Raw genomic sequence first — 57671 nt, 5'->3', positions numbered from 1 at the left:
GCGCTGTCCCGCCGGCGGGCGCGACGGTCGTGGCGGTCATCGGGTCGGCGCGAAGCGGGCGATGGGGTTGGCCAGGGTGCCGACCAGTTGCAGCGCAGCCGACGGGTCGGCGAGGTCGACCATCTGCCGGTTGTTGCGCAGCTGGAGCCGGTTGAGGCAGGACAGCGCGAACTCCGGGGCGAACAGGTCGTAGCGCCGCAGCCGCTCGGCCAGGTGGGGGACGCTGTCGGCGTAGTCGGCCGCGCACTGGGCGACGGTGCGCCAGAAGGCGTCCTCGTCCAGCACGCCCTCGGTGGCCAGGATCGCGTTGAGGTAGCGCAGGAAGCAGTCGAAGACGTCGGTGAAGATCGACAACAGCTTCATGTCCTCCGGCACCTCGGCCCGGACCCGCCCGACCTGCGGGGGCAGGTCGGCGTCCGGGTCCATCACCACGATCTCCTCGGCGATGTCCTTGAAGACGGCCCGCTCGACCGTCCCGCCGTCCAGGACGAGGATGACGTTCTCGCCGTGCGGCATGAAGGCCAGGTCGTGGGCGTAGAAGCTGTGCAGCAGCGGGGTGAGGTAGGCGTCGAGGTAGCGGCGCAGCCACACCTGCGGCGCCAGCCCGGACTGGGCGATCAGCGCGGCGGCGAACGACCGGCCGTCGCGGTCGGTGTGCAGCAGGGACGCCATGGTGGCCAGTCGCCGGCCCGGCTCCAGGCCGGGCACCGGGCTCTCCCGCCACAGCGCGGCCAGCATCTTCCGGTACGGGGAGTACGGGTCGGTCGCCGCCTCGTACTCCAGGTGCCGGTACCCGATGGCGGCCCGCTCCCGGATGATCGTCAACCCGGTGCGCTTGAGGACCTCGTCGCCGTCGATCAGGTCGGCGAGCCAGTCGTTGATGGCCGGGGTGGCCTCCATGTACGCGGCGGACAGCCCCCGCAGGAAGCCCATGTTCAGCACGGACAGCGCCGTCTTGACGTAGTGCCGGGTCGGGTCGGTGACGTTGAAGAAGGTGCGGATGGACTGCTGGGCGAGGTACTCGTCGGGGCCGGGGCCGAGGCACACCAGCCGGCGCTGTGCCACCTCGGCGGCGAACGTGACGGAGATCCGGTTCCACCACTGCCACGGGTGCACGGGGATGAACAGGTAGTCGGCCGGGTCGAGGCCGAGCCCGGTCAGGGTGCCCGCGAAGGCGGCGAGGGTGTCGTCGCCGAGTTCGGCGCGGAGCAGCGTGTCGTAGTCGAGGTCGGCGGCGCAGGTGAAGGTGGTCCGGTCCCGGTGCGCGGCCAGCCAGACCAGCCGGACCGGGCGGGCGGCCTCCGGCGCGTACGCGCGGTATTCGTCGATGCCGAAGCCGATGCGGCCGTTGTTCGCGACGAAGCCCGGGTGGCCCTCGGTCATCTCGGTCTCGATGGTCTGGAAGTCCGCGCGGGCGAGGTCGGCGGCGCTCACCGCCGGCTTGTCGAGCTTGTACGCGGTGCTGGCGAGAGTGGAGCTGATCTCCTCCAGGTAGACGGGGAGGATCTCGTCGCGCAGGCCCAGCGCGCCGCGCAGGTCGAGGCAGAACTCGAGGGCGTCCAGCGGCAGCTCCGTGTCGCCGCGGTGGCGGGTGACGCTGTCGGCGTCGATCCGCCAGTGGTCCAGGGCCAGCAGGCTCGCGGTGAACCGGTAGACCACGTCGCCGTCGTCGCCGCGCACCTCGTAGCGGCGCTCCTCCGCCGCCGGGCCGTCCGCGTCGGCGGGGACCGGCTCGGGTGCGAGCAGCCGTTCGTGGGCGAACTCGGCCAGGGCCTTGCGGACCAGCAGCCGGTTGGCGCGGGCCCAGCTCTCCGGCGTCAGGTGGGCCACGGATACGGAGGGGTTCACGCGGGCAGGTCTCCTCGGGTTGCGGCGGGGTGGGTGTCGGTCGCGCCGGCGCCGGTCGCGGCCTCGAACCGGGCGCGGGTGCAGACGCTGAGCAGCGCGTCCTTCTCCGGCTTGGCGATCTGGCCGACGACGGTGAAGCCGACGGCCGCGTTGAGGGCGTGCACCGCCGTGTTGCGCACGTCGGGCTCCACGACGACCCGCCGGGTGGCCGGGTCGGCGAACAGCCACGTCATCACGGTGGTGATCACCGCGCGGGTGAAGCCGTGCACGGGCGCGTCGGTGGGCGCGCAGAGGAAGTGCATGCCGACGTCGCCGTCGGCCGCGTCGTGCAGGCCGACGAGTTCGACGCGGGCGGGGTCGTACCGCTCGGCGAGGAAGGCGGGTCGCCCCTCGTGCAGGCCGAGGAACGCGTCGTGGTGCGGGTGCGCGGCGATCCGCCGGTACTCCTGCGCGACCCGGGCCACGTCGGCGTCCTGCATCAGCCAGAACGCCGCCTTCGGGTGGGTCACCCAGCGGTGCAGCAGCGCGGCGTCGGCGTCCGGGTCGAGGGTACGCAGCGCGAACTCGCCGAGCCGGTCGTCGACGCGGCGGTGGACGACCTCGGTCACGACGTGGCCCCGGCCGGCACGCCGAACTCCTGGAAGGCGATGCGCTTCTCGACCGGGTAGTGCTCGCGGCCGAGCAGCTCCCGGATGATCCACGAGTTGCGGTACGGGCCCATGCCCAGGTCGGGTGACGTGATGCTGTGCGTGTGGGTGCCGGCGTTCTGCAGGAAGATGCCCCGGCCGGTGTGGTCGATGCTGTAGTTGCGGGCCACGTCGAAGCGGCCGTGGTCGTCCCAGCGGATGCGGTCGCGCACCGGAGCGAGGAACTCCGGGACCCGGTATTGGTAGCCGGTGGCGAGGACCAGCCCCTCGGTGTCCAGGGTGAAGTCGCGGTCCTGCTCGACGTTGCGCAGCCCCAGCGCGTACGTTCCGCTCGGCTCGTCGTACGCGGCGGTGGTGAGCGCGGTGTTGGTCAACAGCCGGGTGCGCACCGGTCCGCCGATGCTCTTGGCGTAGAGCAGGTCGTAGATGTCGTTGATCAGGTCGGCGTTGATGCCCTTGAACAGCCCCTTCTGCGCGGACTCCAGCCGGTAGCGGGTCGCCTCGGGCAGGGCGTGGAAGTGGTCCACGTAGTCCGGTGAGGTCATCTCCAGGGTCAGCTTGGTGTATTCGAGCGGGAAGAACCGGGGCGACCGGGTGACCCAGTTCAGCTGGTAGTCGCAGGCGTCGATGTCGCCGAGCAGGTCGTGGTAGATCTCGGCCGCGCTCTGACCGCTGCCGACGACCGTGATGCTGCGCTTTGCGCGCAGCGCCGCCCGGTGCTCCAGGTACTGCGAGTTGTGGATCGCGTCGCCGCCGAGCCCCCGGCAGGCGTCGGGCACGTGCGGCGGGGTGCCGGTGCCGAGCACGAGGTGCCGGGCGCGGTACGTGACCTGTTCCCCCGTGGCGGTCACGGTGGCCCGCACGACGTAGTGCTCGTCGGCCGGGTCGAACTCGACGGACGTCACCCGCTGTCCGAACCGGATGCCGCGGAGCTTGCCGGCGGCCCAGCGGCAGTAGTCGTCGTACTCGCTGCGCAGCGGGAAGAAGCTTTCCCGGATGTAGAACGGGTAGAGCCGCCCCGACTCCTTCAGATAGGCCAGGAAGGAGTACGGGGAGGTCGGGTCGGCGAGGGTGACCAGGTCGGCGATGAACGGCGTCTGGAGGCGGGTCGACTCCAGCAGCATCCCGGGATGCCAGCTGAAGGTGTCCCGCGCCTCCAGGAAGAGACCGTCGAGCTCCTCGATCGGTTCGGTCAGGCAGGCCAGGCCCAGGTTGTACGGGCCCAGCCCGACGGCGATGAAGTCGTGCGTCGACATGGGTTCTCTCCAGCGGAAACGGGTCGTCAGCCGACGGGGCAGGTCAGCTCGGCGGTCGCCCTGGTGTGCGCGTACCAGCCGGCGTGGTCGGCGACGAGGTCGAGGACGTGGGCGATGTCGTCCAGCGTGGTCTCGGGGTTGAGCAGGGTGAACTTGAGGTGGTGCGCGCCGTCGACCCTGGTCCCGGCGACCAGGCCGGCGCCGGAGGCCGCCAGCGCCTCGCGGGCGTACAGGTTGGCGTCGTCGACGAGGTCGCGGCCGGGGCCGGTCGGCAGGTAGCGGAAGACCACGGTGCTGAGCTGCGACCGCGTGACCACCTCGAAGCGGGGGTCCTCGGTGAGCAGTTGCCAGGCGTCGGCGGCCCGGTCCACCACCTCGTCGAAGAGCGCGCCGATGGCGTCCGGTCCCATGATCCGCAGGGTCAGCCAGAGCTTCAGCGCGTCGAAGCGGCGGGTGGTCTGGATGCTCTTGTCGACCTGGTTGGGGATGCGCTGCTCGACCATCCGGGCGGGATTGAGGTAGTCGGCGTGCCAGGTGGCGTGCCGCAGCACCCGCCGGTCGCGCACCAGCAGGGCGCTGGAGCTGACCGGCTGGAAGAACGACTTGTGGTAGTCGACGGTGACCGAGTCGGCCCGTTCGATGCCGTCGAGCAGGTGCCGCCGGGTCGGCGACACCAGCAGCCCGCAGCCGTACGCGGCGTCGACGTGCAGCCACACGCCGGCCGCCGCGCAGACGTCGGCGATCTGCGGCAGCGGGTCGATGGTGCCGAAGTCGGTGGTGCCGGCGGTGGCCACCACCGCCATCACCACCAGCCCCTCGCCGCGGCACCGGTCGAGCTCGCGGGCCAGCTCGTCCGTGCGCATCCGCCGGTCGGCGTCGGTGGGCACGGTGACGACCGCGTCCGCGCCGAGGCCGAGCAGCTTGGCCGCCTTCTGCACGCTGAAGTGGCCGGCCGCCGAGGTGATGACGCGCAGTCGGGACAGCAGCTCCGGGCGGGACGGCTGCCCGATCGCCCGGCCGGTCGCCCGGGCGCAGGTCTCCTCGCGGGCAAGCAGCATCGCCTGGAGGTTGGACTGCGTGCCGCCGCTGGTGAAGACGCCGTCGGCGGCCGGCCCCAGGCCGATCCGCTCGGCCGTCCAGTCGACCAGCCGGCGCTCGATCAGGGTGCCCCCGGCGCTCTGGTCCCAGGTGTCCAGGGAGGAGTTGACGGCGCTGAGCACGGCCTCGGCGAGCAGCGCGGGGATCACCACCGGGCAGTTGAGGTGCGCCAGGTAGCGGGGGTGGTGGAAGAAGACGGCGTCGCGCAGGTACACGTCCTGGAGCTCGTCGAGCGCGGCGCCGGTGTCGCCCAGCGGCCGGTCCAGGTCGATGCCGGCGATCCGGGGCGCCAGCTCGTCCGGTGTCACGCCCGTGAACGGCCGGTCCGCGCCGGCCACCCGGGTCGCCACCCGGTCGATGCCGGCGGCCAGCACGCGCCGGTAGTCCTCGACCGAACCGGCGGTGAACAGGTGGGCGCGGGCGCCGTTCGTCCCGGGGGTCACCCCGGTCGACGGTGCCTGGACGGTGGATCCGGGCAGGCTCATGCGGGTCCTCAGCGGTCGGGAGTGGACACGGGCGGGGGACGTGGACGTCGCCTGTCGCCCGCGATCCGATGATCGAGCGAACTTAGGTTACCCTAACCTAAGTTCGTGTCAAAGATGTTGCCGCGTCGAATCGATTTCGCTCAGTTCGACGCTGTCGCCAACACCCGATCCCCGGGCGCCGCCGCGGCGGGACGCCGAAACCGCCGCTGGTGCGCCACGCCCACCGCGACGCCGAGTCCCACCAGGACGATGGCGGCCACCGCGACCGCCGGATAGCCAACCTGACCGGCCGCGGCCAACGCGACGGAGGCGGCCACGAACGAGCAGACCAGCCCGAACGACGACAGCACGGTGAAGTCCGTGCCGCCCGTGCCGGGGCGGGAGTAGTCCATGTTGACCGTGTAGAGCACGACGTTGGCGGCCGTGTACGCGGCCATGAAGCAGCCCAGCGCGGCGACCGTCCCGCCGAGCGGGGCGCGGCCGTTCATCAGCGGCAGCAGCATCGCGGTGGACGCCGCCAGCGCCACTCCCCCGGCGACGAGCACGCCGGCGCGCCCGAACCGGCCGATCCCGATCCCGGCGACCAGACCGGCCGCGACGGCCGGCACGCTGGTCACCACGCCGGTCACGACGCCGATGCGCTCCAACGACCAGTCCGCGTCGACCAGGGCCGGCGTGACGAGGGCGTACGCCGCGCCGGCTCCGGTGTAGACCAGGGGAACCACGCCGAAGGTCCACCACCGGCAGCCGGGCTGGCCGAACACGGACAGCAGCGCCCGGTACGCCTGGCCGGTCCGGACGCGGTCGGCGCGGGCGGGCTCCCGGAACCGCCACACCACCAGCAGGCCGACGGCGGTCAGCACGGCCAGCAGCAGGATCGCGGGCACCCAGCCGAACCGGTCGTAGACGATCACGCAGGCGCCACCGCCGAGCAGGTTGCCGACGTAGCTCGCGGCGACCTGGATCCCGCTGCCGGCGCCCCGCGCCCGCTCCGACAGCAGCCGGACGGCCACCGCGTCGACGGCGATGTCCTGCGTCGCGGAGAGGAACACGTACGCGACGCAGATCGCGACGACCGGGCCGAGCTGCTCGGCCGGCCGGCCGAACGGCAGCAGCGCCAGCAGGGCCAGCACCAGGCCGCCCTGGAGCACCAGCAGCCATGACCGGTAGTGGCCGCGGCGGCGGGAGCCGTACCGGTCGAGGATCGGCGCCCAGAGGAACTTGACCGGCCAGACCAGGCCGACGAACTGCAGCAGCGCCAGCGTGTCGAGGGAGGTGCCGCCGTCGCGCAGGATGGCGGTCAGCCCGACGGTGATGAAGCCGATGCCGAGGTACTGGGTGACGTAGAGCGCGGTGAGGGTGCCGAGCCGACCCTTCACCGGGCGCTCCAGTAGCCCAGCGAGGTGACCTGGTGCTTGCCGACGCCCAGCGTCCGCCGCACGTGTTTGGTGATGCCGCGCGTGCTGGCCGCCTCGCAGGCCACCCAGTAGTGCGCGTCGTCGGTGGCGGGCAGCGCGGCGCAGACGGTGTCGACCAGGTGCCGTCCGTCGTCGCGGCGCGGCACCCACGTGACCTCGTGCCCCGCCCGGGCGCGCGGCGTCAGGGCCTTCTCGCCGTCGTCGGCGTACTCCAGCCAGACCGTGGCCGGGACGTCGGGGGCCGCGTCGAGCAGGCTGTTCACCGCCGGGAGCGAGGCGGCGTCGCCGACCAGGTACAGGTGCCGCGGGGCGGGGTCCGGCAGGCTGAACGCACTGCCCTGCATGGTGGCGTCGATGGTGTCGCCGGGCTTGGCGTCCGCGGCCCAGCGGGCGGCACACCCGTCGTGGATGGCGAACTCCAGGTCGAACCGGCCCGTCGCCGGTTCCGGGTCGACGAGGGTGTACGCGCGCTGGTGCGGCTTGCCGTCGTTCTCGAACCACAGCCGGACCCACATGGTGGGGTGCACGCCGCACGCCTCCAGCAGCCCGCCGCCGTCCATGTGCAGGCGGCGGTAGTTCCTGCCCACCGACTCGGCGCCGAGCACGGTCAGCCGGAAGTCACGGCCGCCCATCGCCTTCAGCACCAGGGCTTCCCAGTTTCGCTTCACGCACCCCTCCAGGTAAGGTCTGCCTCAGTTAGGGGAGGGTAACCTAAGTTGACGTACTTGTGGCAGGCGGCACGGCCGCCCATCCGACCCGCGCCGCGATGACCGGCGTCTATCGCGACCGGTGGGGCGTCCCGCACCTGCGCGCCGACACCGTCGACGACCTCGCCCGGCTCCAGGGGCGGGTGGCCGCCGTCGACCGGGCCTGGCAGATCGAGGTCGAGCGGTGGCGCTCGGAGGGTCGCCTCGCCGAGCACGTCGGCCCCACGGAGCTGGGCTGGGACAGGTTCGCCCGCCGCGCCCGCCTCGACGACACCGCGCGGCGCTGCTTCGACCGGCTCGCCCCCGCCACCCGGCAGTGGGTCACCGCCTATGTGGACGGGGTCAACGAGGGACTCGCCGAGGGCGCCGGGGCGGCGCCCGAGTTCGCGGCGGTCGGCTGCGCCCCGGGCCCGTGGCGGCCGTGGTCGCCGCTCGGCGTCTTCCTCGTCCAGCACGTGCTCTTCTCCACCTTCCCCAACAAGCTGTGGCACGCCCACGTCGCCGGCGCGCTCGGCCCGGCGGCGACCGGCCTGTTCGCCGTCGAGGGCCCCGGCGGGTCGGGCAGCAACGCCTGGGCGGTGCCCGGCGACCCGGTCACCGGCCGGGCGCCGGTCGTCGCCGGCGATCCCCACCGCATCCTCGAACTGCCCGGCATCTACCAGCAGGTGCGCCTCGCCTGCCCCGAGTTCGACGTGCTCGGCTTCGCGTTCCCCGGCGTCCCGGGCCTGCCCCACTTCGGACACGCGGGCGAGGTGGCCTGGGCGGTCACCAACGCGATGGCCGACTACCAGGACCTCTACCGGGAACAGGTGCGCCGCGACGGCGACCGGGTGCTGGTCCGCGAGGCCGACGGCTGGGCGCCGGCGCACCGCCATGTCGAGCGGATCGAGGTACGCGGCGGCGAGCCGGAGTCCGTCGAGGTGATCGAGACGCCCCGCGGGCCGGTCGTCGACCACGACCGGGACACCGGCGAGGCGATCAGCCTGCGCGCCCCGAGCCGGGTCGAGGGGCGCCTCGGCTTCGACGCGCTGCTGCCGCTGCTGCGGGCGAGAAGCGCGGCCGACGTGGCCGACGCGCTGCGGGACTGGGTCGAGCCGGTCAACAGCGTCCTCGTCGCGGACCGGCACGGGGCCGTGGTCCACCTGGTCGCCGGGCTCGTCCCGATCCGCGACGACCGGTGCCGGCGGGAGCCGGTGCCCGGCTGGGATCCGCGGTACCGGTGGCACGGCGGCTACGCGCCACCGCGCCGCACCGCCGTCGACGGGGTGGCGGTCTGCGCCAACGACCGACGCCCCGACACCGCCGACCTCGGCGCCGACTTCGCCCCGCCGCACCGTGCCCGCCGCATCCGCGCCCTGCTGGCCGACGGCGCCGGCCCGACGGCCGTACACATGGACACCCGGCTGGAGGCCTCGGCCCTGCGCGGCTTGCTCGACCGGCTGGACCCCGACGGCCTCGGGGAGCCGGCGCGGCGCCTGCGGGACCGGCTGCTCGCCTGGGACGGGCGGATGGGGGCCGACAGCACGGACGCCGGCGCCTTCGCCGCCTGGCGCGCGGCCCTGGTCCGCCGGCTGCACGACCACCCGGCCCTGCGCCCGCTGCGCGCCCCGAGCGCGTTCGACCCGCTGTTCACGCCGTGGACCGACCCGCTGGCGCGCATCGGCCACGCCCTCGACGGGGTGGTCGCCGGGCTGCACCGCCTCGGCGGGGACGTCGGCCCGGTGGCGGCCGGGGCGCTGGCGGACGTCGCGGCGGGCGACCCGCCCGGGCCGTGGGGCCGGCGGCACGTGCTGCACCCGGTCCACCTCGGCGTAGAGCCGGCGGTCGACGCGGCCGTACGCGCGATGCGGGAAGGGGTCGCGCTGGCCGGCGACAGCGACTGCGTGCTGGCCACCTCCAGCGTCCCGGGCGTGTCCGACGCGTGCTGGCGCGGCCCGGTGGCCCGCTACGTGTGGGACCTGACCGACCGCGCGGAGAGCCGCTGGGTCGTACCGTTCGGCGCCTCCGGACGGCCCGGTGACCCGCACTTCGACGACCAACTCCCACTGTGGGCCGGCGGCGAGCTGGTCCCGGTGGTCACCGACTGGCGAGAACTCGCCCCGGAACCAGGAGCAGAGACACTGTGACCTATCAGGAGAAGATCCCCGGATTCGGCGAGCTGTCGCTCGTCGTGCTGGACCCGAAGCGCCACGCGGAACTGGTGCACGGCTGGGTGACCGAGCCGCGGGCGTCGTTCTGGGGCATGGCTTCGTACTCGGTGGACGACGTGCGGGAGATCTACGAGTTCGTCGACGGGCTCGCCACCCACCACGCGTACCTGATCATGCTCGACGACACGCCGATCGGCCTGTTCCAGACCTACCAGCCGGAGGCGGACCCGGTCGGCGAGCGCTACGCCGTCCGGCCCGGCGACGTCGGGATGCACCTGCTGCTAGCGCCCGGCAACCGGCCGCCGCGCGGCCTCACCACCGCCATCGGCCCCGCCCTCGCCCGCTACCTGTTCAGCGACCCCACCCGGCAGCGGATCGTTGTCGAACCCGACGTGCGCAACCAGCGTGCGCTGGACCGGCTGGAGCGGGAGGGCTTCACCTTCGGCGACGAGGTCGACATGCCCGACAAGCGGGCCCAGCTGGCGTTCCTGACCCGGGCCCGGTTCGAGTCGGATCACCCCGTACCGGTCTGACGGCCGGCGGGTCCGGACCGCCCTCGACGCCAGGTCCGGACCCGCCGGCTGCTCACGTCCGTCCGCAGGTCGAACGGGAGCAGCTCCGCCCGGGCCGGGCGCAACCGGCCGCGGGCAACGAGTTCGACGGTGATGACGACCGCGACCGCCTCCACCGCGAGGAGCCCGACCAGCACGACCAACTGCGTGATCCCGGCCGTGAGCGGACTGGCGCCGCCCAGCAGCACCCCGACGAACGCGCCCGGCAGCGTCACCAGGCCCACCGTGCGGGTCTGGTCCAGCGCCGGCACCAGCGCCTGCCCGGCCACCGGACGGCACACGAGCAGGACGGCGTCCCGCGCCGGCAGCCCCAAAGCCAGAGCGGCCTCCACCTCTCCCCCACGGCCGGTCAGTTCGTCCAGCACCCGCCGGCCCGCCAGCGACGTCGCGGTCATCGCCCCGCCGATGAGGATTCCGGCCACCGGGATGACGGCGATCCCCCGCATCGGCACGAGCCCCGCCGACAGCAGCCCCGCCACCACGGTCATGCTCCCCGCCGCGATCGGCACGCCCGCCCACCAGTTCCACCTGCCGGTGATCCGCCGGCCGGAGGTGGCCGCCGCCACCGCGCACATCAGGACGACGAAGGCCGCCGTCGCCCACAGCGACACCACGATCGCGGTGATCAGCAGCGACACGGCCGCCAACTGGAGCGCGGCGCGGGCCGCGGCGACCAGCACCTGCCGGCCGTGCCCGAGCCCACCGGCCCGGACCACGACGGCGGCCACCACGGCCAGGGCAACCAGGGCGGCGGCCAGCTCCGGGCCGACCACCAGCATCGTCGAGGACATCCGGCAAGTCTGCCGGCGCGCGGACGGCCGCGGGACAGCGGCCCCGCACCGACCAGCGCCCGGACCTCCGCGCACGCCCGGCAGGCGGCGAGAGCGGCCCGGGCGCGGGCCGGCCCCGGGGCGGGACGCCTCGGGGCCGGTGCGACCGTTCCCGCCGGAGCCGCTACGGCCACCGGCATCGGAGGGTCAGAAGGTCGGGGCGAGGTAGAGCAGGCGGTTCGGCGAGCCGCTGCCCGGGTTGGTGATCACGTTGGTCGTGGCCTGGCTGACCAGGTACGAGTGGACCTGGGCGGGCGTCCAGCCCGGGTTGACGCTGAGCACCCGGGCGGCCGCGCCGGCGACGTGCGGCGAGGCCATCGAGGTGCCGCTGATGGACGAGGTGGCGGTGTCGCTGGTGGACCAGGCCGATAGGACGCCCACGCCGGGAGCGAACATGTCGGTGCAGGTGCCCCAGTTGGAGAACGAGGCCCGCGCGTCGTTGCTCTGCGAGGCGTTGACGGTGAGCGCCGTCGGGACCGAGGCCGGCGAGTAGTTGCAGGCGTTGGCGTTCGAGTTGCCGGAGGCCACGGCGTAGGTGATGCCGTCGGCGATGGAGTTCGCCACGGCGGTGTTCAGGGAGCTGTTGTAGGAGCCGCCGAGGCTCATGTTCGCCACCGCGGCCTGGCCCGCCTGGTGGTTCGACGTCACCCAGTTGATGCCGGCGATGACCTGCGCCCAGGTGCCGCTGCCCTGGCAGTTCAGCACCCGCACGGCCACCAGCCGGACGTTCTTGGCGACGCCGTAGGTGTTGCCGCCGACGGTGCCCGCGACGTGCGTGCCGTGGCCGTTGCAGTCGGCGGCCGGCAGCGCGTTGTCGATCGCGTCGTAGCCGTCGACGGCCTGGCCGGCGAAGTCGACGTGGGTGGTCCGGATGCCGGTGTCGATGATGTACGCGGTGACGCCGGTGCCGCTGCTGTTGTAGGTGTACGTGCGGCTCAGCGGCAGGGCCCGCTGGTCGATGCGGTCCAGGCCCCACGGCGGGTTGGACTGGGTGGCGGTCGCCGTCACGGTGTGGTTCTGCTCGACGTAGTCGACGGCGGGATGCGCGGCGAGGCGCTTCGCGGCCCGCTCCGACAGCCGCACCTCGAAGCCGTTGAGCGCGTCGCCGTAGACGTGTCCGACCGTCCCGCCGAAGCGCGCGGCCAGCGAGCCGGCGCTGCTGCGCACCTCGGCCTGCCGGGTGCCGGCGCGACCGCCGACGCTGCTGTCCTTGAGCACCACGATGTAGCTGTCGGCCACGGCCGTCGCGCCGCCGGCGCTGCGGATCTCGCCGGTTCCGGGGGCGGCTGTCGCCGGGGCGCCGATCATGGTGGTGACCATGGCGGCGCTGGCGAAGACGCCGACGGCGCCGGCGAGGGTACGCCGTCGAGTGCGAGGGAGTGTCATCTCCCGGTCCTCCTACTGTCGTCGCCTTCGGGTGGCTCGTGGCGCACCCGGCAGGCGGTGGACGATGAGGAAACCTTAGCCATCATATTCATCTACGTATATTTCTTTGGTGTTCACGATGTGAGGACGATGTTGAAGAAGCGCACGTGAAAGGCTTGCGCGAACAGGGAACCAATTGAGATACGTCGGCATCTCCGGCCCCCTGGGCCGCAGACCGGGCGACCATCACGGCGACGGCGGCGGCGACACCCCCGCGCCCGACAGCGGGCGACACTGCGGACCGACCGAAGCGCCCGGCCGCACGGCACCACCCACATTGCGGGCCGCCGGGATGAGTGATCCTCGTCACGGGGCAGGCGCGCCCGGCGCGGCGTCCGCACTTGAGTGACGCGAGGAGCGGAATCCCGCTGCACGGCCCGGATCCGCCTCCCCGACGCCGCCCGGCCGCCGCCGACCCCCGTCGACTCAGGGCAGCCATCTCCTACACAGAGGGTGATGGCCGGTTTCTTGGCGGCTATGACCCGGACCTCGACCGGATCGCCGGCAACTGTCGCGATTTGGAGCGCTCACTACCCTGTTGCATGATCCCCGTGCGTGGGCACACATCGACAGCGATAAGGGCTTCAGATGACCGACAGTCACCCTCCGTACGGAGGGCAGCCGGATCCGAACGTCACCCCGTGGAGCGGGCCACCGGCCCCGCAGGGCGGGTACCCCGGATACGGCCAGCCAGGGCAGCCACCGCAGTTCGGGGCCCCGGTCCCGCCGCCGCAGAAGTCGAACAAGGGCCTGATCATCGGCCTGTCCGCCGCCGCCGTGGTGGTCCTGCTCGTGCTCTGCGGCGCCGGCGTCGGGTTCGTCCTCGTCAACGACGACGACGATCCCACCCCGGTCGCGTCCGCCACCCCGAGCGGGTCCAGCGAGCCCGGCACCGACGCCACCCCCACCCCGGGGCAGTCCGAGTCGCAGGATCCCGGCAACAGCAACAACGCGGTGACCGCCCGCTACTCCAGCGACCTGGGCGACGTCTGCGAGGGCAGCCAGATCCTCAACGCGGCGCCCTACTCCGGCGCGTCCGGCGCCAAGGCGTACGTCTTCTCGAACAACCCCGACCGGCTGACGTTCTGGTCGTCGAAGTCGGTCGCCTCGAACAAGCCGTACTACGCCAAGAGCGCCGACTTCGAGTCGGTCTCCGTCGTCGGCTGCCTGAAGTTCGTGGAGGGCAGCGAGGGCACGCCCCGCAAGTGCCAGTACAAGGACAGCTCGGACAAGCAGGTCACCATCGACTACATCTCGTCGCGCTACGAGCTGACCTTCTACGCGGCGAAGACCGGCGAGAAGATCGGCGACGGCGGCACCGTGAGCGCCCCGGCGAACCGGTGCCCGAGCTTCATCTCGTACAACAAGAACACCATGAAGTCGTACGCGTCGCCGGACTCCGGCACCATCGAGGCGGCCCTGGACAAGTTCCTGTCCTGAGGCGGCTCGTTCGACATCGGGGAGGGACGGTCACCGTCCCTCCCCGACGTGTTTCCCGCGTCGCCTTGCACCCGTGGCGGGAGACGGTGCGGCCCCCTCGACCATGCCGCCGTCGTACAGGTGCGCGGACCATACGCCGGCTCCACGCTTCCCCGCCGACGAACGGGGCCGCTGCCGTCTTCCGACGGCGGCGGCCCCGGCGGGCGTGGGCCGTACCTCAGCGGCGGGCCGACGTCTCCTTCGCCACGGCGTCCACGTCCACCTGGTCGAAGGCGGGAGCACCGTCGACGGCGTCGGCGGCGACGGCCGCCGAGGTGGCGGCGTCCGGCAGGTCCAGGCTGGTGCGCAGGGTGACCGGCTTGAGCAGGGCCGCCGCGAGCACGCCGACGACGGCGATGGCCGCGGAGATCAGGAAGATGTGTCCGGTGGCGTCGCCGTACGCGGCCCGGACGATCTGCTGGACCACGGCCGGCATGGCGTCGATGTTGAGGCTGCCGGTCCCCCCGCCGGAGGTGGGGATGCCCGCGGCGGCGAGGTCCGTGGTGATCTGCTCGGTGACCCGGCGGGCGAGGACCGCGCCGAGCACCGACACCCCGATGGTGCCGCCGAGGGAGCGGAAGAACGCCACAGTGGAGCTGGCCACGCCGATGTCCTTGAGGGAGACGGTGTTCTGCACGGCGAGGACGAGGTTCTGCATGGTCATGCCGACCCCGACGCCCACGATGAACATGGCCGCGCCGACCAGCACCAGCGACGTCTCGTGGTCGATGGTGCCGAGCAGGGCGAACCCGGCGACGAGCACGACCGCCCCGACGAGGATGTAAGGCTTGATCTTCCCGGTCCTGGTGATCAGGCGACCGGCGACGATCGACGAGCCGAGGACGCCGGCCATCATCGGGATGGTGAGCAGCCCGGCCTCCGTCGGGCTGTAGCCGCGGCCGATCTGGAAGTACTGGCCGAGGAAGACGGCGCCGCCGAACATGGCCATGCCGACCGCCAGGCTGCCGAGGATGGCCAGGGCGGTGGTGCGCTGGCGGACCAGGTCGAGCGGGACCACCGGCTCGTCAGCCCGCGCCTCCACCCAGACGGCCAGGGCGAGCAGCAGGACCGAGCCGCCCACCATCGCCGCGCTCTGCCAGGAGACCCAGGCGAACGAGTCGTCGACGAAGGAGATCCAGATGAGCAGCACGCTGACCCCGGCGGCGATCAGGGTGGCGCCCAGGTAGTCGATCTTCACGTTGTCGCGGCGGACCGTGGGCAGGCGCAGGGTGACCTGGAGGAGGATCAACGCGATGACGGCGACGGGGACCCCGACGAAGAAGCACCAGCGCCAGCCGAGCCAGGACGTGTCGACGATGAGCCCGCCCAACAGCGGGCCGCCGACCGTCGCCACGGCCATGACGCCGCCGAGGTAGCCGTTGTACCGGCCGCGCTCCCGCGGCGGGATCATCGCCGCGATGGCGACCTGGACGAGTGCCTGGAGGCCGCCGACGCCGATGCCCTGGAACGCACGCGCGGCGATGAGCTGGCCGGCGGTCTGGGCGAGGCCGGCGACCACCGAGCCGACCAGGAAGACGACGATCGCGACCTGCACCAGGAGTTTCTTGTTGAACAGGTCGGCGAGCTTGCCCCAGATCGGGGTGGTCGCGGTCGCGGTGAGCAGGGTGGCGGTGACCACCCACGTGTACTGGGTCTGCGACCCGTTCAGCGCGCCGATGATCTTCGGCAGCGCCGTCGAGACGACGGTGCCGCTGAGCATGGCGACGAAGAGCACCAGCAGCAGGCCGCTGAGCGCCTCCAGCGTCTGCCGATGCGTCATCGGCGTGTCGCCGGTCGTCGTGGTGGGTGCGCTCATCGCGCGACCTCCAGGTTGTCGTGGTGTCCGAGGGCGGTCTCCATGTCGCGGGTGAACCGGCCGAGCGCCCCGCTCAGCGCCGCGATCTCGTCGGGCGTCCAGTCGGCGAGCGCCCGGTCGAGCACCCCGCCGTACCAGTCGAAGATCTCGGCCAGGGCGGCCCGGCCGGCAGGGGTGACGGCCAGGACCCTGGCCCGCATGTCGGTCGGGTCGGCGCCCCGCTCGACCAGGCCGAGCCCGACGAGCGAGGCGATGGCGCGGCTCACGGTCGACGGGTCCAGCCCGGTGCGGGCGGCGAGTTCCCGCGCGTGGCAGCCGGCGGGAAGCTGGTCGATCTGCATGAGCATGCCGGCCAGGCCGAGCGGCACGAGCGACCGCACGTCGGCCCGGCGCCGCCGGATCAGCCGTACGGTCCGGACCAGTTCGTGCAGCCTGGTGCCGAGTTGACGAGCGGTGCCGTCCACCGGTCCCCCCACATCGCAGATGGTTGCCGCATACAAGCATCTGCCGATCTTGCCCAGTGAGCAAGTTTGCGCAATGAGAAACGAGTCACGTCGGCACTAGGCTGTCGGCATGGACGAGGCCACCGGGCTACGGGAGCGCAAGAAGGCGGCGACCCGCCTCGCCCTGCACGAGGCGGCCCTGCGCCTGGCCTCCGAGCACGGGCTCGACCGCGTCACCGTCGAGGCGATCGCCGACGCCGCGAACGTGTCCCGCCGGACGTTCTCCAACTACTTCTCCAGCAAGGAGGAGGCGATCTTCCACGGCGACGCCGTACGGCTGCGCCGACTGCTGGAGCTGGTCCGCCAGCAACCGCCCGACGCGCCGCCGTGGCGCGCGCTGAGCCGGGCCGCCGAGCACCTCGCCGAGGAGGCGTACGGCAACACGCCCCCCTCGTGGCTGGTCCGCCGCCGCCAACTGCGCGGGCACCCGGGACTCGTCGCCCAGCAAATCGCGGCGTACACCACCATCGAGCGCGAACTCGCCGACGAAGTCCTCCACCGGCTGACCGGGCCCGACCCGGAACTGCGGGCCCGCATCCTGGCGGCGACCTTCCTGGCCACCCTGCGCGTCGCCGTCCAGCACTGGATCGAGCACCCCGACGGACCGCTGCGCGACACCCTCCGGGCCGCGCTCGCGGAGGCGGCGTCCGCGCCGGCCGTCGAGGCTGCCGCTCCCCCACCCGACACCACCTGAGCCCGCAGCGGCCGCCCACGCCGCGCCCGCCGCCGCGGCGTCCGGCGTCTGGCCTCTGGCCTCTGGCCCGGCGTCCGGCGTCCGGCGTATCGAATCACCACCGCACCACCGCTGCCCGGTCCCGCCTCGCTCCCGCCGGGCGGTGCCGGCCCGGCGGGAGCCCCGCGTCAGGGCAGGTCGGACGCGCCCAGGAAGGACCAGGTATTCCCGTCGGCGGACCACCACGTGCCCGCGGTGTGCGGCCAGCCGCCCTGCGCGTATCCGCCTGGTACCGGTACGGCCGCCGCGCCGGGCACGGGCTCCATCGGGGACAGGCGCCGTCCCCCGTCGCCGCTGCTGAACATCAGCGGCCTGTCGTCGGCGACGAGACCGGCCTGCCGGCTCCGACGTCGACCTGGTACGACGCGATCAGCGTGCGCTGCCCGGCCGTGGCGAGGGCGACCAGCGCGTTGTGTGGCAGCGGAAGCTCGCGGCTGCGCCAGGTCGCCCCACGGTCGGCGGTGCCGGACACCACCAGCACACAGTCGTCCTCCCGGCAGTTCTTCCAGCGGAAGTAGAAGTGGTCGAGGTCTCCCGCGACCACCGGGCCCGGACGAGGGGTGCGGGCCTCACCGGGGACGGGGCTGGTGGAAGGCGCTGGCGTCGGGATGAAGCCGGGCGTCGGGGTCCCGCCGAGGCCGGGAACGGACACCTGGGGGTCCGCGCGGTGCCTCCTGGCGGAGGCGACCCCGGCGACAGCGAACAGCGCGAGCGTGGTCAGCGAGGCCGCGGCCACGCGGGTGTGCCGTCGACGGCGTGCCGCCCGGCGCCGCACCTCGGTGAAGTCCGGTCTGAAGGCCGCCTGGACGGCCCGATCGAGCCCGGCAAAGTCCAGGTCAGGCATGGAGAGAACCTCTCTTGTTCACGACCCCTGGTCGAACAGTGGTGATGTCAGCGGTGTCGTCGAGTTCGACGGCGAGGGCACGACGGGCCCGGACGAGGCGGGTCTTGACCGCCTCCACGGAGCAGCCCAAGGCCTCCGCCACGTCGGCCATCGTCATGTCCGCGATGTGGTTCAGCACGACGGCCTCACGGGCCGGGCGCGGCAGCCGCTGGAGTGCGGTGACGAGGGCGACGTGGTCGGGCGACATGCCCGCGGCCCCCGCTGTCCACCTTCGAGCTGGCCGGAGCGCGCCAGCCGGGCGGCGTACAACTCCCGGATCTGCTCCTGGGTTTCCGACACATCGTCTCCTCCTGCTCAGCCTCTGCATCCCTTGAGACCAACCAGCAGCAGCCCCGGTGACACCTCCGCTCGGCGAATCGCGGCTCGCTCGCGCACCGCAGCGATCGGCGAAGCGTCGCGGGGCAGCGACGGGTCACCGTCCAGGATCTGGGTCACCCGGAAGTCGGGGCAGCGGACCTGCCGTGCCGGCGGTGCTGATGCTCTCCGGCCGTGTCCGATGGGGCAGGAGGATCGCCGGTGCCGCCGACCATTCGCGCGGCACCGACGTGACGGGACGGCCCTAGGCGAGGCGGCGCCAAATCTGCCACAGGCCGAAGACTGTCAGCAGCGCAGCAGGAACGGCAAGTAACGGTGGTCGAGCTGGTAGCTGATCCAAAGGTGCCGCCCGCGCCGAGAGTGGGCGGGCCGAGGGATGTGCGGCAGGATGCCGCTCCTGGCGCTGACCTGACGTCAGCGCCAATACGCGGGCCTGGGAAACTGTTGCCGCACGGCAGCCGGAGGACAGCGCCAGACCCTGAATACGCTGAATATTCCCGACGACCGAGAATGGCATAGCGAAGATAATCGGGTCAAGGGTCGGCGGGCTCCCGGCTCCGACCCAGCTGTGATCAAATTCCTACGAAGCCGAGGCCCCGACGGGCCACCTGAGCCGTGGGATTTCCTGCCGGCCCAATTCTCGTTGCCGCGCCTTCGTCACCCGCTCCGCCGAACGCCCACGGGAAACTCGCCCGGCACCACGCAGCAACGCGTGCCGGCACCACACCGGCCGGGTTCGCCGTCGGTCCGACCGGCCGAGCGAGGAACCCACCGGCACGTCGAGGCCGATCCGCAGCCTCCGGACCAGTGGCAGCTACCAGGAACTCCACGGCTCTCGGAACACCGACCAGCCCCGCCGCGCCTCCACCCGTCTCCGGCCCACGATCCACGTCGCCAGCGGCCAGATGCTCTCCACGATTGCTGAACCAAGCGATAAATCATTGACGTATCCGCTTACCCAACACGATTATCTGACGCAGTCGCGTCGTCGGCGAACCGTCGCCCCGAAAGGACGACAGATGAAGCCAGAGGACTTCCGCGACCTGATGCGTAAACTCTCCCGGGGTTGCCATTCCCGTCCCGGCGGATCGCGCTGGTCGGCCACGGACAACGATCTGCCAGACAGTGGAAATGCGCGCCTGCCGCCGCCACTCCTCAGCGGTGTGCGAATGGCCGACACGGCGTCCGGCGCCGCGCCGGGTTACGCGAATTCCTCGCTCGACCTGCCGCACGACGGCGGCGCGACGCGCGCGTCCACATTCTGGCAGCACCAGTTCTCGCGCGTACGGCCGCGAACCTCCCCGTCTGGAGGCTGTCCTGGCCGACCGACGGCGCGCGCGCCACCGCGGACCTCGATGTGGCTCCCCACCCGTCCGGCCGGCGATCACCTCGTGGTCATCGGCGAACTGCGCGGCTCCCGCCGGTGCCGGCGTCGGCCACTGCGGTACGGCATGCGTCAGTTCTTCCTGCCCGCACCCCAAAGCCTGCGACCGCCGAGGTGATGATGCCGTCGAATCTCGCCCTGTCCCTGCACTTCTTCCTCCAACTCGCGGTGGTGCTGTTCACCTGCTGGTCGGTCGGACTCCTCCTCCGCCGACTCGGTCAGCCACAGGTCGTCGCCGACATGGTCGCGGGTTTCCTGCTGGGGCCGACGCTGCTCGGTCTCCTGCTGCCCGCCCTGCAAGGCTGGCTGTTCCCGACCACGCTGCATCTGGACGCCGGCGACGCCGGTAGCCGCATTGCCCACCCTTCGCTGATCGTGCTCTACGTTGCCGGTCAACTCGGTCTGGTCCTGTACATGTTCGTCGTCGGGATGTCGTTCCGCACCGACGTGCTCACGGGACATCTCCGTTCGGCGCTCGGGTCGTCCGTCGCCGGCGTCATCGCACCGATCGCCACCGGCGCGATGCTGGGCTGGATGCTGGCCAGCGACCGAACCTTCTTCGACGAGAAGGTGTCCGCCTGGCAGGCGGCCCTCTTCGTCGGCACGGCAATGGCGATCACCGCCTTTCCGATGTTGGCGCGCATCATCCACGAGAACAATCTCGGCGGCAGCCCCACCGGGACGGTGGCCCTGGCGTGCGCCGCCGTCGACGACACCGTCGCCTGGGTCCTGCTGGCCGTGGTGGTCTCCTCGGCCCAGGGTGACGCGTCGGTCGCGCTGCTCGCCCTCGGCGGAGGTCTGGTCTACGTCCTCGTGGTCCTGACCGTGGGGCGCACCCTGTCCGCCAGGCTCGCCCGTTGGGCCATGGACGACAACGGACTGCGTCCCGCCGGGCTCATCACCACGATGATCATCCTGCTGCTCTGTGCCGCGTACACCGAGGCGGTCGGGATCTACGCGGTGGTGGGGGCCTTCCTGTTCGGCGTCGCCATACCCCGTGGCCGCTTCACCGAGGCCCTGCGGACCTGCATCGAGCCGGTCACGGTCCGGCTGCTGCTACCGACGTTCTTCGTCTACTCCGGCCTGGCCACGCAGTTCAGCGTGTTGACGGATCCCGGTGTGCTCCTGGTCCTGGTGATCGTGGTCCTGGTGGCCTTCCTGAGCAAGGGCGTGGCGTGCACCATCGGTGCCCGCACGGCCGGTCTGCCGTGGGGCTCCGCGGCCTCGGTCGGCGCCCTGATGAACGCGCGCGGACTGATGGAACTCGTCCTGCTGAACATCGGCCTGGAGAAGGGACTGGTGACGCCGGCGCTGTACACCGTCCTGGCCCTGATGACCGTCATCACCACCCTGGCGGCCACACCGCTGTACTACTTCATCCAACGTCGGACGGGATCACCGACCCCACCGGTCCCCGACGGCGACGTCGTGGCGGAGACGGAAGTCGGTCACGCGACCGGGGCACCACGGGAGCCGTCCGCTCAACCTCGTTGAGCCGGCTCAGGCCGCGCACGCTGGGCGGGATCCTGCCCGCGCTCGGAGTGTCGGCGCGCCAACCACAGACGGTGGGCGAACAGCATCCCGTAGCCGGCGAGAACCGCGCCGAGCACGGCCAGCGCACCACCGTCCGCGGAGCGGCGCGCCGCATCCAGGATCACGCCCAGCATCGCCGCCGCAACGATCAGGGACACGTGGTTCGAGGCCCAGAACACCACCGGTGTCATGCGCCGGGGGTCGAGGTCACGCATCGCGCCGCCCCGGAGCTGCCCGACGAGCCAGGCCGACAGCGGCGCGGTGGCGGCCATCGCCGCCCAGACCAGCCACGGCACCCAGCCGAGCAACGCGAAGACGGTGAGCATCGCGTACCCGACCAGCTGCGCCCCGACGATCACCCGCACCGCCGGCCGGTAACCGATGATGACGGGCAGCGTGCGCTTGCCGACCATCGCGTCCGATCGGCGGTCGCCCAGGTTCATCACCATCATCCGCGCGACCTGCAGCACCGCGGTGGGCGCCAGCACGGCCAACAGCAGCATCGGTACGGTGCCGGCCTGGAGCACCACCGCGACGGCCGGCCACAGGCCGTTGAGTATCGCGGCGACCGTCATCTCCCCCGCGCCCCGGTAGTTCAGCCGCAACGGTGGCGCCGTGTAGAACCAGGCCAGCACCACGGCTGCGGCGGCGAGCACGCGCGCCTGCCAGGACGGCATGACAGCCACCATCAACGCCGACACGCCGAACAGGACGACTCCGGCGCGCAGCGACACCACGGGTGCGACCACCCCGTCGACGAGGGCCCGGCTGCCGCCCGTCCACGGCGTGAAGTAGACGTTCGCCCGGTCGGCCGCCAAGTCGAAATACTCGTTGCAGTAGTGCGTCATGACGTGGACCGTCCACGCGAACAGTTGCGCGACGGCGTACCACGTGAGATCGAGCGGATAGCCCTGGTGTACCGACACCGCCACGGCAAGACCCACCGGCAGGAGGTTGTACAGCAGGAAGCGGAGCCGGGCCAGTCGGACGAAACCCCGCCACGGAGCTTCGCCCCGCCCTGCCACCGGCCCGACGGCTGGCCGGCGAGGTCCTGCCACCGACCGAGATCCCGACAACGCGTCCATCGTGTAGCGCCTCCCCCGTGCTCAGACCGCGACCACAACCTTCGTCTCCGCCAACGACAATCGCCACGATCTGTCGGGTACGCGTCCATCGCCACTGCGGCACGACGTCCGACCGGCTCGTCCGCTGTGGTGGCAGGCGACCGGCGTGCCGTGGACGCATTCGGGGAGGCCGGTCAGGTGCCAGTGCTCCCCCGGCCCAGCGGCTGCCACAGGTGGATCCGCGGCGGAGTGGGCGTCGACACGCTGACCAGGCAGTCCTTGGCAAAGCCGAGAGCCCAACCCCGACGGCGGGCCTGGCCCTCGCGATCGTCACAGGCTGCAAACCATTGGCCTGAGGGCGAGAGCCTCAGCCAAGATGCCCTACGTGGCCAATGACGAGGAGCTTCCTCTCGCCGACACGCTGGCGCTCGGGAAGTTGGCCTACCTCCGCCAGCGCTCACTGAGCAACCCGCGCTACCGAAACGCCAACTACGTCCGGCTCCACGTGACGCCGGGCTATCTCCGCTGGAGCCGGCCCTCAGTCTTCGATCCGCACCTGGAGTCCGTGCAGCGCAGCCTCGCCACCTTCGAACGACTCGCCAAGCGCCACGACCCGTCGGCCGCCCAGGCCTGGCAAGCAGTCCTCGCTGCCGTGGACCTCCTGTTGGCCGAGGGGAAGCATCGGTCTGGGCACCGCATCCGACCAAGACGAATCTGATCGGCCGCTGTCGTCGGCCTGGTACGGCCCGCCGCGGCGCGCTTGCGCGACGCCCTATGCGGACTGCTCGCTGGCGAGGCCAGCACGCAGCGCCAGCTCGGAGAATCACACAACGCCGGAGTCCGGGGCAGTCCGACCACTGGCCACGGCGGTCCCGGACTGTCAGCGCCCTGGGCCACCGACCCAGGTTGCGCCGGGGCGCGGCGTTGTGGCAGCAGGGGTGGCCGGCTGGTTAGGCCGGGATGGACGCAGGACCCACATGGCGATGCCGCTTGCAATGGTGCTGACCAGCGCGACCGTGGCCACCAGCACGTCGACCAGGAACACCGTCCGCCAACTCAGCGCCTGCGCCAGCAGGCCGCTCGCGACGGGTCCGAGCAGGAGAGCGGCGCCGAGCGCGAGGCCGAGCGCCAGCCGGGCCCGGGAGCGCCAGCGGACCAGTTGACTGGACAGGGCGAGGGCGACGCCGGCCACGGTTCCGGCACCCAGCCCGACGATCACCCGCCCGACCGCCAACACTGCCGCACCCGGCGTGAACGCGCTCACGACGCTGCCGATGATCAGGAGCGCCAGCGCAGGCAACGCGATTGCCGTGGGCCACCGCCGGCCGAGCAGGTAGCCAAGCGCGACCAGGGCCACCAGGGCCACCACGTACTGTGCGACCACGGTCGCTGTCATGCTAGCGGTGGACAGGTCGAGGTCGCGCGTGATCGCGCTGACCAGCGGTCCGATGGGCGCGGTGAGGAGTCCGGCCGCGAGCAGCGCACTAAGCGTTGGGCCAGCAAGCGACCAGAGCGGACGAGCCATCGATGGTCGGGCCTCTGCGGGGTATCCGGGCGGGATCACGCGGTGAGTGTATGGACCTGACCCTCGGTCGCCAATACCTCGCCCAAAACCCGGCGGAGGTCCACTCCGCCGCAGACGGCGCGCCTCCTGCTCCGCCTACAGCGCGGCGGCCCTGGTTGGGACCCCCTGCCCCTCGTGCTGGCGGGCGTCCCGGCCCGTCCATGAGTGCCCGCCGCGATCGTCACCCAGCTTGTCACTCACCGACTCTGGGCCGCTCCGAGCAAACGCCTACCATCCAGCCTTGTGGTGGAGGGGTTGTTCTGGGCAGTCGCCATGTCGCTCTGCGGTCTGCTGGGTTGCCTGGTTCCGTGCGCCGTCCTAGCGGCGTTGGCCACCTGGCCCAAGAAGGGTGACCGTGGATAGGGGCGCTGAAGCGGCACCAAGAGTGAGGTGGGGGAGGGATTCCCCCACTGAACGACCGGACGGCGGCACGAGCGGATGTCTCAGGGAAGCCGTTCCGTGGGCGTTTCAGCGGGGTGCACGCCTGGCCTCGACGAGGGTCCGAGTCGAGTGGGCCACGAAAACGCCGTGGTTTCGAATGTGGGCGTCCAGTCGATCGAGGGTGTCCCGGTACCGCTCCACTGTGAAGTCGGGCACCCACCAGACGCATTTGCGCAGGGTGTAGACGACCGCGCCGATGTCGAAGAACTCCATCCGGCAGCGAACGGTGCGCAGGTCCACGATCTCAAGCGCGGCCGCCCGCGCTGCCGCGGCCTCACGATCGGGGTGACGGCCAAGCCGCTCCCGCGGTAGCGGGCCGAGGAAGAACTCGATGAGCTCGAACGCGGATGCCGGCCCGACGTGCTGGGCGAGGTACGTGCCGTCATCGGTGAGCACGCGGGCGATCTCGCTCCAGTCGGGGTCCACTGGATGGCGGCTCGTCACCAGATCGAAGCTGGCGTCGGGGAAGGGCAGGGGCCGGCCCTGCTCGACGGGCACGACCTCGACACCGCGGGGCGACAACGCGTGACGGGCGCGTTCGACGTTCGGGCGCCAGCCTTCGGTGACGACCATTTTCGGCGGTAGGTGCGGCACCTCGGCGATGATCTCGCCGCCACCGGTGTCGATGTCCAGGGCCGAGGTGACGTGGGGCAGGCGCGATGCGATCAACCGCGAGTACCCCCACGGCGGCCGCTCTTCCGTTGCCCGGCCTTCAAGCCAGTCGAAGTCCCAGCCGGACACGTCCACTGCGGCGGCCTCATCGACCAGGTCACTGAACGTACGCACACCGAGTATCCTGCCGGTGCCCGTCAACTGGTTAGCGTGGCCACGTCACGTCCGCTCATCGCCATGTCCGGACGCCGGGCATCTCCCCGGCCATGAGTCTGGATGGCCTACGGCAGGCAATGCGGCGGGACCGTCCGGGTGGACACCGCAGACCGGGGCAGGCGTGGCCTGGCCGGCAACGTTCGACACCGCAGGCGAGGCAGTGCGTGTCGATGGTGATCCCGGCGGCGTGGCGGTCGAGTACGCCCTGCACGACCGTGGCGGGCCGGAATGCCGGTGCCTCAAACCTGCATCCGGGCGGCCAGGCCCGACTCGCGCAGGCGACGGCGCTGCCCGTCGGCCACGATGACCTCCACGACGATCAGAATGAAGGAGACAGCCGCCAGCAGGCCCAGCGCGCCGATGCCCGATATCCGCCGTGCGACAGGGACGAGCGCGGCCAGCACCAGAACGGCGGCCACCCGGGTCCAGATGATTGTCCTGATCGTGTGGGCCATCCGCAGTTGGTAGGCGACGTTGGCCAGGAGGAAGAGGGCTATCCCCCCGTAGAGGCCGAAGAGACCGATGGCGGAGAGCCGTTCGTCGGGATGATGTCCTTCGATGTAGCCGACGTTCTTGACGAGCTCGCGTATCCCGAGGGCCGGCAGGAGGATGCCGGCGACCATGGGGAGGTGCAGGTAGCTGTAGGCGTCCCGGGCGAGCGCGAATCGGGTCTTCGGGTCGGCCCGCTCGAGGATCTGCTCGCCGATGAGCGCCACCACGTCGAAGTAGGTCCAGAGCAGCGCCCCGGTGACGGTCATGGCCAGCATGACGGCGAACAGGAGCGGCCAACTGAGCGACACGTTGGAGCTGGACGTTCCGATCGAGATGATGTTCTCGCCCACGGCCACGATCAGGATCAACCCGTACCGCTCGCACCAGTGCCGGGCGGAGAAGATGCCGATCTCCCAGACGGGCAACGTGAAGCTACCCACGTAGTCCACGAGCACGGCCAGTAGCCAGAGAAGGGTCACGGCGATGGCGACCTGTCGCTGGTCGGTGAGGAGTCGGTGCGGCACGAGCGCGGCGCAGACGAGCAGGGCGGTGCTGGCGACCATCGGCACTGCGGGCACCAGGATGTGCCGGGCCATGTGCTGGGCCGAGACGGCGTACGCGTACAGCGCCAGGTGCAGCGACCGCACGAGGAAATAGCAGATGGGGAAGACGAGCGGGCCGTACAACCCGCCGGGCCGGTCGGTGAACGCGACGAGGGTCGACAGCGCCATCACGAAAGTGATCCCGGTGACCACGAACAACCCGAACCGCATCACCCCGAAGCTGGCCTGCAGGTTGTTGCTCAGCCACGCGAAGGCGCCCCAGGACCACCACAGCAGGGCCAGCACGAGCATTCCGCGAAGCACGCCCTGAGGGGTGTAGTCGCTCCGGATCAGCGCGACGAGCTGGACGAAGGCGAACACGAAGACCAGGTCGAAAAAGAGCTCCTCGGTGGCCGTGCGGGTGCCTTCGCGTACCCGCCGCCTGCCGAACAGGCTGACGACGGCGTCGCGCAGGTGCGCGCGTACCGGCATGCGTCCTGTGGTCTTCCCCCTGTCACCTCCGGCCGTCGGTCCTTCCACCGTCACCGCGCCAGTCTGACAGCACGCCTGGCTCGGAATGGCCTGTTTCGTGCCGGTCGGCCGGATTCTATGCGGGCCGGCCGGGTGGGGCCGACCGAACGGGCTGGAGCCGGGGTGACGCCGACCGACCCAGGCGCGGGATGCGGCCCGCGGGCGTCGTAGCCGCCGCGGGCTTCTACTGCAGCTTCCCCGGCGGCATGCTCCTGGCCCGCAAGCCGTCGCCCCGAAAGCCCCCATGACGCGGTCTTCGCCTCCAGACGCGGCACCTGGCTGTCGCCCAACAACGTCCGCCGTCAGTGGCGCCAGGCCCGCGCCGACACCGACCTCGACTGGGTCACCCACACCTTCCGCAAGACCGTCGCCGCCCTCACGTCTCCGGCATCCTTGAGCGACTCGGCGCCGACCGCAAAGGGCGTCCCCCATCCGGAGTGCACAACGATGAACATGGATGGCAAAGCTCGTTGTCGACTCCGGCGAGTGGGAGGTTCTCGGGGGCGCCTCAAAGCTCCATAGACAAAATCAAAGCCCTGACTGAGGCTCCCCCGAGATGTGGACACCGGGTTATGCCGCGATCGGTCCAGCATAGGGAGCCGACCGCTGCTACGCGATGTCACCTACCTCGATGCGCTCGCCGGTATCGGAGACCCGTACGTACGCTCCGGCGTGCGATCCGAGAGTGCCTAGTCGGTGGCTCCCGGCGGATGCCAAGCCCGGATCCTCCGGTCCGGCAGGTTTCTCCTCGACGGCCAGAGCTGGACCCGCCACACATCACCGGGTCTCGTGGACCCGGGCCAGCCCCGGTTGACGAAGCCCCGACCACAGATGCGAACCCCGTACCGCCCGTCAGGCACCTCGCACCGCCGTTCGCCCATCGTCGGCGAGCCGTACGACAACTCTCCGCCGTCGACCTCCAGCGCGCACTCGAAGATCTCTTCCCACTGCCCGAAGTCCCGGGGCGGCGGTTCGGCCCATACCTCGACCCGGAGTGGCATCTCGAAGTTGTTCTGATGCGGCACGCAGACGAGCACTGTGTGATCATCGCTCGCGATGTGCGGGCCGGCCTGCGCCTCCCGCCCGAGCATTCCCAGGTCCGAGTCGCCTTCCGTCGTACCAGAGAGAGTGAACTGCCCGTAGTCCAAGGCGACTGTCATGTCATGAGCCGTGACCGGCGCTGTCGTCCCCACGGCAGACAGTTTGCCGGGTCACCGTTCACCCCCGTCGCCCCACGACCGGCCATTGTCCATGGCAAGATCGACAGGGCAATCGCTAGCCGAACGTGTCACCCACGTCCCGCGACTGATCTGTCACCGAGGTCCTGAGACCCGACATCGCCGGCAGGGCGGCCGGCTCGGATGGCAAATCGGCTGCTCAGGCCGCGTAGACGGCGGTGGCGTCGTCGCTGCGCTTGTTGCGTGCCTACTTCATGCATGACGGGTCGGCGGCCTCGATGGCGCGTACCCGGCGGATCAGCTCGGTCGGGCCGCTCTGCTCAAGGACGTCGAGCACGTCGGGCCAGTCCAGCAGTCCGAACAGGGCCACCGGGCGGCTCCGTCGGTCAGAACGGCCACTCGCCGGACGCTGTCGAGTGGGACTTCTCCGGTGATGGTGTGCTGGGCGGCGAACGGGTCCGCCGCTGCCCCCCAGTAGCCGCCCGGCTGGTTGCGAGCGGCCAACTCGGCGTGCTTCATCCTTAGCAGAACGGCCTGCTCCTCGGCTGAGCCGAACGGGTGACGGTCGGCCTCTTAACGTTCGGCGCGGGCGGTCTTGTCCACGCGGTCATCGGTGATGACCTGGATGCCGTCGGCGGTGTCGATGAGGGACCGTGACGTCACCGGGCACGAGGTAGTCCAAGGCGGTGTCTTTGAGCCGCAGCATCGCGGTCGCCGCCGATAGTGTGCCGGGGTGGCTGAGGTCGCAGGTGTCGCGGCGCTGGTCGGCGGTGAATCTGATGCCGGCAAAGGTGCTTCGGGCCTTCCGCCCGGTCGTCGCCAAAGCGGGGCCTTGACCCGCGCGACTGGGCCCCCGCGAACTGCGGCGCAGCTTCGGTACCAACTCCAGCCGGTGCTCCTGAGCGGCGCGGTCGCCATGGATCGGATCTTCGGCGCTGAGGGGTAGTCACTCAGTTAGTCACCCGGAAACGACAAGAGGGCATATCCATCGATGAGATATGCCCTCTGAACTGTGTCGGGACGGCCGGATTCGAACCGACGACCCCTTGACCCCCAGTCAAGTGCGCTACCAAGCTGCGCCACGTCCCGATGCCCCCGCGGTTCTCCCCGCGACAGCCGGTACAGCTTAGCGCACGATCATCCCGTCGTCCGCACTGGCCCCTCCCGCCCCCGAGCCGCGTCGCCCACCTCGCCACCCGTAGAGCGTCCTAGGAGGATAGGTAAGGGGATGGGGGCGGAAAATGCCGGATGGGAGCGGTGCTCCCATCCGGCATCAGGTCCGGCCAGGGGTCAGCCGTGCGCCTTACCGCGGCCACCCGGGCCGAGCTTCTTGCGGGGGCGTACCGAGATCTCGATCGGGCTGCCCTCGAAGCCGAACTCCTCGCGCAGCTTGCGCTCGACGAAGCGCTGGTAGCCCGCGTCCAGCGGACCGGTGGTGAACAGCACGAAGCGCGGCGGGGCCACGCCGGCCTGGGTGGCGAAGAGGATCTTCGGCGCCCGGCCGCCGCGCACCGGGTGCGGGGTGGCCTGCACCAGGGCGGTCAGCCACGAGTTGAGCTGCGCCGTCGGCACCCGGGTCTCCCAGCTCGCCAGCGCCTTGCGCAGCGCCGGCGCGAGCTTGTCGACCGCCCGGCCGGTCCGCGCCGACAGGTTGAGCCGGATCGCCCACGGGATCCGGCGCAGCTCGCGCTCGATCTCCTTGTCCAGGTAGTACCGGCGGTCGGCGTCGACCAGGTCCCACTTGTTGAAGGCGATCACCAGCGCCCGGCCGGTTTCGGTGACCATGGACAGGATCCGCTGGTCCTGCTCGCTGATGACCTCGCTGGAGTCGAGCAGCACCACCGCGACCTCGGCGGCCTCGATCGCCGACGCGGTCCGCAGGCTGGCGTAGTACTCGGTGCCGCTGGCCTTGCCCACCCGCTTGCGCAGGCCCGCCGTGTCCACCAGCTGCCAGGTCTCCCCGCCGATCTCGACGAGGCTGTCCACCGGGTCCACCGTGGTGCCCGCCACCGAGTCCACGACCGCCCGCTCCTCGCCCGAGAAGCGGTTCAGCAGGCTGGACTTGCCGACGTTCGGCCGGCCGACGAGGGCCACCCGGCGCGGGCCGCGCGGGCGGTGCTCGACGATCTTCGGGGCCTCCGGCAGCGCGTCCATGATGGCGTCGAGCAGCTCGCCCGAGCCGCGGCCGTGCAGCGCCGACACCGCGTACGGCTCGCCGAGGCCGAGCGACCACAGCGAGGTCGCCTCCATCTCGATGGAGGCGTTGTCGGCCTTGTTCGCGACCAGGATCACCGGCTTGGCGCTGCGGCGCAGCATGCGTACCGCCGCCTCGTCCACATCGGTCGAGCCGACCATCGCGTCGACCACGAACAGCACCACGTCGGCCGTGGCGACCGCCGCCTCGGCCTGCGCCGCGATCGCGGCCGCCCGGTCCTTGGCGTCGGGCTCCCACCCGCCGGTGTCCACCACGGTGAACTGCCGGCCCGCCCACTGCGCGTCGTACGGGACGCGGTCCCGGGTCACCCCGGGGATGTCCTCGACGACCGCCTGCCGGCGGCCGATGATCCGGTTGACCAGGGTCGACTTGCCCACGTTGGGACGACCGACCACGGCCACGACCGGCTGCGGGCCGGTCGCTTCCTCGGTGTCGACGTCCGGTTCCCGCAGCTCCACCCAACCGTCGGCGTCGGTCATGCCACTCCCCGCTCGGTCAGCAGCTCACGCAGGCGCGCGACGACCTCGTCGATGCCCAACTCGGTCGTGTCCAGCACCACGGCGTCGGCGGCCTGCGCCAGCGGGTCGGCCTTGCGGGTCGAGTCGAGCCGGTCCCGCCGGGCCAGGTCGGCGGCGGTGGCCGCCACGTCGGTGGCGTCCTCGGCGCTGCGCCGGGCGGCCCGGGCCGCCTCGGAGGCGGTGAGGTAGACCTTCAGGTCGGCGTCCGGCGCCACCACGGAGCCGATGTCGCGGCCCTCGACCACGATCCGGCCGGCGTGGGCGATCATCTCGCGCTGCCGGGTGACCAGCAGCGCGCGCACCGCCGGCACGGCGGCCACCGCGGAGACCGCCCCGGTGACCTCCGGGCCGCGGATCTCGGCGTCGACGGTCACGCCGTCGGCGGTCACGCCGTACCCCGTCGGGTCGGTGCCGATGCGCAGGTCCACCTCGCCGGCGACCTTGGCCACCGACTCGGTGTCGGTCAGGTCGACACCGGAGCGCAGCACGGCCCAGGTGATGGCCCGGTACATGGCGCCGGTGTCGAGGTAGCGAGCACCGAGGCCGACGGCGAGCCGCCGCGAGACGGTGGACTTACCCGAACCGGACGGCCCGTCCACAGCGACCACGCAGCGCCCGGCCCGTACGTTTTCCTCCACCGTTGTCCTCCTCAGCCCGTACCCCACGAAACGCCCACCGCGTCCCGCGAGCGGTTTCCACACGTCCTCAATCATGCCCGGCGGCGCGCGAGGTCGCCGCCGGCCGCCGGGCCGCCACGGAGCCTACCGGCAGCCGTACCCGCGAGCCGGCCGGTCAGTCACCCACGGCCTTGAACAGGGCGGCGACCTCCGCGTTGGTCAGCCGCCGGGTGCGCCCGGCGCGCAGGTCGCCCAGCCGGATCGGCCCGATGGCGGTACGCACCAGCCGGCTCACCGGGTGGCCCACCTCGGCGAGCAGCCGCCGGACGATGTGCTTGCGCCCCTCGTGCAGGCTCAGCTCCACCTGGGCGGTCCGGCCCAGGGTGTCCACCACCCGGAAGGAGTCGACCTTCGCCGGGCCGTCCTCCAGCTCCACGCCGGCCGTCAGCCGCTTGCCGAGGTTGCGCGGGATCGGCCCGGACACCTCGCAGAGGTAGGTCTTCTGCACCCCGTACGACGGGTGCATCAGCTTGTGCGCGAGGGTGCCGTCGTTGGTGAGCAGCAGCAGGCCCTCGCTGTCGGCGTCGAGCCGCCCGACGTGGTAGACCCGCTGCTCCACCCGGTTGCCGAGGAAGTCGGCGAGCGCCGTCCGCCCCTTCTCGTCGGCCATGGTGGAGACGACCCCGCGCGGCTTGTTCATGGCCAGGTAGACCAGGCGGGTGTCGGCGACGAGGCGTTCGCCGTCGACGTGGATGACGGCGGTGGCCGGATCGACCTTGTCGCCGAGCTGGGCGACCCGCCCGTTGACGGTGACCCGGCGGCGGAAGATCAGGTCCTCGCAGGCGCGCCGGGAGCCGACGCCGGCGGCGGCCAGCACCTTCTGGAGGCGCTCGGCCCCCTCGAAGACGGGCGCGTCGGGGCGGGGGGTGCGGTCATCGCGTGGCATCGGCAAGCTCTTCTACGTCGTCGGGAAGGAACGGGGCCAGCGGCGGGAGGTCGTCGACGCTGTTCAGCCCGAGCTTCTCCAGGAACATCGTGGTGGTCCGGTAGAGGAACGCCCCGCTGTCCGGTTCGGCGCCGCACTCCTCCACCAGCCCCCGGGAGACCAGGGTACGGATCACCCCGTCGCAGTTGACACCCCGGATGGCGGAGATCCGCGACCGGGTCACCGGCTGCTTGTAGGCGACCACGGCCAGTGTCTCCAGCGCGGCCTGGGTCAGCCGCACGGACTGCCCGTCCAGCACGAACCGTTCGACGTAGGTCGCGTATTCCGGGCGGGTGTATAGACGCCAGCCACCCGCGGCCCGGCGCAGCTCGAAGCCGTGCCCGGCGGCGGTGTAGCCCGCGGCGATCTCGTCCAGCATCGGCCCGATCCGCTCGGCGGGCTGCTCCAGCACCTGGGCCAGGGTCAGCTCGCTGACCGGCTCGTCGACCACCAGCAGGATCGCCTCCAGCGCCCCGCGCAGCTCCGCGTCGTCGAGTTCCGGCACCGGCGCGGGTGCCGGCGCCGCCCGCCGCCGCCCGGCCGGCTGCTTCGTCGGTAAGCCCGCAGCCGCGCCCTGTGCCGCGGTCTCCGCCTGGCCGGCGCCCTGCTCCGCCGTGTCGGTCCGCTCCGCGCCTCGTTCCGCCGGGTCAGGCCGCCCCGCGTCCTGTGCCGCCGCCCCGCCCTGCCCGGTGCCCTCCCCCGCGGCGTCCCCGAGGGTCTCCCCCGTGCCGCCGGCAGGCGCGGCGGGGACCTCGGCGGGATCCGGCACCTTCGGGGGCAGGTCGCTGCCTGGATCACCCGAAGGCGACTCGGCCGGCGGGGTGGGGCGCTGCCAGGGTGGGATCCAGGCGGCGGCCTGGTCCGCCAGGGAGTCCCGGCGCTCCTCGCTGCTCATCCGGTCTGCTCCTCCGTCGTCGCCGTCCCGTCCCCGCCCGCCGCCGCGCCCGCCCCGGCCTCGTGGACCGGCCCCGCCGCGCTCGCGGCGGCGCCCGGCGGGCCCGCGGGCGGTGTCTGGTCCGCCGGTTCGGCGGCGGTGCCGGCGTACTCGTCGATGTGCAGGTCCGGGCCGCCCTCGGCGGGGCCGGTCCAGCGTACGGTCAGCTCCTCCAGGGCCTGCTCCTGGACGAAGGCGACCAGGCCCTCCCGGTAGAGCTCCAGCAGCGCCAGGAACCGGGCCACCACCTCCAGGGTGGCGTCGCAGTCGGCGCAGAGCAGCGAGAAGGTGGCGGTGCCGGCCCGGCGCAGCCGCTCGGTGATGATCGCCGCGTGCTCCCGGACGCTGACCCGGACCATGTGCACGTGGGCGATCGACACCTCCGGCACCGGCTTCGGCGTCATCGCCCTGATGGCCAACTTCAGCAGCCGCTCGGGGCCGATGCCGAGCACCAGGTCCGGCAGGGCCTCGGCGTACCGGGGCTCCAGGGTGACCGCCCGGGGGTAGCGCCGGCCGCCGACCTCCTCCAGCGCGGCGATGTGCGCCGCAGCCTCCTTGTACGCCTTGTACTGCAGCAGCCGGGCGAAGAGCAGGTCCCGCGCCTCCAGCAGGGCGAGGTCCTCCTCGTCCTCGACCTCGGCGGCGGGCAGCAGCCGGGCGGCCTTGAGGTCGAGCAGGGTGGCGGCGATGAGCAGGAACTCGCTGGCCTCGTCCAGGTCCCACTGGTCGCCCATGGCCCGGATGTACGCGATGAACTCGTCGGTGACCCGGTGCAGCGCCACCTCGGTGACGTCGAGCTTGTGCTTGCCGATCAGCTGGAGCAGCAGGTCGAACGGGCCGGTGAAGTTCGCCAGCCGGACGGTGAAGCCGCCGCTCTCCGCCGCCTCGGGCACGCCCCCGGGACTCGTCGGCACCTCGGCGGCGGAATCGGCGGCCCGCACGGGCGGCTGCTCCAGCGGCGCGGGCGGATCGAGGGGTGGCGCGGTCACCGGAAGACCGTAGTCCACGCCCCGGACGCCTCGGTGCGAAGGTGCACCCGGGCCTACCGCTCCGCCTGGGCGGCGATCACCTCGCGGGCGAGCTGGCGGTAGTTGCGGGCGCCGGACGAGGCCGGGTCGAGCGTGGTGATCGGGGCACCGGCGACGGTGGACTCGGGGAACTTGACGGTCTTGGTGATCACCGTCTGGTAGACCTTGTCGCCGAACGCCTCCACCACCCGCTGGAGCACCTGCCGGCAGTGGGTGGTGCGGCTGTCGTACATGGTGGCGAGGATGCCCTCGAGCTCCAGGTCGAAGTTGAGCCGCTCGCGCACCTTGTCGATGGTGTCCAGCAGCAGGGCGACACCGCGCAGGCTGAAGAACTCGCACTCCAGCGGGATGAGCACGCCGTGCGCGACCGTGAGCGCGTTGATCGCCAGCAGGCCCAGCGAGGGCTGGCAGTCGATCAGGATGTAGTCGTACTCCTTGCGGATCGACCGGAGCACCCGGGCCAGGGCCATCTCCCGGGCGACCTCGTTGACCAGCTGGATCTCGGCCGCGGAGAGGTCGATGTTGGCCGGCAGCAGGTGCAGCCCCGCCACGTCGGTCTTGATCAGGACGTCCTCGGCGGTGACGTCGTCCTGCATGAGGAGGTTGTAGACCGACAGGTCGAGGTTGTGGGGGTTGACCCCCAGCCCGACCGAGAGGGCGCCCTGCGGGTCGAAGTCGACCAGCAGCACCTTGCGGCCGTATTCGGCCAGCGCGGCGCCCAGGTTGATGGTCGTGGTGGTCTTGCCGACGCCGCCCTTCTGGTTGGCCATCGCGATGATCCGGGCCGGGCCGTGCCGGTCGGTCGGCATCGGCTCGGGAATCGGCTTGCGCATCGTGTAGGCCGCCGGATCCGCGGGGCCGAGATCCGCCCCGAGCGTGGCCTGCTGCTCGCGGAGCTCCGACGTCCAGGTCTCGGCACGGTCACCGTTGCCAGCCATGTCCTCGTTGCCCCCTCCCGACGACCACCCGGCGTCGGAGCCGTCCGACGTCCTGCGCGGCGCCGCTGCGCACCCCGTCTGCTTCGCCCCAGGAGGTCCGCGCCGATGCCGACTGTACGCCACCGGCCGGCGGGCCGGTCGCACCCGCTCGGCGTGTCGCCGCCCCGCCGACCAGGCCACCCCCGGCGGACCGGCCGCCGCCCACCGGCCGGACGGTCGACGGGGTCAGCCGCGGGCCCGGGGATGGGCGGTGGCGTACACCTCGCGCAGCCGTTCCACGGTGACCAGCGTGTAGACCTGGGTGGTGGTCACCGAGGCGTGGCCGAGCAACTCCTGCACCACCCGCACGTCCGCGCCGCCGTCGAGCAGGTGGGTGGCGTAGGAGTGGCGCAGGGTGTGCGGGGAGACCGCCTGCGGCCCGTCCACCGGCAGGCCGGCCCGCTGGGCGGCGCGGCGCAGGATGGTCCAGGCCCCCTGCCGGGACAGCGCGCCGCCGCGGGCGTTGAGGAACACCGCCGGGGTGCCCCGGCCGGCGGCGGCCAGCCCGGGCCGGGCCCGCACCAGCCAGGCGCTCAGCGCCTCGACCGCGTACCCGCCGATGGGGACCAGTCGGGTGCGGCCGCCCTTGCCGCGCAGGACGACGGTGCCCTCGCCGACATCGACGTCGTCGACGGCCGCGCCGACCGCCTCGGAGATCCGCGCCCCGGTGCCGTACAGGAACTCCAGCAGCGCCCGGTCGCGCAGCGCGAGCGGCGCACCGTCGCCGGTGGCGGTCACGGCGCCGACGGTCTCCAGCAGCCGGACCACGTCGTCCACCGGCAGCGCGCGGGGCAGCCGGCGCGGCGGGGTGGGCGGGCGGACGTCGCGGCTGGGGTCGCCGCCGGCCAGCCCCTCGCGCAGCGCGAAGCGGTGCAGCCCGCGCACCGCGCTGGCCGCCCGCGCCGCGGACGAGACCGCCAGCGGCGGGTGCGCGTCGTCGCCGGCCCGCAGCCGGGACAGGTGCTCCTCGACCTGGCCGGGGCCGACCGCCGCCAGGTCCGGCACCCCGGCCGCCGCCAGGGTGGCCAGGTAGCGCTCCAGGTCCCGGCGGTACGACGAGAGCGTGTTCGCCGACAGTCCGCGTTCGACGGTGAGGTGGTCCAGGTAGCCACGGACGGCACGGCGCAGGGCCGGCGCGGGCTCCGCGCCCGCGCCGGCCCCGTCCGGTGTGCCGGTCAGCCCGCCGCCCCTCAGGCCAGCGCGTCGGCCAGCGGCAGGGCCCGCATGCCGTGCGCCTCGGCGACCGGGCCGTAGGTGACCTGGCCGTCGTGGGTGTTCAGGCCCAGCGCCAGCGCCGGGTCGCGGCGCAGCGCCTCCCGCCAGCCGTGGTTGGCCAACTCCAGGGCGTACGGCAGGGTGACGTTGGTCAGCGCGTAGGTGCTGGTGTGCGGCACGGCGCCCGGCATGTTCGCCACGCAGTAGAAGATCGACTCGTGGACCTTGTAGGTCGGGGCGGCGTGCGTGGTGGGACGCGAGTCCTCGAAGCAGCCGCCCTGGTCGATGGAGATGTCGACCAGCACGCTGCCCGGCTTCATCCGGGAGACCAACTCGTTGGAGATCAGGGTCGGGGCCTTCGCGCCGGGCACCAGCACCGCGCCGATGACCAGGTCCGCGTCGAGCACGGCCCGCTCGATCTCGTACGCGTTGGAGGCGACCGTCTGGAGGTGGCCGCGGTAGATGGCGTCGGCCTGGCGCAGCCGGGCGACGTTCTTGTCCAGCAGCAGCACCTCGGCCTGCAGGCCGAGCGCGATCGCGGCGGCGTTCATGCCGGAGACGCCGGCGCCGATGACCACGGTCTTCGCGGCGTAGACGCCGGAGACGCCGCCCATCAGGATGCCCCGCCCGCCGCCCTGCGCCTGCAGGTGGTACGCGCCCACCTGCGGTGCGAGTCGGCCCGCCACCTCGGACATCGGGGCGAGCAGGGGCAGGGACCGGTCGGGCAGCTCCACCGTCTCGTAGGCGATGCCGGTCACCTTGCGGTCGAGCAGCGCATCGGTGCATTCCTTGGACGCGGCCAGGTGCAGGTAGGTGAAGAGCACCTGCCCCGCGCGCATCCGGTGGTACTCCTCGGCGACCGGCTCCTTGACCTTGAGCACCAGCCCGGCGGTGTCCCACACCTCGTCGGCGGTGGCCAGGATCTTGGCCCCGGCGGCGGCGAAGTCGTCGTCGCTGATGCTGGACCCGACCCCGGCGCCGGCCTCGACGAAGACCTGGTGACCGCCGCGGACGAACTCGTTGATGCCCGCCGGCGTGATCGCCACGCGGTACTCGTGGTTCTTGACCTCGCGGGGGATTCCGACCTTCACGATGCAGACACCTCTCTCCGGGGCTGCTCTCCCCCGACTGCTCGGCGCCACGACGGCCCCTTTGCCGCCGCGGTCCACCGGTCCCGTCGGCGGCAGTCTAGGCGCGCCGCCGCCCGAAATGAGCCAGCACAGTGACATCCGGTGCCCGCCCACCCTGACGAAGTGTCAGGCGTCGACCCGGCCGGCGGTGGGACTCCCCCTCAGCCGTCAGGACAATGTTCGTCCATTATCGTCCCATCCAGTGGGTCCCGCTGCGGACACGACGAGAGTGGATCACTAGGGTGTCGCCTCATGACCACACCTCCTTACCAGCCCGGGTACCCGACGGGCGTTTCCGACAAGAGCAAGCTCGTCGCCGGCCTCCTCGGCATCTTCCTGGGCGGCTTCGGCGCCGGCCGGTTCTACATGGGCGACACCAAGACCGGTGTCCTCCAGCTCGTGGTGAGCATCGTGACCTGCGGCTTCGGCAGCATCTGGGGCCTCATCGACGGCATCCTGATCCTCGTCAACGGTGGCGTCGACGGGCAGGGCCGGCCGCTGCGCGACTGACCCGACCGGAACGACGAAGGGGCCGTGCGGCGAACCGCACGGCCCCTTCTCCACGTACCGCGTCCGGCGCGGCCGACTCAGCGCGGCGGCGGCGTGTCCGCCCGGCGCAGCGCCGACCAGCCGGCGTCGCGGCCCCGGGCGGCGGCGAGCAGCCCGGCCACGCAGGACGCGTTGGTGATCTCCCCCGCGAGGACCATGCCGACCGCCTCGTCCAGGTCGATCCGGACGACCTGGAGGTCGGCCTCCTCCTCGCTGCGCTCGTGGCGCCGCTCGGCCGGCACGTCGGTCAGGTCCCGGGCCAGGAACACCCGGACCAGCTCGTTGGTGAAACCCGGCGAGCTGTGCAGGTCGACCAGGACGTCGAGCCGACCCGCGACGAGGTCGACCTCCTCGGCCAGCTCCCGGGCCGCGGCGGCGGCCAGGTCCTCGCCGGAGACGTCGGTCAGCCCGGCGGGCAGCTCCCACAGGTGCCGCCCGACGGGGTGGCGGTACTGGCGGATCAGCACCACCTGGCCGGCGGAGTCGAGCGCCACCACGGCCACCGCGCCGACGTGCCGGACGAAGTCCCGGACCCCCGTCCCGCCGCCCGGCATGGTCACCTCCTCGCTGACCACGTCGAAGATCCGGCCGCGGTAGCGCTCGGTGCGGGAGCGCACCTCGTAGCGGTGCTCGACGGCGCTGCGGTGCCCGATGGCTTGCTCGCTCCGCTCGCTCACGAGGCCGACGCCGCCTTCGCGGCGGCGCCGCCGTTGCGGGAGGCCTTCTTCGCCGCCGCGTTCTCCGCCGCCTCCAGGTCCACCGGAAGCTGGTCGGCCTCGGAGTACGCCACGGCCGCCTTGACGAAGGAGGCGAACAGCGGGTGCGGCCGGGTCGGGCGGCTCTTCAGCTCCGGGTGCGCCTGGGTGGCCACGAAGAACGGGTGCAGGCCGCGGTCCAGCTCGATGAACTCGACCAGCCGGCCGTCCGGCGAGGTGCCGGAGAAGCGCAGGCCCGCCTTGGTGAGCTGGTCCCGGTAGGCGTTGTTCACCTCGTACCGGTGCCGGTGCCGCTCGCTGATCTCGGTGCTGCCGTACGCCTCGGCGACCAGCGAGCCCTCGGCCAGCGTCGCCGGGTACGCCCCGAGCCGCATCGTGCCGCCCAGGTCGCCCCTGCCGGCGACGATGTCCTCCTGGTCGGCCATGGTGGCGATGACCGGGTGCTTCGCCTCCTCGTCGAACTCCAGCGAGTTGGCGCCCTCCAGGCCGGCCAGGTGCCGGGCCACCTCGATGGTCATGCACTGCAGGCCGAGGCAGAGGCCGAGCAGCGGGATGCCGTTCTCCCGGGCGTACCGGGCGGTGCCGATCTTGCCCTCGATGCCGCGCACCCCGAAGCCGCCCGGGATGACGATGCCGTCCACGCCGGCCAGGGCGGCTGCGGCGCCGGTCGGGGTGACGCACTCGTCGCTGGGCACCCAGCGCAGCTGCACCCGGGCCCGGTGGCCGAAACCGGCGGCCCGGATCGCCTCGCTCACCGACAGGTACGCGTCGGGCAGGTCGACGTACTTGCCGACCACGGCGACGGTGACGGTGTGGCGGGGCTGGTGCACCCGGTCCAGCAGGTCGTCCCAGCTGGCCCAGTCCACGTCGCGGAAGGAGAGGCCGAGCCGGCGCACCACGTACGCGTCGAGGCCCTCCCGGTGCAGCACCTTGGGGATGTCGTAGATGCTCGGCGCGTCCGGGGCGGCGGTGACCGCCTCGCGGTCGACGTCGCAGTAGAGCGACAGCTTCTGCTTGACCTTGTCGGGGATCTCCCGGTCGCAGCGCAGCACCAGCGCGTCGGGCTGGATGCCGATGCTGCGCAGCTGGGCCACCGAGTGCTGGGTCGGCTTGGTCTTCAGCTCCCCCGACGGCGCCAGGTACGGCACCAGCGAGACGTGCAGGTAGAAGCAGTTGTCCCGGCCCAGGTCGTGGCGGACCTGCCGGATCGCCTCCAGGAACGGCAGCGACTCGATGTCGCCGACCGTGCCGCCGACCTCGGTGATCACGACGTCCGGCACCTGGCCGTCGTCGTCCGGGTCGGCCATGGCCAGGATCCGCGACTTGATCTCGTTGGTGATGTGCGGGATGACCTGGACGGTGTCGCCCAGGTACTCGCCGCGCCGCTCCTTCGCGATCACGTCCGAGTAGATCTGGCCGGTGGTGACGTTCGCCTTCCCGGAGAGCGCCCGGTCCAGGAAGCGCTCGTAGTGCCCGACGTCGAGGTCGGTCTCGGCGCCGTCCTCGGTCACGAAGACCTCGCCGTGCTGGAACGGGTTCATCGTCCCCGGGTCGACGTTGAGGTAGGGGTCGAGCTTCTGCATGACCACGCGCATGCCGCGCGCGGTGAGCAGGTTGCCGAGGCTGGAGGCGGTGAGGCCCTTACCCAGCGAGGAGGCGACGCCCCCGGTGACGAAAATGTGCCTGGTCGTCCGTGCTGAAGGGGCCAAGGCCTGCTCCCGTGTCGTCCGTCGCGGTCGTGCAGACCGCCGTGCCGATCAGCAAAGTGATCACGCGATCCACGGGATTCCACGGTAACACCTCACCCGGCCCCACCGCCCGGCGCACCCGTACCGGCCGCCGGCCCGCTCAGGAGGCCGTGACCTCGGTCGATGGCCGACCGGCCGGCGCGTCCGGCCCGGCGACCGGATCCGCGGTGCTCGCCCCGGCGCCCGCCGCCCCCGGGCCGTCCGGGCCGCCGTCGTCCGATCCCCCGCCGCCCGGCCCGTCGCCGGCCCCGCCCGGCCCGCCGTCGCTCTGGCCGGCCCCGCCCGGCCCGCCGTCGCTCTGGCCGGCCCCGCCCGGCCCGCCGTCGCTCTGGCGGGCCGCGTCGGGCTGGGTGCGGTCGGTCGAGTGGTCGAGCACCCGCAGCGCGGACAGCGCCGCCATCGGCACCACCAGGGCGCCGGCCGCGCCGGCCACGTCCAGGGCGTCGCCGCCCAGCACCCCGCCGATCACCGCGGCCACGGCGGTGCCGGCCATCGCCGCCCGCATCGCCGGGTAGATGCCGAACAGCCGCATCAGCCCGCCCCACGGCTGGAGCAGGGCGAACCAGACCAGCAGGGCGCCGGCCAGGGCCAGCACGGTCAGCGGGCTGTTGACCAGGGTGTCGAAGTTTGCGGTGCTGGAACGGTGCACGGTAAGCCCGCCGGTGCCGTCGCCGACGGCGGCCAGGAACCGGCCGAGGCTGCCCCGCTCGGCGGCGGGCCGGCGCAGGTCCAGCACCGCGAAGCCGATGGTCAGCGCCAGCCCGGCCATGGTCGCCCAGGCCAGCCGGCTGATCGTCAGCCAGCCGCCGGCGCTGATCGCGGCGGCGACGCTCAGCCCGGCGGTCAACGCGATCGCGCCGACCGGGTCGGACCCCAGGTACGGGCTGCCGACGACCACCACGGCCGCGCCGCCGACGACCACCATGACGATCGGCCGCCAGGACCGGCGGACCCGCTGGGCCAGCCACCCCGCGCTCAGCAGGGCGCCGGCCAGGAACACGCCGAGCCCGACGGTGCCCAGCCCGGCGTACCGGCCGCCCTCCAGGGCCGAGTAGCCGACCACCCCGTTGAGCTGGAGGCGGGCGCCGGTGAGCACGTCCACCCCGACGGCCAGCGTGGTCAGGCCCGCCACCGCGCCGAGCGGGCCGAGGGTGCTCGCGTACCCCGGCGCCAGCCGGACCATCGCGGTCGCGGCGACCAGCAGCAGCACGGTCACCCCGGCGAAGTAGACGCCGGCGTGGTCGCCGCGCCACCACGGCACCGCGTCGGCGAGCAGGGCCGCTGGCACAGCCAGGGCGGCCCCGATCAGCAGCAGCTCGACGACCGACACGACCCGCCGCGACACCGGCTCCGGGCCGTACGGGCCGGCGTGCCGGCGGGCCCGGCGCAGCAACGGCAGCACCGCCACCGCCAGGAGCACCTGGACGCCGGCGAGCAGGGCGAAGAACCAGTCCGCCACCCGCCGTTGGGCGGCCGCCTCCCGGTCGGCGTCGGCGGGCTGCGCGATCGCGGTGGCCAGGTCCGCCGGCCGCCCGCCGACCGATTCGGCCGGCCGGCCGAGGAAGAGCCGCTCGGGCATCGGCCGGCCCAACGCGGTGAGCGCGGTCGGTGCGAGGTCGACCAGTTGCAGGTAGCCCTCCCGGCCGGTGCTGGCCGAGGTGAGCCATCCGCGCTCCCAGCCCGGCCCGTCGGCGACGGCCACGTGCAGCCGGGACGGCACCTCGGTGTCGGACACCCCGGCGACGATGACCAGCGAGCGGGGCGGCCGGGCGGCGAGCACCCGGGCCAGCCGGGCGTCGGCCTCGCGGGCCGCCGTGGCCCGGGCCGTCGGGTCCTCGCCGGCGACCGTGCCGAGGTCGACGATGCTCAGCACGCACGAGCCGAGCAGCTCGGCGGGGTCCTCGGGCAGGGCGGCCGCGTACCGGTCGACCCGGCCGAACGGCCGGGCGGCGGCCACCGCCGCACCGGGCCCGACCGCCACCGAGCAGCGCACCGACTCCGACAGCGCGCCGGGCACCGCGCCCCACGGCAGCCGCTCCTGGTTGTGCAGGACGACGCTCTCCTGGTCGGGCAGGTTCGCGCCGATGCCGTCGGGTTGCTCCACGGTCACCGCCGTCGGGGGGCAGCCCCCGACCTGTCGGCTGCCGTTCCAGGCGGCGTAGCTGCCCGCCCCGAGGGTCAGCCAGCCGTCCACGGGGCAGGTCGGCCGGTGCGCGGAGCGCACCGAGAGGGAGCCGATGGAGCCGTCGCGGGCCATCCGCCACAGCGTCGGGGTGGTCTCCGGGTCGACGTCCTCCCAGCGCAGCCCGGCCACCCCGGCAAGCACGACGAAGTCGGCGGTGCGCTCGGGCGCCTCCCGGTCCGGCCGGGCGGTCAGCGCCGCGATGCCGAGCGCCACCACGACCAGGGTCAGCAGGGCCGGGGCGAGTCTGCGCACCATCACCGGCGTCCCGTCGACGGGGCGTGACCGTCACGTCCGGGTTCGGCGGGCCCGCCGTCGGCGCCGGGGGCCGCGGATCCTGCCGCGTCCGGGGCCAGCTCGGCGTAGAGCGCCGCGAGCTGGGCGAGGGTGTCCGCCTCGGTGGGCCAGGTCGCGGCCCGGGCGGCGGCCCGCCGGCCCAGCTCGGCCCGACCGGCCTCGTCGTCGAGCAGGGCGCGCACGGCCGCGTCGACCGCGTCCACGTCCCCCGGCGGCACCAGCGCCGCGGCGTCGCCGACCAGCTCCGGCAGGCCGCCGACGGCGGTCGCCACCAGTGGTACGCCGGCCCGCATCGCCTCCTGTGCGAAGAGCTGGCGGGCCTCCCAGTCGCTGGTCACCAGCGCCAGGTCGGCCCCGGCGAGCAGGTCGGCCACGTCGGTGCGGTGCCCGAGCAGGGTCACCGGGGCCCGGGCGGCGGAGATCCGGGCGGCCAGCGGCAGGTAGGCCGGGCCGCTGCCGGCGATCACCACGACCGGCGCCGGGGTCCGGGTGCGCCACCGGGCGGCCGCGTCGACCAGCACGTCGTACCGCTTCTGCGGGTGCAGCCGGCCGACCGAGAGGATCAGCGGCTGGTCCGGGCCGACGCCGAACTCGGCGCGGACGGCGGCCCGGCGGCGGCGCGGCGCGGGCAGCGCCGGCGCGGCGACCGGGGCGAGCCGGGCGTCCATCGCGCCCAGCGCGGCGGCCCGCTCGACGAGGTCGGCGGAGGCGCCGAGGGCCACCCGGGCGCCCCGGGCGACGACCCGCTCGACGAGGCGGGACACGCCGCCGCGCAACCCGCCGGCGAGCACCGCGTTGTGCCAGGTGACCACGAGTGGCACGGCCGGCCGGGCGAGGACGGCGACCAGCCCGGCCCGCAGCCCGTGGGCGTGCAGCACGTCGACCGGCTCGGCGGCGAGGGTCCGGCGCAGCGCGCCCACGGCACGGGCGTCGGCAGGGGTCGGGCTGGCCGGGATCTCCACCGGCCGGAACCGGGCGCCGACGCCGGTGAAGTCGAACTGCTCCTGCGTCGTGGCGGGCCCGCAGACCAGCACGGCGGCGCCCGCGGCGGTCAGCCCCTGGGCGAGGGAACGGACGTGCTGCCCGACCCCGCCGGTGCTGGAGGCGAGCAGCAGGGCCACGGTGCCGCGCCAGTTGGTGTCCGGTGTCGGTTCCGTCACCGGGACCACCCCCGCTCGTCGGTCGCCGCCGGCCGGTCACCCGTCCTGCACCCGCTCACCGGGACACCGTCTCCTTCCCGTCACCCCGTTCCGGGGGGATCTCGCCCTCACCCGTCCGTTCGGCGGGGGCCGCCGGCCCGCGCCGGCCCCGGCTCAGCCGCCGGAGCACCCCGGCCAGCAGCGGTCGCACATCCCGCCGGTCGATCAGCCAGACCACGGCGAGGAACACGACGCCGACCAGGACTCCGGACAGCATGCCCTGCACGAGTGCGGCCGGTGTCGTCGGGGTGCCGTCGCCGGCCGCGTCCAGCCAGCGGGCGGTGGCCGCCCCGGCGAGCGCCGCCAGGGCACCGGCGAGCAGACCGGCGGCGCCGGCCCGGCCGACGCCGGCGAGCGCGGCGGCCCCGGCCGAGCGCAGCACGGCGGCGAGCAGCAGGCCGCCGAGCAGCAGCATCCCGGCCGAGTTGGCCAGGGTGACCGCCAGCACCCGGTCCGCCACCGGAAGCAGGGCCGCCAGCGGCACCGCCGCCACCGGCACGGCCAGCCAGCCGGCGGTGATCGCCACGGTGGCGGGGCGGGTGTCGCCGCGGGCGTAGAGGGCCCGGGAGAGCACCGCGAAGAGGCCGTAACCGAGCAGCCCCGGGGCGAAGCCGGCGATCCCGGCGGCCGTGGACCCGGGATCGTCCGGGTAGAAGAACGAGGCGACCGGCGCGGCGGTGCCGACCAGGGCCGCCGCGCCGAGGCAGCTGAACAGCAGCACGCGGCGCGCCGTCGAGGAGAGCGTGCGCCGGTAGTCCCCGTCGTCCCCGGCGGCCGCCGCGGTCGCCAGCGTCGGGTACGCCGCCACGGCGAGCGGCACCGCCAGCACCGCCCAGGGCAACAGGTACATGGTCTGGGCCAGGTTGAACACCTGCGGCGAGCCGGTCGGGCCGCCGGAGACCCGCTTGAGCAGCACCAGCAGTGCGATCTGCTGGGCGGTGACGGTAACGGCGCCGGCCAGCGCCAACCCCTTCACCCGCGCCCGGACGTCGGCGGGGAACGCGAACCCGGGGCGCAGCCGCAGCCCCAGCCGGCGCAGCGGGATCAGCAGCGACAGCGACAGCACCACCACGCCCGCCGTGGTGCCGCCCGACAGGATCAGCTCGCCGCCGCGGCTCACCTGCGCCACGCTCGCGCCGCGCCCCTCGGCCCCGCCGAAGGCGAGGTAGACCACGATCACGGTGAGGCTGGACAGCAGCGGCGCGATCACCGGCCAGGCGAACCGGCGGTGCGCCTGGAGCACGCCGGTCAGCACGATGCCGATGCCGTAGAGCGGCAACTGCGGGGCGAAGACCCGCAGCATCCGCGCGCCGGCGGCCACCTCCGCCTCGGAGCGCCCCTCGCTGATCAGCGACACGACCGGGCCGGCCGCCGCCGCGACCAGCACGGCCAGCGGCACCAGCAGGGTGACCGTCCAGGTGAGCAGGGCGCCGGTGGTGGCGGCCACCGCGCGCCGGTCCCCGGCCGCGACCGGCCCGGCCAGCAGCGGTACGACCAGACTCGCCAGCGCGCCGCCCGCGACGATCTCGAAGATGATGTTCGGGACCGTGTTGGCGATCACGTACATGCCGCCGAGGTCGCTCTTCTGCACGACCCAGGTGAAGACGGCGGTGCGGCCGAACCCGGCGAGCCGGCTGAGCACGGTGAGGACGGCGATGAGCGCGGCGGCTCCGGCGACGCGGCCGGCGCCGGCGAGGGGTGCCGGGGTCGTCACGTCAGTCGGCGCGACGGCCCAGCGCGTCGAGTTCGCGCAGCCCGGGGGTGCGCTGGATGACCTGGGTGAAGCTGACCTTCTCGCTGGCCGCGGTGAGACCGGCGAGCACGGCGAGCAGCCCGGCCCGCCCGACCGGCCCGGTACGCGCGGCCAGCGCCACGCCCAGCAGCGCGCCGAGCGCGTTCGCGCCGCTGTCGCCGAGCATCACGTCCTCGCCGAGGTCGTCGGGGAGCAGCCCGGCGGCGGCGCCGACCGCACCCGCGGCGATCCCGCCGTGCGGGCCGCCGGCCAGCGGGGCACCGAGCAGGATGCCGGACTTCAGCGCCCGGCCGGGTCGCAGGTCGAGCAGGTTCAGCAGGTTCGCGGTGCCGGCGATGACGCCCGCGCCGAGCAGCACGTCGACGCCCCGGCCCAGCGTGCCCTGCCGCTGGCGGCGGCGGTGCCCGGCCACCCTGGGGTCGGCGGCGAGCAGCGCGGCGGCGCCGAGCCCTGCCGCGCCCACCCCGACGACCTTGACGAGCCCGGCGGTGATCCGGCCCTCGCGCAGCGCGGCCAGGTGACCGGCGAAGCCCTTGGCCGCCTTCTGCTCCGGCCGCGCGCCCACCACGTCGTCGTAGAGCCCGACGGCCCCGGCACCCACCCCGGCGACCAGGGCCGCAGCGCCCGAGGACGCGCTGGAGGCGCCGAACGCGCCCGCGCTGGCGGCCCCGGCGGCGAGCGCCGGCCCGGCGGCCAGGGTCACCGTGCGGCCACGGAAGTTCGTCCGGCCCAGGGCCGGGCCAGCCGGCGAGGTACGCACCTCGCGTAGGGCGTACCGGGCGGCGGCGGCGCCCGCCCCGGCGATCAACAGTCGACCGAGCAGACTCACGCGGTCCCCTCCCGCTCGTGCGTGCGGCTGGATCCGGACACCGGGGTACGTCGCTCGCTCACTGGGGCAGTCTAGGCAGCAGGGTGGCATTGTCGCCGACGCCGTACTGCCCGGCCTTCTTCTCGGTCACCTGCTGCACCATCGCGAGGGCGGTGACCAGCTGGCCCTGGACGGTGTTGGCGTTGTCGACGGTGGAGATGCTCTGCACCAGCACCGGGTCGCCGCGGACGGCGGCGACCAGGTTGCCGCCGGTCGAGCCGTTGCCGGCGACGACGATCGTCCCGGCCCGGTCGAACTGCTCGGCGACCTTGAGCACCGACTCGTCCTTCTTCGCCGAGTCCTTGTCCACGTACGGCTGCCCGCTGACCACGACGACGGCCTCCGCCGACGCGCTGACCCGCTCCTCGGTGGTCAGGTAGTTGGCGTTGGTGTACGCGGCCAGCACCGCCCGCCGGTCGGCCTCGGTGACCGGGGTGGCGCCGGGCGCCCGGTCCAGCAGGACGCTGGCCAGCAGCGCGCTGGACGTCTCCACCCCGTTGCCGTTGCCCGGCAGGTCGGCGGTCGGCGCGCTGGTGGGGCGCGCGGCGGTGACCGCCAGTTCCAGCAGGTCGTTGTTGTTGTCCGGATTGATGAACTTGTCCTGCAGGTCGATGCGACCCGTCATCTCGGCCCCGCCGAGCTGGAGCATCTTGACCACGCCCTCGGTGTGGTCCCGCCCGGTGGGCAGGGTGACCACCACCACCCGCTTGCCGGTGAGCTTGCCCGGCAGGAACAACTCCGCTATCTGGGCCGCGAAGTCCTCCTCCAGCTCCAGTTCCTTCTCCATGCTCTGGACCTGCTGGCGCATCAGCTGGTTGTCCTTGCGCAGCCCGTTGACGTTCTCCTTGAGCGAGTCGGCGACCGGGCCGTTCAGTGCGGCGGTGCCGACCACCAGACCGATCGCCAACGCGAGGAAGACCGCGGTCAGGGACACCACGTGGTACCGGAAGTTGATCACACCTGCAGCCTCTTGATCGGTCGGACGCTAGAAAAGCTGTTCAAGCTGGAACACGAAATTGTTCCACCACTCGGAAACCACACCCAAATACGCCTTGCCGACGGTGGAGACCGCCACGGCGGAGGCCATCGCCGCGATCGCGGAGAGCACCAGCAGCAGCAGCGAGGAGCCGGAGATGCTCTGCCGGTAGAGCCGGCTCACCCCCTTGGCGTCGACGAGCTTGCCGCCGACCTTGAGCCGGGTCAGGAACGTGGAGGCCATGCCGCCGCGGCCCTTGTCCAGGAACTCCACCAGCGTGGCGTGGGTGCCGACGGCGACCAGCAGCGAGGCGCCCTTCTCGTCGGCCAGCAGCATGGCCAGGTCCTCGCTGGTGGCCGCGGCCGGGAAGGTCACCGCCGGTACGCCGAGCCCGGTGACCCGGGCCAGGCCGGGCGCCCGCCCGTCCGGGTAGGCGTGCACGATCACCTCGGCGCCGCAGCGCAGCACGTCGTCGGTGACCGAATCCATGTCACCGATGATCATGTCCGGCGTGTAGCCGGCCTCCACCAGCGCGTCCGCGCCGCCGTCGACGCCGATCAGCACCGGCTTGAACTCGCGGATGTAGGGGCGCAGCACGTCCAGGTCGGCCTTGTAGTCGTAGCCGCGCACCACGATCAGGCAGTGCCGCCCCTGGATCTCGGTCTGGATCTCCGGCACGCCGACGCCGTCGAGGAGCAGGGCGCGCTCCTGCTTGAGGTAGTCCATCGTGTTGGCGGCGAACGCCTCGAGCTGGACCGACAGGCCCTCCCGGGCATCGGCCATCGCCTTGGCCACCGTCTCGGCGTCCTGGAGGCTGCCGTGCGCCACCGGCTCGTCGCCGACGTAGACGGTGTTGCCCTCGATCCGGACCGTGTCGCCCTCACGGATCCGCTCGAAGATCCCCTCCCCCAGGTCGTCGAGGAGCGGGATGCCGGCGCCGATCAGCACCTCCGGCCCGAGGTTGGGGTAGCGACCGGAGACCGACGGCTTCGCGTTGAGCACGGCGGCGACACCGACCGCGACGAGCGAGTCGGCGGCGACCCGGTCCACGTCGACGTGGTCGATGACCGCGATGTCACCGGGGCGGAGCCGGCCGACCAGGCGCTTCGTCCGGCGGTCCAGGCGCGCGGTGCCGAGGATTCTGCCCGGTTCCGCGTTCCGGGTCCGGCGCAACGTGGGTAGACGCATCGTGACCATCCTGGCATGTGAGGCAGGCATTTCTGTCGCGACATGCCTGAGCAGGGCCGCCTACCCAGGGAAGCACACTAGCGCGCAGGCCGGTGTGCCTGTGCTCACAATCGCCGCCCTCACGGACGCCTTTCCCGGGCCGCCACAGCGAGAAGCTCCTCGGCATGGGCGATACCCAGGTCGGAATCGGGCAAACCCGCGAGCATCCGGGCCAACTCCCGGGCCCGCTCCGTGTCCTCCACCACGCGGACCCCGCTCGTGGTGACCGCTCCGCCCGTGTCCTTCGCCACCACCAGGTGCCGGTCGGCGAACGCGGCGACCTGCGGCAGGTGGGTGACCACGAGCACCTGGTGGCTGCGGGCCAGCCGGGCCAGCCGCCGGCCGATCTCCACCGCCGCCTGGCCGCCGACGCCGGCGTCCACCTCGTCGAAGACCAGCGTGGGCGGCCCACCCGAGCCGGCGAAGACGACCTCGATGGCGAGCATCACCCGGGACAGCTCACCGCCGGAGGCGCCGCGTTGCAGCGGCAGCGCGGGCGCGCCGGGGTGGGCCAACAGGCGCAGCTCGACCTCGTCGCCGCCGTCCGGGCCGACGCCGACCTCGACACCGTTGACCGGCAGGCTCGGCTCCGCCCGGCCGGCCGGCCGCGGCAGCACCGCCACCTCGATCCGGGCGTGCGGCATGGCCAGGCCGGCCAACTCGACGGTGACCTGCTCCGCGAAGCGGGTCGCCGCCTCCTGCCGGGACGTCGACACCCGGCCGGCCAGCTCGGCCACCTCGCCGGCCAGCCGCGCCGACTCCCGCTCCAGCTCGTCGAGGAGCTCGTCGGAGGTGTCCAGGTCGGACAGCCGGGTGCGGGCCCGTTCCGCCCAGGCGATCACGCCGTCGACGTCGTCGGCGTACTTGCGGGTCAGGGCGCGCAGCGCCGCCCGGCGCTCGTAGAGGGCCTGCAACCGGGCCGGGTCGGCGTCGAGCGCGGCGAGGTAGGCCGACAGCTCGGCGGAGACGTCCGCCACCAGCGTCGCCGCCTCCTCCAGCCGCCCCGCCAGCTCGCCGAGCGCCGGATCCGTGCCGGCCTGCGCCTCCAGGGTGCGCCGGGCGGTGCCGAGCAGCGCCGTGGCGTCGGGGGTCTCGTCGGCCGCCTCCACGCCGCCGGCCACGCACTGGTGGGCCAGCTGCGCCGCGGTGCGCAGCCCCTCGGCGTGCTCCAGCCGCTGCGCCTCCGCCTTCAGCTCGTCGTCCTCGCCGGGCTGCGGGTCGACCCGGGTGATCTCGTCCAGGCCGAGCCGCAGCAGGTCGGCCTCCTGGCTGCGCTCGCGGGCGTTGCGCCGCCGGTCGGCCAGGTCGTCGACCACGGCACGCCAACGGGCGTACGCCTCGCGCAGCGCGTCGAGCAGCTTCTCGTGCTCCGGGCCGGCGAACCGGTCCAGCGCGGCCCGCTGCTCGGCCGGACGCAGCAGCCGCAGCTGGTCGGACTGGCCGTGCACGGCGACCACCTGCTCGCCCACCTCGCCGAGCATGGCCACCGGCATGCTGCGCCCGCCCAGGTGCGCCCGCGACCGACCCTCCACCGTGACCGTGCGGCTGAGCAGCACCGAACCGTCCTCGTCGGGCTCGCCGCCGGCGTCGACGACCCGGGCGTGCACGGCGGCGGCGACCCGGCCGTCGAGCCGCAGCCGCCCCTCGACCACCGCCCGGCCGGGCTGGGCGCGAACCCGCCCCGCGTCGGCACGGCCACCGAAGAGCAGGCCGAGGCCGGTGACCACCATGGTCTTGCCCGCGCCGGTCTCGCCGGTGATGACGTTCATGCCGCCGGTCAACGGCAGCGTGGTGTCCTCGATGACGCCCAGTCCGGTGATGCGCAGCTCTTCCAGCACAGCAACCGACAGTAGACGCGGCCCCCGACAGTTGACCAGCCGGCGCGGGCGTACCGGGGCGTCGCGCCCCGCCTCACCACCGGCCGGGGCGCCGGTGAGGCCGGTCACCGCCAGCCGGACACCCGCCACGGACGCGCCGTCAGCGGCGGTTGCCGCGCCAACCGTGCACGGGCAGGTCGAACTTCGCCACCAGCCGGTCGGTGAACGGGCGGTCCCGCAGCCGCACGATGCGCACGGGCAGCGCGCCGCGCCGCACGGTGACCCGGGCCCCGGGCGGCAGGTCGTAGACGCGCCGGCCGTCGCAGGACAACACCGCGAGGGTGGTGAACGGGTCGACGGTGATGGCGAACGTGGAGGTGGGCGCGGTCACCAGCGGCCGGCTGAACAGCGCGTGGGCGCTGATCGGCACCAGCAGCAGGGCCTCCACCTCGGGCCACACCACCGGCCCCCCGCCGGAGAACGCATACGCCGTCGAGCCGGTGGGGGTCGCGCAGACCACGCCGTCGCAGCCGTAGCGGGACAGCGGGCGGCCGTCCACGTCGACGAGCAGCTCCAGCATCTGGGCGCGCTCGCCCTTCTCGACGCTGATCTCGTTGAGCGCCCAGGACTCGATGGTCGGGCCGCCGTCGAACTCGGCGGTCACGTCCAGCGTGAGCCGCTCGTCCACGGTGTAGTTGCGGCCCACCACGTCCCGCACCGCGCTGTCCAGGTCGTCGATCTCCGCCTCGGCGAGGAAGCCGACCTTGCCGAGGTTGATGCCGAGCAGCGGCGCCTTCGCCGGCCGGGCCAGCTCGGCCGCGCGCAGGAACGTGCCGTCCCCGCCGAGCGCGAAGACGATCTCCGCGCCCTCGGCCGCCTCCAGGCCGGTCACCGGCACCACGCCGGGCAGGTCGAGGTCGTCGGCCTCCTCGGCGACGACCCGTACCTCGAAGCCGGCCGCGATGAGGTCGGCGGCCACCGCCCGCGCGTGCTCGGTGCTGCGACGGCGGCCGGTGTGGGTCACCAGCAGGGCCGTGCGGCTCACCGGGACGGCCGTCCCGTCGCGCCCGCCCGGCACCCGCACCCGCGCGGCCCAGCCACGACCGCGGGGCTCGCCTGCTCGCTCACCCGGCCACCTCCTCCGTCGCCGTGTCCGGCAGGTCGCCGGACGCCACCGGGCCCTGCGGCCCGGCGGTCACCACGGCACGCACCCGATCCGGGTCGGCCGGCGGTGCGTCCCGGCGTAACCATACGAAGAACTCGACGTTGCCGCTGGGCCCCGGCAGCGGGCTCGCGGCCACGTCGGCCAGACCGAGGTCGAGCCGCGCCGCCGCGGCGGCGACGTCGAGCACCGCCTCGGCGCGCAGCGCCGGATCGCGGACCACCCCGCCGGCGCCGACCCGCTCCTTGCCGACCTCGAACTGCGGCTTCACCATCAGCGCGAGGTCGCCGTCGGGCCGGGTGCAGCCGGCCAGCGCCGGCAGCACCAGCCGCAGCGAGATGAACGACAGGTCGGCGACCGTGAGGTCGACCGGCCCCCCGATGGCCTCCGGAGTGAGCGTACGGACGTTGGTGCGCTCGAAGACCCGCACCCGGGGATCGTTGCGCAGCGGCCAGGCGAGCTGCCCGTACCCGACGTCGACGGCCACCACCTCGGCCGCGTCGGCGCGCAGCAGCACGTCCGTGAAGCCGCCGGTGGAGGCGCCCGCGTCCAGGCAGCGCCGGCCGGCCACCCGCAGCCCGCCGGGGGCGAAGGCCGTCAGCGCGCCGGCCAGTTTGTGCCCGCCCCGGGAGACGTACTCCGAGCTGGGGTCCTCGCCCGTGACCAGCAGCGGGTCGGCGGGGTCGACCATCGCGGCGGGCTTGCGGGCGGGCACCCCGCGCAGCTGGACCCGGCCGGCCTCCACCAGCGCGGCGGCCTGCTCCCGAGAGCGGGCCAGGCCGCGGCGGACGAGTTCGGCGTCCAGCCGGTTACGACGTGCCATGCGTGGTTCTTCTCCGGTCCGGTCAGGCCTGGTCGATGGTGGCGAGGGTTTCCCGCAGCGTCTCGTACGCCGCCTCGTACTGCGCGATCTGGTCGGCCGGGGCGAGCGTCGCGGCGTTGGCCATCGCGCGCACGGCGGCGTCGACGGCGGGGTGGCGCGCCTCGTCGGGGTCGTCGAGCGGCTCGGGGCGCGGCGGCCCGGGGCGCGGTCCGGGCGTGGGGCCCGGCCGGGCAGCGGGCGGCGGGCCGGGACGGGCACCCGGCGGCGGGCCGGGACGGTGGGGGCCGGTCACGACCCGCTCCCGGCCGCGGGGCGGATCACGCCTCGCCGCCCGGCTGCTGCCTGCGGGCGGACGCCTTCTTCACCGGCCGGGCAGGCCCGGCGTCGGCGCCCTGGGCCTTCGCCGGCTGGACCTGCTCGACGTCGGCGCCCAGGTCCTTCGCCGTCGGGACCTGCTCGACGTGGCTGCCCTCGGCCGGGGCGACGGCCGACGGCGCCCGCTTCGCCACGGCCTTCTTGGCCACGGCCTTCTTCGCGACCGCCTTCTTGGCCACGGCCTTCTTCGCCACCGCCTGCGTCGCGACGGGCGCGCCCGGCCCGGCCGTGGGGGGCGCGGCCGGCTCGGTGGCGCCCGGGGCCGGCGACGGGGTGGCGGGGGCCGCCGGCGACGGGGTGGCGGGGGCCGCGGGGGCCGTCCTGGCCTCCCGGAGCTGGCGCTCCAGCTCGTGCACCCGGCGGGTCAGCTCGGCGACCTCGTCGGCGGTGGCGAGCCCCACCGCGCCGAGGGCCCGGTCGACCTCGAACCGGACCAGCTTGGTCAGCGCCTCCCGGTTCGCCGCACCGGTGGACACGAGTTCCTCGGCGAGCGCCTGCAACTGGCCGGCGGTCGCCCCGCCCGAGCCGACGAGGCGGCGCACCGCCCCCTGGGCCTTCTTCCGGGGCGCCTCCGTCAGGCCCATGGCCAGCTCGAGGTAGGCGCGCCACGCGTCCTGCATGCCTGAGTCCTTCCGCGGGGCGGGGGTGTGCAGGTGTCACGCTACCGGGCACCCCGCGAGGCCCTGTGCGGTACGGTGCCGGGGACGGCGTGGCGAACGGCGAGGGGGCGACAGTGGCCAGCGTGGACGAGTGCCGGCAGGCGTTGCAGGAGCTGGCCGCCCGGCTGGACCGCAACGCGGAGACGGTGCGGGAACGGATCGACCTGGACCGCACGCTGGCCTGCCGGATCACGGACCTGGACACGGCCTTCCACGGGCGGCTCGCCGACGGCCGCCTGGTCGACCTGGCCGACGGCGACGACCCGAAGGCGAAGATCGCGCTGAGCACGAGCAGCGACGACCTGCTCGCGTTGGTCCGCGGTGAACTCGACATCACCCGCGCGGTCACGTCCCGGCGAGTGTCGATCAAGGCGAACCCGCTCGACCTGATGAAGCTGCGCAAGCTGCTCTGAGCCGCCGGCCGAGGCAGCCTGATCCGAGCCCCGGCCAGGGGGCGGCCCGACCGCCGGGGTAGAACCGGGCCGGGGCGTTCGGGCCGGACTGCGGGACCGTTCAGTCGGACAGGCCGAACGCGGTCAGCACCTGCCCGGCCGCCGCCGACCCGGCACGCACCCGCGTCGCGTCCCCGGTCCAGGCGGCCACGCACAGCGCCGCCAGAGCGTCCAGCGGGCGGCCCGCCCCGGACAGCTCCAGCGCGCCGTCCCGCGACGCCACCGACCACCCGTCCGCCGGGCCCGGGACCCGCACCGCCGCCGCCGGGTCGAAGAGCCCGCCGAGGTCCATCGCAACGTACGTCGGCCGGTGCTCCGGCGGGGCGGCGAGCAGCTCGGCCACGTCGCTGACGCCGGTGAGCACCAGCAGGCTGTCCAGGCCCGCCCGCCGGGCGCCCTCGATGTCGGTGTCCAGTCGGTCGCCGACCACCAGCGCCCGGCCCTCGCCGGCGCGGCGGGCCGCGGTGGCGAACAGCGCCGGCTCGGGCTTGCCGACGATCACGTCGGGATCCCGCCCGAGCGCGGTCCGCAGCGCGGCGACCAGCGCGCCGTTGCCCGGCAGCGGTCCCCGACCGCTGGGCAGCGTCCGGTCGGTGTTGGTGGCGATCCAGGTCGCCCCGCCGCGTACGGCCACCGACGCCTCGGCCAGGTCCACCCAGCCGACCTGCGGCCCGTACCCCTGCACGACGGCGACCGGCGACTCGTCGGCCCGGGACACCGGCGTCAGCCCGGCGGCACGGACCTCGGCCCGCAATGCCTCGGCACCCACCACCAGCACCGCGGCGCCGGGGGGCAGCCGGTCGCGGAGCAGCTCGGCGGCGGCCGCCGCGGAGGTGAGCACCTCCTCCGGCCGGGCGGGAACGCCCATCCCGGTGAGCAGGGCGGCCACCTCGCTGGAACGGCGCGAGGCGTTGTTGGTCGCGTAGGCGACGCCCCGCCCCTCGGCGTGCAGCCGGCCGACCGCCTCCACGGCACCGGGGATCGGCCGGTCGATCAGGTAGATCACCCCGTCCAGGTCGAACACGACCAGGGCGTACCCGTCGACCAGCCGCTCCCCGGCGTACGCCGTCATCGCTGCGGGGCGTCCGACTCGCCGGTGCCGGCCGACTCGCCACGGGCGGCGTCGGTGGCGTCGGTCCCGGTGCCGTCGGCGGTGTGACCGGCCGCGACAGCGCGCGCCTCGTCGTCGGCCAGCTCGTCGTCGGCCAGGTCGTCCGCCGGCACGTCCGCGCTCCCGGCCTCGTCCCGCTCGTCCGCGCTCCCGGCCTCGTCCCGCTCGTCGGCGGTCCCGGCCTCGTCCCGTCGCCCGTCGTCGTCGCGCCCGGCGGGCTCGGCGTCGCCGGTGAGGTCGGCATCCGGACGGGCCGGCACCGCACCCGGGGCACCGGGACCAGCGGCGATCGTCTCGGCGGACTCCTCGTCCTCCTCGTCGCCCTCGATCACCACACCGTCGAGCTCCAGCAGGCGCTCGGCGGCGTCGGTCTCGCCCTCGGTGTCCACGTCGGCCGCCCGGGAGAACCACTCGCGGGCCTCCTCACGACGACCGACCGCGAGCAGCGCGTCGGCGTACGCGTAGCGCAGCCGGGCCGTCCACGGCTCGGCCGCCTCGGCGGTCAGCTCGGGAACCTGGAGCATGGCAACCGCGGCGTCTTTCTGGCCGAGGTCGCCGCGCGCGCCGGCCGCCACGATCAGCAGCTCGATCGCCACGGCCTGGTCCAGCTTCTCCCGGTCCGCACCACGGAACAGGTCGATCGCCCGCTCCGCCCGGCCCAGCGCCCGCTCGCAGTCCGCGAGCACCGCCAGGTGGCTCTGCAGCCCGGTCATCCGGTGGTACGTGCGCAGCTCCGCGATCGCGGTCTGCCACTCCCCCGCGTGGTACGCGGCCAGGCCCACCGCCTCGCGGACGGCGGCGATCCGGGACGCCAGCCGACGGGCGGCCAGCGCGTGCGCCAGCGCCTCCGCCGGGTCCTCGTCGATCAGCTGACCCGTGGCCACCAGGTGTCGGGCGACCGTCTCGGCGACCGGCTTGGCCAGCGACAGCAGCTCGGCCCGGACGTCCTTGTCGAGGTCGGTGGCGACGATCTCGTCGGGCAGCGCGGGAGCCTGGGTGCGCTCCCCCTCCGCCTCCGGTCGCTCCCGCCGCTCGTCGCGGCGCTCGCCGCCCCGGAAACCGCCCTCGCGGTCACCACCCCGGTACCCGCCTTCGCGGCGCTCACCGCCACGGAAACCGCCCTCACGGTCGCCACCCCGGTAGCCGCCTTCGCGACGGTCGCCACCCCGGTAGCCGCCCTCACGACGCTCACCGCCGCGGTAGCCGCCCTCACGACGCTCACCGCCGCGGTACCCGCCCTCGCGGTCACCGCCCCGGAAGCCGCCGCCCTGGCGCTCGCCGTCCTCACGACGGAACCCACCGTCGCGGCGTTCGCCACCGCGGAAGCCCTCACGGTCGCCGCCACGGAAGCCACCCTCGCGACGCTCACCGCCGCGGTACCCGCCCTCACGGCGCTCGCCGCCACGGAAGCCGCCGTCGCGGTCACCGCCGCGGAAGCCACCCTCGCGACGCTCGCCACCGCGGTACCCGCCCTCGCGGTCACCGCCACGGAAACCGCCCTCACGGCGCTCGCCACCGCGGTACCCGCCCTCGCGGTCACCGCCACGGAAACCACCCTCGCGACGCTCACCGCCACGGAAACCACCGCCGGGCCTGTCGCCACCCTCACGGCGCTCGCCGCCACGGAAACCGCCCTCACGGCGCTCGCCACCACGGAAACCACCCTCGCGGTCACCGCCACGGAAGCCACCGCCGGGCCTGTCGCCACCCTCGCGACGCTCGCCGCCACGGAAACCACCCTCGCGGTCACCGCCACGGAAACCACCCTCGCGACGCTCACCGCCACGGAAGCCACCGCCGGGCCTGTCGCCACCCTCACGGCGCTCACCACCGCGGAAACCACCTTCGCGGCGCTCACCGCCGCGGAAACCACCCTCACGGTCGCCAGCGTCACGGCGGAAGCCACCCTCGCGCGGCAGGCCCGAACGGAATCCGCCCTCGCGGCGCTCGCCGCCACGGAAGCCGTCGCGGTCGCCCCGGAAACCACCCTGGCGCTCGGCGCCGTCACGACGGGGGGCGCCGGCCGCGCGGGAGTCGCCATCACGGGAACCAGACCGGTACCCGCCTTCGCGGCGGTCGCCGCCGGCGTATCCGCCGCGCTGACCGCCCCGGTCATCCCGGAACGACGGCCGGTCGTCACGGCGCGGGGCGCCCTCGCGCCCGCCCGCGCGGTCTTCGTAACGACGGGGACGATCTCCGCCCTGCGATCCTGAACTCACAGGTACATCCTTCCTCATTGCGCCACCTATGGCGCTACGCAGTCGAGGGCCGACCCGGATGGGGCGGCCCTCGACTGGAATGATTGTCCGGCGGTGTCCTACTCTCCCACACCCTCCCGAGTGCAGTACCATCGGCGCTGGAGGGCTTAGCTTCCGGGTTCGGAATGTAACCGGGC

General features: G+C 73.4%; 51 protein-coding genes, 1 tRNA gene and 1 rRNA gene (1 of these 53 running past the window's edge). 9 read left to right on the top strand and 44 right to left on the bottom strand.

Annotated elements, in window-relative coordinates:
- From ACGF5C_RS29440 to ACGF5C_RS29410, 7 genes are all read right to left on the bottom strand, one after another.
- A protein-coding gene (locus ACGF5C_RS29440) for an MFS transporter (protein WP_393306818.1) crosses the window boundary here: on the bottom strand, positions 1-40 show its start. It extends 1469 nt beyond the left edge of the window; only the first 40 of its 1509 coding nucleotides appear in the window; it begins with the start codon at positions 38-40; the stop codon falls past the left edge of the window.
- On the bottom strand, positions 37-1848 hold the full coding sequence (locus ACGF5C_RS29435; RefSeq protein WP_393306817.1) for an IucA/IucC family protein: 1812 nt from the start codon (positions 1846-1848) through the stop codon (positions 37-39). The genes ACGF5C_RS29440 and ACGF5C_RS29435 overlap by 4 nt, the downstream gene beginning before the upstream one ends.
- Entirely contained in the window at positions 1845-2456 is a 612-nt protein-coding gene (locus ACGF5C_RS29430) for a GNAT family N-acetyltransferase (RefSeq protein WP_393306815.1), read from the bottom strand. The genes ACGF5C_RS29435 and ACGF5C_RS29430 overlap by 4 nt, the downstream gene beginning before the upstream one ends.
- Positions 2453-3751: a lysine N(6)-hydroxylase/L-ornithine N(5)-oxygenase family protein gene (locus ACGF5C_RS29425; protein ID WP_393306813.1), complete on the bottom strand. Its 1299-nt coding sequence runs from the start codon at positions 3749-3751 to the stop codon at positions 2453-2455. The genes ACGF5C_RS29430 and ACGF5C_RS29425 overlap by 4 nt, the downstream gene beginning before the upstream one ends.
- A gap of 26 nt (positions 3752-3777) precedes the next feature.
- Complete coding sequence (locus tag ACGF5C_RS29420; protein WP_393306811.1) at positions 3778-5334, bottom strand: pyridoxal phosphate-dependent decarboxylase family protein; 1557 nt, start codon at positions 5332-5334, stop codon at positions 3778-3780.
- A 140-nt stretch (positions 5335-5474) separates the two neighbouring features.
- Entirely contained in the window at positions 5475-6713 is a 1239-nt protein-coding gene (locus ACGF5C_RS29415; RefSeq protein WP_393306809.1) for an MFS transporter, read from the bottom strand.
- Positions 6710-7420: a siderophore-interacting protein gene (locus ACGF5C_RS29410; RefSeq protein WP_393306807.1), complete on the bottom strand. Its 711-nt coding sequence runs from the start codon at positions 7418-7420 to the stop codon at positions 6710-6712. The genes ACGF5C_RS29415 and ACGF5C_RS29410 overlap by 4 nt, the downstream gene beginning before the upstream one ends.
- Positions 7421-7518: 98 nt before the next feature.
- Here ACGF5C_RS29410 and ACGF5C_RS29405 point away from each other — a divergent pair, with 98 nt between their 5' ends.
- Together ACGF5C_RS29405 and ACGF5C_RS29400 are read left to right on the top strand one after the other, a co-directional pair.
- Positions 7519-9585: a penicillin acylase family protein gene (locus ACGF5C_RS29405; protein WP_393306805.1), complete on the top strand. Its 2067-nt coding sequence runs from the start codon at positions 7519-7521 to the stop codon at positions 9583-9585.
- Positions 9582-10142: a GNAT family N-acetyltransferase gene (locus tag ACGF5C_RS29400; protein WP_393306803.1), complete on the top strand. Its 561-nt coding sequence runs from the start codon at positions 9582-9584 to the stop codon at positions 10140-10142. Before ACGF5C_RS29405 ends, ACGF5C_RS29400 begins: the two co-directional genes overlap by 4 nt.
- Here the strand turns inward: ACGF5C_RS29400 and ACGF5C_RS29395 are convergent.
- Both ACGF5C_RS29395 and ACGF5C_RS29390 read right to left on the bottom strand, forming a co-directional pair.
- Positions 10124-10972: an ABC transporter permease gene (locus ACGF5C_RS29395; protein ID WP_393306801.1), complete on the bottom strand. Its 849-nt coding sequence runs from the start codon at positions 10970-10972 to the stop codon at positions 10124-10126. The two genes, ACGF5C_RS29400 and ACGF5C_RS29395, sit on opposite strands and share 19 nt — an antisense overlap.
- Positions 10973-11158: 186 nt before the next feature.
- The gene (locus tag ACGF5C_RS29390) at positions 11159-12397 is read right to left on the bottom strand and encodes a S8 family peptidase (protein ID WP_393306799.1); all 1239 of its coding nucleotides are present in this window, start codon (positions 12395-12397) and stop codon (positions 11159-11161) included.
- A gap of 627 nt (positions 12398-13024) precedes the next feature.
- Between ACGF5C_RS29390 and ACGF5C_RS29385 the strand changes: the two genes are divergently transcribed.
- Positions 13025-13876, top strand: coding sequence for a hypothetical protein (locus ACGF5C_RS29385; RefSeq protein ID WP_393306797.1), 852 nt, complete (start codon positions 13025-13027; stop codon positions 13874-13876).
- Between the two features lie 217 nt (positions 13877-14093).
- Here the strand turns inward: ACGF5C_RS29385 and ACGF5C_RS29380 are convergent, their stop codons facing one another.
- Complete coding sequence (locus ACGF5C_RS29380; RefSeq protein WP_393306795.1) at positions 14094-15731, bottom strand: MDR family MFS transporter; 1638 nt, start codon at positions 15729-15731, stop codon at positions 14094-14096.
- Positions 15728-16207: a MarR family winged helix-turn-helix transcriptional regulator gene (locus ACGF5C_RS29375; RefSeq protein WP_393306793.1), complete on the bottom strand. Its 480-nt coding sequence runs from the start codon at positions 16205-16207 to the stop codon at positions 15728-15730. The genes ACGF5C_RS29380 and ACGF5C_RS29375 overlap by 4 nt, the downstream gene beginning before the upstream one ends.
- A 97-nt stretch (positions 16208-16304) precedes the next feature.
- On the opposite strand from ACGF5C_RS29375, the gene ACGF5C_RS29370 reads away from it, so the two are divergent.
- Positions 16305-16928 carry a TetR/AcrR family transcriptional regulator gene (locus tag ACGF5C_RS29370; protein WP_393306791.1) on the top strand — a complete coding sequence of 208 codons (624 nt, stop codon included), beginning with the start codon at positions 16305-16307 and terminating at the stop codon, positions 16926-16928.
- Between the two features lie 343 nt (positions 16929-17271).
- Here ACGF5C_RS29370 and ACGF5C_RS29365 read toward each other — a convergent pair whose 3' ends face one another.
- Together ACGF5C_RS29365 and ACGF5C_RS29360 are read right to left on the bottom strand one after the other, a co-directional pair.
- Positions 17272-17811 (bottom strand): hypothetical protein, encoded by a 540-nt coding sequence (locus ACGF5C_RS29365; RefSeq protein WP_393306789.1) that lies wholly within the window; start codon positions 17809-17811, stop codon positions 17272-17274.
- Positions 17804-18058 (bottom strand): RNA polymerase sigma factor, encoded by a 255-nt coding sequence (locus ACGF5C_RS29360; RefSeq protein ID WP_393306787.1) that lies wholly within the window; start codon positions 18056-18058, stop codon positions 17804-17806. Before ACGF5C_RS29360 ends, ACGF5C_RS29365 begins: the two co-directional genes overlap by 8 nt.
- A gap of 1632 nt (positions 18059-19690) precedes the next feature.
- On the opposite strand from ACGF5C_RS29360, the gene ACGF5C_RS29355 reads away from it, so the two are divergent.
- On the top strand, positions 19691-21064 hold the full coding sequence (locus tag ACGF5C_RS29355) for a cation:proton antiporter (protein WP_393306785.1): 1374 nt from the start codon (positions 19691-19693) through the stop codon (positions 21062-21064).
- Here the strand turns inward: ACGF5C_RS29355 and ACGF5C_RS29350 are convergent.
- Positions 21052-22047, bottom strand: coding sequence for a prenyltransferase (locus tag ACGF5C_RS29350; RefSeq protein ID WP_393306783.1), 996 nt, complete (start codon positions 22045-22047; stop codon positions 21052-21054). The genes ACGF5C_RS29355 and ACGF5C_RS29350 overlap by 13 nt on opposite strands.
- A gap of 505 nt (positions 22048-22552) precedes the next feature.
- Here ACGF5C_RS29350 and ACGF5C_RS29345 point away from each other — a divergent pair.
- Positions 22553-22885 (top strand): hypothetical protein, encoded by a 333-nt coding sequence (locus ACGF5C_RS29345; RefSeq protein ID WP_393306781.1) that lies wholly within the window; start codon positions 22553-22555, stop codon positions 22883-22885.
- Between the two features lie 162 nt (positions 22886-23047).
- Here ACGF5C_RS29345 and ACGF5C_RS29340 read toward each other — a convergent pair whose 3' ends face one another.
- From ACGF5C_RS29340 to ald, 14 genes are all read right to left on the bottom strand, one after another.
- Positions 23048-23731: an MFS transporter gene (locus ACGF5C_RS29340; RefSeq protein WP_393306779.1), complete on the bottom strand. Its 684-nt coding sequence runs from the start codon at positions 23729-23731 to the stop codon at positions 23048-23050.
- 468 nt (positions 23732-24199) lie between these two features.
- Positions 24200-24958, bottom strand: coding sequence for a methyltransferase domain-containing protein (locus ACGF5C_RS29335; protein WP_393306842.1), 759 nt, complete (start codon positions 24956-24958; stop codon positions 24200-24202).
- 281 nt (positions 24959-25239) lie between these two features.
- Positions 25240-26526, bottom strand: coding sequence for a low temperature requirement protein A (locus ACGF5C_RS29330; protein WP_393306777.1), 1287 nt, complete (start codon positions 26524-26526; stop codon positions 25240-25242).
- Between the two features lie 728 nt (positions 26527-27254).
- The gene (locus tag ACGF5C_RS29325; RefSeq protein WP_393306775.1) at positions 27255-27758 is read right to left on the bottom strand and encodes a hypothetical protein; all 504 of its coding nucleotides are present in this window, start codon (positions 27756-27758) and stop codon (positions 27255-27257) included.
- 232 nt (positions 27759-27990) lie between these two features.
- Entirely contained in the window at positions 27991-28113 is a 123-nt protein-coding gene (locus ACGF5C_RS29320) for a hypothetical protein (RefSeq protein ID WP_393306773.1), read from the bottom strand.
- 645 nt (positions 28114-28758) lie between these two features.
- A tRNA-Pro gene (locus ACGF5C_RS29315) sits at positions 28759-28832 on the bottom strand.
- Positions 28833-29033: 201 nt separating this feature from the next.
- A complete protein-coding gene (der, locus tag ACGF5C_RS29310) occupies positions 29034-30437 on the bottom strand; it encodes a ribosome biogenesis GTPase Der (RefSeq protein WP_393306771.1) in 1404 nt (467 codons plus the stop codon).
- The gene (cmk, locus tag ACGF5C_RS29305) at positions 30434-31114 is read right to left on the bottom strand and encodes a (d)CMP kinase (RefSeq protein ID WP_393306770.1); all 681 of its coding nucleotides are present in this window, start codon (positions 31112-31114) and stop codon (positions 30434-30436) included. Before cmk ends, der begins: the two co-directional genes overlap by 4 nt.
- A 154-nt stretch (positions 31115-31268) precedes the next feature.
- Positions 31269-32039, bottom strand: a complete 771-nt coding sequence (locus tag ACGF5C_RS29300) for a pseudouridine synthase (RefSeq protein WP_393306768.1) — start codon at positions 32037-32039, stop codon at positions 31269-31271.
- A complete protein-coding gene (gene scpB, locus ACGF5C_RS29295) occupies positions 32026-32973 on the bottom strand; it encodes an SMC-Scp complex subunit ScpB (protein WP_393306766.1) in 948 nt (315 codons plus the stop codon). The genes ACGF5C_RS29300 and scpB overlap by 14 nt, the downstream gene beginning before the upstream one ends.
- Positions 32970-34001 carry a segregation and condensation protein A gene (locus tag ACGF5C_RS29290; protein ID WP_393306764.1) on the bottom strand — a complete coding sequence of 344 codons (1032 nt, stop codon included), beginning with the start codon at positions 33999-34001 and terminating at the stop codon, positions 32970-32972. Before ACGF5C_RS29290 ends, scpB begins: the two co-directional genes overlap by 4 nt.
- A 53-nt stretch (positions 34002-34054) precedes the next feature.
- Positions 34055-34978, bottom strand: coding sequence for a ParA family protein (locus ACGF5C_RS29285; protein ID WP_036375269.1), 924 nt, complete (start codon positions 34976-34978; stop codon positions 34055-34057).
- Positions 34979-35203: 225 nt separating this feature from the next.
- Positions 35204-36196: a site-specific tyrosine recombinase XerD gene (locus tag ACGF5C_RS29280; protein WP_393306840.1), complete on the bottom strand. Its 993-nt coding sequence runs from the start codon at positions 36194-36196 to the stop codon at positions 35204-35206.
- Positions 36197-36207: 11 nt separating this feature from the next.
- Complete coding sequence (gene ald / locus ACGF5C_RS29275) at positions 36208-37323, bottom strand: alanine dehydrogenase (protein WP_393306762.1); 1116 nt, start codon at positions 37321-37323, stop codon at positions 36208-36210.
- Positions 37324-37614: 291 nt separating this feature from the next.
- Between ald and ACGF5C_RS29270 the strand changes: the two genes are divergently transcribed.
- The gene (locus tag ACGF5C_RS29270) at positions 37615-37872 is read left to right on the top strand and encodes a TM2 domain-containing protein (protein ID WP_357463500.1); all 258 of its coding nucleotides are present in this window, start codon (positions 37615-37617) and stop codon (positions 37870-37872) included.
- Positions 37873-37949: 77 nt separating this feature from the next.
- On the opposite strand, the gene ACGF5C_RS29265 is transcribed toward ACGF5C_RS29270, so the two are convergent.
- From ACGF5C_RS29265 to ACGF5C_RS29205, 13 genes are all read right to left on the bottom strand, one after another.
- Positions 37950-38588 (bottom strand): NUDIX domain-containing protein, encoded by a 639-nt coding sequence (locus ACGF5C_RS29265; RefSeq protein ID WP_393306760.1) that lies wholly within the window; start codon positions 38586-38588, stop codon positions 37950-37952.
- Positions 38585-40336, bottom strand: coding sequence for a CTP synthase (locus ACGF5C_RS29260; RefSeq protein ID WP_393306758.1), 1752 nt, complete (start codon positions 40334-40336; stop codon positions 38585-38587). The genes ACGF5C_RS29265 and ACGF5C_RS29260 overlap by 4 nt, the downstream gene beginning before the upstream one ends.
- Before the next feature lie 139 nt (positions 40337-40475).
- Entirely contained in the window at positions 40476-42815 is a 2340-nt protein-coding gene (locus tag ACGF5C_RS29255) for a hypothetical protein (protein ID WP_393306756.1), read from the bottom strand.
- The gene (locus ACGF5C_RS29250; protein WP_393306754.1) at positions 42815-44014 is read right to left on the bottom strand and encodes a glycosyltransferase family 4 protein; all 1200 of its coding nucleotides are present in this window, start codon (positions 44012-44014) and stop codon (positions 42815-42817) included. Before ACGF5C_RS29250 ends, ACGF5C_RS29255 begins: the two co-directional genes overlap by 1 nt.
- Positions 44015-44069: 55 nt before the next feature.
- Positions 44070-45767 (bottom strand): murein biosynthesis integral membrane protein MurJ, encoded by a 1698-nt coding sequence (gene murJ / locus ACGF5C_RS29245; RefSeq protein WP_393306753.1) that lies wholly within the window; start codon positions 45765-45767, stop codon positions 44070-44072.
- Position 45768: 1 nt separating this feature from the next.
- Positions 45769-46635, bottom strand: a complete 867-nt coding sequence (locus ACGF5C_RS29240) for a hypothetical protein (protein WP_393306751.1) — start codon at positions 46633-46635, stop codon at positions 45769-45771.
- Between the two features lie 58 nt (positions 46636-46693).
- Positions 46694-47632 (bottom strand): copper transporter, encoded by a 939-nt coding sequence (locus ACGF5C_RS29235; RefSeq protein ID WP_393306749.1) that lies wholly within the window; start codon positions 47630-47632, stop codon positions 46694-46696.
- A 27-nt stretch (positions 47633-47659) separates the two neighbouring features.
- On the bottom strand, positions 47660-48838 hold the full coding sequence (steA, locus tag ACGF5C_RS29230) for a putative cytokinetic ring protein SteA (protein WP_350712376.1): 1179 nt from the start codon (positions 48836-48838) through the stop codon (positions 47660-47662).
- Positions 48839-48957: 119 nt separating this feature from the next.
- Positions 48958-50715, bottom strand: coding sequence for a DNA repair protein RecN (gene recN / locus ACGF5C_RS29225; protein ID WP_393306747.1), 1758 nt, complete (start codon positions 50713-50715; stop codon positions 48958-48960).
- 139 nt (positions 50716-50854) lie between these two features.
- Positions 50855-51739 (bottom strand): NAD kinase, encoded by an 885-nt coding sequence (locus ACGF5C_RS29220; protein ID WP_357463470.1) that lies wholly within the window; start codon positions 51737-51739, stop codon positions 50855-50857.
- A 79-nt stretch (positions 51740-51818) separates the two neighbouring features.
- Positions 51819-52679: a TlyA family RNA methyltransferase gene (locus tag ACGF5C_RS29215; protein WP_393306745.1), complete on the bottom strand. Its 861-nt coding sequence runs from the start codon at positions 52677-52679 to the stop codon at positions 51819-51821.
- A gap of 22 nt (positions 52680-52701) precedes the next feature.
- Positions 52702-52971 (bottom strand): hypothetical protein, encoded by a 270-nt coding sequence (locus tag ACGF5C_RS29210; protein ID WP_393306743.1) that lies wholly within the window; start codon positions 52969-52971, stop codon positions 52702-52704.
- A 25-nt stretch (positions 52972-52996) separates the two neighbouring features.
- A complete protein-coding gene (locus tag ACGF5C_RS29205) occupies positions 52997-53674 on the bottom strand; it encodes a phasin family protein (protein WP_393306741.1) in 678 nt (225 codons plus the stop codon).
- Between the two features lie 113 nt (positions 53675-53787).
- Between ACGF5C_RS29205 and ACGF5C_RS29200 the strand changes: the two genes are divergently transcribed.
- Complete coding sequence (locus ACGF5C_RS29200) at positions 53788-54126, top strand: SCP2 sterol-binding domain-containing protein (protein ID WP_350712397.1); 339 nt, start codon at positions 53788-53790, stop codon at positions 54124-54126.
- 100 nt (positions 54127-54226) lie between these two features.
- On the opposite strand, the gene ACGF5C_RS29195 is transcribed toward ACGF5C_RS29200, so the two are convergent.
- Together ACGF5C_RS29195 and ACGF5C_RS29190 are read right to left on the bottom strand one after the other, a co-directional pair.
- On the bottom strand, positions 54227-55237 hold the full coding sequence (locus tag ACGF5C_RS29195; protein ID WP_393306739.1) for an HAD-IIA family hydrolase: 1011 nt from the start codon (positions 55235-55237) through the stop codon (positions 54227-54229).
- Positions 55234-56205, bottom strand: coding sequence for a Replicase polyprotein 1ab (locus tag ACGF5C_RS29190; protein ID WP_393306838.1), 972 nt, complete (start codon positions 56203-56205; stop codon positions 55234-55236). Before ACGF5C_RS29190 ends, ACGF5C_RS29195 begins: the two co-directional genes overlap by 4 nt.
- On the opposite strand from ACGF5C_RS29190, the gene ACGF5C_RS29185 reads away from it, so the two are divergent.
- Positions 56164-57489, top strand: a complete 1326-nt coding sequence (locus ACGF5C_RS29185) for a hypothetical protein (protein ID WP_393306844.1) — start codon at positions 56164-56166, stop codon at positions 57487-57489. The genes ACGF5C_RS29190 and ACGF5C_RS29185 overlap by 42 nt on opposite strands.
- 91 nt (positions 57490-57580) lie before the next feature.
- Here the strand turns inward: ACGF5C_RS29185 and rrf are convergent.
- Positions 57581-57671, bottom strand: a 5S ribosomal RNA gene (rrf, locus tag ACGF5C_RS29180); the annotation flags it as partial.

The organism is Micromonospora sp. NPDC047620, assembly GCF_043205005.1.
In the GTDB taxonomy this organism is placed as follows: Bacteria; Actinomycetota; Actinomycetes; order Mycobacteriales; family Micromonosporaceae; genus Micromonospora.
The sequence above is the reverse complement of the archived record's forward strand: the minus strand, read 5'-3'. Positions and strand labels throughout refer to the sequence as shown.

Coding starts and splice junctions, on each gene's coding strand:
- ACGF5C_RS29425 (WP_393306813.1), bottom strand. CDS start 3,751: ATGTCGACGCACGACTTCATCGCCGTCGGGCTGGGCCCGTACAACCTG.
- ACGF5C_RS29420 (WP_393306811.1), bottom strand. CDS start 5,334: ATGAGCCTGCCCGGATCCACCGTCCAGGCACCGTCGACCGGGGTGACC.
- ACGF5C_RS29405 (WP_393306805.1), top strand. CDS start 7,519: ATGACCGGCGTCTATCGCGACCGGTGGGGCGTCCCGCACCTGCGCGCC.
- ACGF5C_RS29395 (WP_393306801.1), bottom strand. CDS start 10,972: ATGTCCTCGACGATGCTGGTGGTCGGCCCGGAGCTGGCCGCCGCCCTG.
- ACGF5C_RS29390 (WP_393306799.1), bottom strand. CDS start 12,397: ATGACACTCCCTCGCACTCGACGGCGTACCCTCGCCGGCGCCGTCGGC.
- ACGF5C_RS29385 (WP_393306797.1), top strand. CDS start 13,025: ATGACCGACAGTCACCCTCCGTACGGAGGGCAGCCGGATCCGAACGTC.
- ACGF5C_RS29380 (WP_393306795.1), bottom strand. CDS start 15,731: ATGAGCGCACCCACCACGACGACCGGCGACACGCCGATGACGCATCGG.
- ACGF5C_RS29370 (WP_393306791.1), top strand. CDS start 16,305: ATGGACGAGGCCACCGGGCTACGGGAGCGCAAGAAGGCGGCGACCCGC.
- ACGF5C_RS29365 (WP_393306789.1), bottom strand. CDS start 17,811: ATGCCTGACCTGGACTTTGCCGGGCTCGATCGGGCCGTCCAGGCGGCC.
- ACGF5C_RS29360 (WP_393306787.1), bottom strand. CDS start 18,058: ATGTCGCCCGACCACGTCGCCCTCGTCACCGCACTCCAGCGGCTGCCG.
- ACGF5C_RS29355 (WP_393306785.1), top strand. CDS start 19,691: ATGCCGTCGAATCTCGCCCTGTCCCTGCACTTCTTCCTCCAACTCGCG.
- ACGF5C_RS29330 (WP_393306777.1), bottom strand. CDS start 26,526: ATGCCGGTACGCGCGCACCTGCGCGACGCCGTCGTCAGCCTGTTCGGC.
- der (WP_393306771.1), bottom strand. CDS start 30,437: ATGACCGACGCCGACGGTTGGGTGGAGCTGCGGGAACCGGACGTCGAC.
- ACGF5C_RS29300 (WP_393306768.1), bottom strand. CDS start 32,039: ATGCCACGCGATGACCGCACCCCCCGCCCCGACGCGCCCGTCTTCGAG.
- scpB (WP_393306766.1), bottom strand. CDS start 32,973: ATGAGCAGCGAGGAGCGCCGGGACTCCCTGGCGGACCAGGCCGCCGCC.
- ACGF5C_RS29285 (WP_036375269.1), bottom strand. CDS start 34,978: ATGGCTGGCAACGGTGACCGTGCCGAGACCTGGACGTCGGAGCTCCGC.
- ACGF5C_RS29270 (WP_357463500.1), top strand. CDS start 37,615: ATGACCACACCTCCTTACCAGCCCGGGTACCCGACGGGCGTTTCCGAC.
- ACGF5C_RS29255 (WP_393306756.1), bottom strand. CDS start 42,815: ATGGTGCGCAGACTCGCCCCGGCCCTGCTGACCCTGGTCGTGGTGGCG.
- steA (WP_350712376.1), bottom strand. CDS start 48,838: ATGCGTCTACCCACGTTGCGCCGGACCCGGAACGCGGAACCGGGCAGA.
- ACGF5C_RS29215 (WP_393306745.1), bottom strand. CDS start 52,679: ATGGCACGTCGTAACCGGCTGGACGCCGAACTCGTCCGCCGCGGCCTG.
- ACGF5C_RS29205 (WP_393306741.1), bottom strand. CDS start 53,674: ATGCAGGACGCGTGGCGCGCCTACCTCGAGCTGGCCATGGGCCTGACG.
- ACGF5C_RS29195 (WP_393306739.1), bottom strand. CDS start 55,237: ATGACGGCGTACGCCGGGGAGCGGCTGGTCGACGGGTACGCCCTGGTC.